Origin of the sequence: Streptomyces jumonjinensis, assembly GCF_009600885.1 — a bacterium.
Lineage (GTDB): Bacteria > Actinomycetota > Actinomycetes > Streptomycetales > Streptomycetaceae > Streptomyces > Streptomyces jumonjinensis.
Genome location: NZ_VCLA01000121.1, coordinates 42,143 through 98,015 on the forward strand (window position 1 = coordinate 42,143; position 55,873 = coordinate 98,015).

The 55,873-nt window shown below is 70.8% G+C and carries 54 protein-coding genes, 3 tRNA genes and 3 pseudogenes (1 of these 60 only partly in view); 27 read left to right on the forward strand and 33 right to left on the reverse strand.

Annotation, left to right across the window (positions count from 1 at the left end; all coding sequences use genetic code 11):
- From FF041_RS37885 to FF041_RS14415, 3 genes and pseudogenes are all read right to left on the reverse strand, one after another.
- Positions 1-402, reverse strand: a pseudogene (locus FF041_RS37885) (RCC1-like domain-containing protein); the annotation flags it as partial.
- A 548-nt stretch (positions 403-950) separates the two neighbouring features.
- Complete coding sequence (locus FF041_RS14410; RefSeq protein WP_153523213.1) at positions 951-1,754, reverse strand: MerR family transcriptional regulator; 804 nt, start codon at positions 1,752-1,754, stop codon at positions 951-953.
- Positions 1,747-2,283: a VOC family protein gene (locus FF041_RS14415; protein WP_153523214.1), complete on the reverse strand. Its 537-nt coding sequence runs from the start codon at positions 2,281-2,283 to the stop codon at positions 1,747-1,749. Before FF041_RS14415 ends, FF041_RS14410 begins: the two co-directional genes overlap by 8 nt.
- Before the next feature lie 152 nt (positions 2,284-2,435).
- Here FF041_RS14415 and FF041_RS14420 point away from each other — a divergent pair, with 152 nt between their 5' ends.
- The gene (locus FF041_RS14420; protein WP_153523215.1) at positions 2,436-3,239 is read left to right on the forward strand and encodes a GntR family transcriptional regulator; all 804 of its coding nucleotides are present in this window, start codon (positions 2,436-2,438) and stop codon (positions 3,237-3,239) included.
- Between the two features lie 1,190 nt (positions 3,240-4,429).
- Complete coding sequence (locus tag FF041_RS14425; protein WP_153523216.1) at positions 4,430-5,200, forward strand: GntR family transcriptional regulator; 771 nt, start codon at positions 4,430-4,432, stop codon at positions 5,198-5,200.
- Positions 5,201-5,362: 162 nt separating this feature from the next.
- On the opposite strand, the gene FF041_RS14430 is transcribed toward FF041_RS14425, so the two are convergent.
- On the reverse strand, positions 5,363-5,863 hold the full coding sequence (locus FF041_RS14430) for a MarR family winged helix-turn-helix transcriptional regulator (RefSeq protein ID WP_153523217.1): 501 nt from the start codon (positions 5,861-5,863) through the stop codon (positions 5,363-5,365).
- 85 nt (positions 5,864-5,948) lie between these two features.
- On the opposite strand from FF041_RS14430, the gene FF041_RS14435 reads away from it, so the two are divergent.
- The 3 genes from FF041_RS14435 to FF041_RS14445 all read left to right on the forward strand — a co-directional run bounded on the left by FF041_RS14435 (position 5,949) and on the right by FF041_RS14445 (position 12,033).
- Complete coding sequence (locus tag FF041_RS14435) at positions 5,949-7,268, forward strand: MFS transporter (protein WP_153523218.1); 1,320 nt, start codon at positions 5,949-5,951, stop codon at positions 7,266-7,268.
- 161 nt (positions 7,269-7,429) lie between these two features.
- Complete coding sequence (locus FF041_RS14440; RefSeq protein ID WP_153523219.1) at positions 7,430-11,023, forward strand: DNA polymerase III subunit alpha; 3,594 nt, start codon at positions 7,430-7,432, stop codon at positions 11,021-11,023.
- 5 nt (positions 11,024-11,028) lie between these two features.
- A complete protein-coding gene (locus FF041_RS14445; protein ID WP_153523220.1) occupies positions 11,029-12,033 on the forward strand; it encodes a DNA polymerase Y family protein in 1,005 nt (334 codons plus the stop codon).
- A gap of 46 nt (positions 12,034-12,079) precedes the next feature.
- Here FF041_RS14445 and FF041_RS38975 read toward each other — a convergent pair whose 3' ends face one another.
- Complete coding sequence (locus FF041_RS38975) at positions 12,080-13,531, reverse strand: serine/threonine-protein kinase (RefSeq protein WP_194292582.1); 1,452 nt, start codon at positions 13,529-13,531, stop codon at positions 12,080-12,082.
- 189 nt (positions 13,532-13,720) lie between these two features.
- A complete protein-coding gene (locus FF041_RS14460) occupies positions 13,721-14,686 on the reverse strand; it encodes a bifunctional DNA primase/polymerase (protein WP_153523221.1) in 966 nt (321 codons plus the stop codon).
- Positions 14,687-15,007: 321 nt separating this feature from the next.
- On the opposite strand from FF041_RS14460, the gene FF041_RS14465 reads away from it, so the two are divergent.
- From FF041_RS14465 to FF041_RS14495, 7 genes are all read left to right on the forward strand, one after another.
- Positions 15,008-15,292 carry a hypothetical protein gene (locus FF041_RS14465; RefSeq protein WP_153484891.1) on the forward strand — a complete coding sequence of 95 codons (285 nt, stop codon included), beginning with the start codon at positions 15,008-15,010 and terminating at the stop codon, positions 15,290-15,292.
- Between the two features lie 164 nt (positions 15,293-15,456).
- Positions 15,457-16,518 carry a bifunctional MaoC family dehydratase N-terminal/OB-fold nucleic acid binding domain-containing protein gene (locus FF041_RS14470; RefSeq protein ID WP_153523222.1) on the forward strand — a complete coding sequence of 354 codons (1,062 nt, stop codon included), beginning with the start codon at positions 15,457-15,459 and terminating at the stop codon, positions 16,516-16,518.
- A 2-nt stretch (positions 16,519-16,520) separates the two neighbouring features.
- Positions 16,521-17,069: a MaoC/PaaZ C-terminal domain-containing protein gene (locus tag FF041_RS14475; protein WP_153523223.1), complete on the forward strand. Its 549-nt coding sequence runs from the start codon at positions 16,521-16,523 to the stop codon at positions 17,067-17,069.
- Positions 17,066-18,232 (forward strand): lipid-transfer protein, encoded by a 1,167-nt coding sequence (locus FF041_RS14480; protein WP_153523224.1) that lies wholly within the window; start codon positions 17,066-17,068, stop codon positions 18,230-18,232. Before FF041_RS14475 ends, FF041_RS14480 begins: the two co-directional genes overlap by 4 nt.
- Positions 18,233-18,284: 52 nt before the next feature.
- Complete coding sequence (locus FF041_RS14485) at positions 18,285-19,259, forward strand: DUF1906 domain-containing protein (RefSeq protein WP_153523225.1); 975 nt, start codon at positions 18,285-18,287, stop codon at positions 19,257-19,259.
- 181 nt (positions 19,260-19,440) lie between these two features.
- Entirely contained in the window at positions 19,441-20,025 is a 585-nt protein-coding gene (locus FF041_RS14490; protein ID WP_153523226.1) for a SigE family RNA polymerase sigma factor, read from the forward strand.
- Between the two features lie 229 nt (positions 20,026-20,254).
- Positions 20,255-21,901 (forward strand): long-chain fatty acid--CoA ligase, encoded by a 1,647-nt coding sequence (locus tag FF041_RS14495; RefSeq protein WP_323391861.1) that lies wholly within the window; start codon positions 20,255-20,257, stop codon positions 21,899-21,901.
- Between the two features lie 80 nt (positions 21,902-21,981).
- Here FF041_RS14495 and FF041_RS14500 read toward each other — a convergent pair whose 3' ends face one another.
- Both FF041_RS14500 and FF041_RS14505 read right to left on the reverse strand, forming a co-directional pair.
- Positions 21,982-26,148, reverse strand: coding sequence for a PAS domain-containing protein (locus FF041_RS14500; RefSeq protein ID WP_323391862.1), 4,167 nt, complete (start codon positions 26,146-26,148; stop codon positions 21,982-21,984).
- A 169-nt stretch (positions 26,149-26,317) separates the two neighbouring features.
- Complete coding sequence (locus FF041_RS14505; protein WP_153523257.1) at positions 26,318-26,788, reverse strand: SSI family serine proteinase inhibitor; 471 nt, start codon at positions 26,786-26,788, stop codon at positions 26,318-26,320.
- A 340-nt stretch (positions 26,789-27,128) separates the two neighbouring features.
- Between FF041_RS14505 and FF041_RS14510 the strand changes: the two genes are divergently transcribed.
- Together FF041_RS14510 and FF041_RS14515 are read left to right on the forward strand one after the other, a co-directional pair.
- A tRNA-Ser gene (locus FF041_RS14510) sits at positions 27,129-27,222 on the forward strand.
- Between the two features lie 191 nt (positions 27,223-27,413).
- Positions 27,414-27,486, forward strand: a tRNA-Arg gene (locus FF041_RS14515).
- A 108-nt stretch (positions 27,487-27,594) separates the two neighbouring features.
- Here the strand turns inward: FF041_RS14515 and FF041_RS14520 are convergent.
- Positions 27,595-28,173: an ATP-binding protein gene (locus FF041_RS14520; RefSeq protein ID WP_323391863.1), complete on the reverse strand. Its 579-nt coding sequence runs from the start codon at positions 28,171-28,173 to the stop codon at positions 27,595-27,597.
- Positions 28,174-28,326: 153 nt separating this feature from the next.
- Positions 28,327-29,067 (reverse strand): GntR family transcriptional regulator, encoded by a 741-nt coding sequence (locus tag FF041_RS14525; protein WP_323391864.1) that lies wholly within the window; start codon positions 29,065-29,067, stop codon positions 28,327-28,329.
- Between the two features lie 78 nt (positions 29,068-29,145).
- Here FF041_RS14525 and FF041_RS14530 point away from each other — a divergent pair, with 78 nt between their 5' ends.
- From FF041_RS14530 to FF041_RS14540, 3 genes are all read left to right on the forward strand, one after another.
- Positions 29,146-30,240 (forward strand): DUF1152 domain-containing protein, encoded by a 1,095-nt coding sequence (locus FF041_RS14530; protein WP_323391865.1) that lies wholly within the window; start codon positions 29,146-29,148, stop codon positions 30,238-30,240.
- A 382-nt stretch (positions 30,241-30,622) separates the two neighbouring features.
- Positions 30,623-30,847 carry a hypothetical protein gene (locus FF041_RS14535; RefSeq protein ID WP_153523228.1) on the forward strand — a complete coding sequence of 75 codons (225 nt, stop codon included), beginning with the start codon at positions 30,623-30,625 and terminating at the stop codon, positions 30,845-30,847.
- Positions 30,795-31,136: a hypothetical protein gene (locus FF041_RS14540; protein ID WP_194292036.1), complete on the forward strand. Its 342-nt coding sequence runs from the start codon at positions 30,795-30,797 to the stop codon at positions 31,134-31,136. The genes FF041_RS14535 and FF041_RS14540 overlap by 53 nt, the downstream gene beginning before the upstream one ends.
- A 170-nt stretch (positions 31,137-31,306) precedes the next feature.
- On the opposite strand, the pseudogene FF041_RS40330 reads toward FF041_RS14540, so the two are convergent.
- Positions 31,307-31,429: pseudogene (locus FF041_RS40330) on the reverse strand (hypothetical protein); the annotation flags it as partial.
- Between FF041_RS40330 and FF041_RS38985 the strand changes: the two are divergent.
- The 6 genes and pseudogenes from FF041_RS38985 to FF041_RS14570 all read left to right on the forward strand — a co-directional run.
- Positions 31,395-31,487, forward strand: a pseudogene (locus FF041_RS38985) (DNA mismatch repair protein MutT); the annotation flags it as partial. The pseudogenes FF041_RS40330 and FF041_RS38985 sit on opposite strands and share 35 nt — an antisense overlap.
- Before the next feature lie 215 nt (positions 31,488-31,702).
- Complete coding sequence (locus FF041_RS14550; RefSeq protein WP_153523230.1) at positions 31,703-32,581, forward strand: DUF2797 domain-containing protein; 879 nt, start codon at positions 31,703-31,705, stop codon at positions 32,579-32,581.
- Positions 32,582-32,757: 176 nt separating this feature from the next.
- On the forward strand, positions 32,758-33,636 hold the full coding sequence (locus FF041_RS14555) for an amidohydrolase family protein (RefSeq protein WP_153523231.1): 879 nt from the start codon (positions 32,758-32,760) through the stop codon (positions 33,634-33,636).
- Positions 33,637-33,701: 65 nt separating this feature from the next.
- Positions 33,702-34,439: a response regulator transcription factor gene (locus tag FF041_RS14560; RefSeq protein WP_323391866.1), complete on the forward strand. Its 738-nt coding sequence runs from the start codon at positions 33,702-33,704 to the stop codon at positions 34,437-34,439.
- Between the two features lie 128 nt (positions 34,440-34,567).
- On the forward strand, positions 34,568-36,076 hold the full coding sequence (locus FF041_RS14565; RefSeq protein WP_323391867.1) for an MFS transporter: 1,509 nt from the start codon (positions 34,568-34,570) through the stop codon (positions 36,074-36,076).
- A 71-nt stretch (positions 36,077-36,147) separates the two neighbouring features.
- Complete coding sequence (locus tag FF041_RS14570; protein WP_153523232.1) at positions 36,148-36,945, forward strand: TetR/AcrR family transcriptional regulator; 798 nt, start codon at positions 36,148-36,150, stop codon at positions 36,943-36,945.
- A 164-nt stretch (positions 36,946-37,109) separates the two neighbouring features.
- On the opposite strand, the gene FF041_RS14575 is transcribed toward FF041_RS14570, so the two are convergent.
- The 3 genes from FF041_RS14575 to FF041_RS14585 all read right to left on the reverse strand — a co-directional run bounded on the left by FF041_RS14575 (position 37,110) and on the right by FF041_RS14585 (position 39,704).
- Complete coding sequence (locus tag FF041_RS14575) at positions 37,110-37,571, reverse strand: PPOX class F420-dependent oxidoreductase (protein WP_153523233.1); 462 nt, start codon at positions 37,569-37,571, stop codon at positions 37,110-37,112.
- Positions 37,572-37,652: 81 nt separating this feature from the next.
- The gene (locus FF041_RS14580; protein ID WP_153523234.1) at positions 37,653-39,236 is read right to left on the reverse strand and encodes an MDR family MFS transporter; all 1,584 of its coding nucleotides are present in this window, start codon (positions 39,234-39,236) and stop codon (positions 37,653-37,655) included.
- 12 nt (positions 39,237-39,248) lie between these two features.
- A complete protein-coding gene (locus tag FF041_RS14585; protein ID WP_153523235.1) occupies positions 39,249-39,704 on the reverse strand; it encodes a MarR family winged helix-turn-helix transcriptional regulator in 456 nt (151 codons plus the stop codon).
- Between the two features lie 195 nt (positions 39,705-39,899).
- On the opposite strand from FF041_RS14585, the gene FF041_RS14590 reads away from it, so the two are divergent.
- A complete protein-coding gene (locus FF041_RS14590) occupies positions 39,900-40,118 on the forward strand; it encodes a hypothetical protein (protein WP_153523236.1) in 219 nt (72 codons plus the stop codon).
- Positions 40,119-40,196: 78 nt separating this feature from the next.
- Here FF041_RS14590 and FF041_RS14595 read toward each other — a convergent pair whose 3' ends face one another.
- The 12 genes from FF041_RS14595 to FF041_RS14645 form a co-directional block, all read right to left on the reverse strand.
- Entirely contained in the window at positions 40,197-40,988 is a 792-nt protein-coding gene (locus FF041_RS14595; protein ID WP_153523237.1) for a hypothetical protein, read from the reverse strand.
- Positions 40,989-41,054: 66 nt separating this feature from the next.
- A complete protein-coding gene (locus FF041_RS14600; protein WP_153523238.1) occupies positions 41,055-41,924 on the reverse strand; it encodes an RNA polymerase sigma factor SigF in 870 nt (289 codons plus the stop codon).
- A gap of 238 nt (positions 41,925-42,162) precedes the next feature.
- Complete coding sequence (locus tag FF041_RS14605) at positions 42,163-43,107, reverse strand: RNA polymerase sigma factor SigF (protein WP_407698158.1); 945 nt, start codon at positions 43,105-43,107, stop codon at positions 42,163-42,165.
- A gap of 213 nt (positions 43,108-43,320) precedes the next feature.
- The gene (locus FF041_RS14610) at positions 43,321-43,614 is read right to left on the reverse strand and encodes a Dabb family protein (RefSeq protein ID WP_153486938.1); all 294 of its coding nucleotides are present in this window, start codon (positions 43,612-43,614) and stop codon (positions 43,321-43,323) included.
- 38 nt (positions 43,615-43,652) lie between these two features.
- Complete coding sequence (locus FF041_RS37890) at positions 43,653-43,817, reverse strand: hypothetical protein (RefSeq protein WP_194292037.1); 165 nt, start codon at positions 43,815-43,817, stop codon at positions 43,653-43,655.
- A gap of 423 nt (positions 43,818-44,240) precedes the next feature.
- Positions 44,241-44,723 carry a PIN domain-containing protein gene (locus FF041_RS14615; protein WP_323391868.1) on the reverse strand — a complete coding sequence of 161 codons (483 nt, stop codon included), beginning with the start codon at positions 44,721-44,723 and terminating at the stop codon, positions 44,241-44,243.
- Positions 44,617-44,931 carry a type II toxin-antitoxin system Phd/YefM family antitoxin gene (locus FF041_RS14620; protein ID WP_228388209.1) on the reverse strand — a complete coding sequence of 105 codons (315 nt, stop codon included), beginning with the start codon at positions 44,929-44,931 and terminating at the stop codon, positions 44,617-44,619. Before FF041_RS14620 ends, FF041_RS14615 begins: the two co-directional genes overlap by 107 nt.
- A gap of 364 nt (positions 44,932-45,295) precedes the next feature.
- A complete protein-coding gene (locus tag FF041_RS14625) occupies positions 45,296-46,801 on the reverse strand; it encodes an AAA family ATPase (protein ID WP_323391869.1) in 1,506 nt (501 codons plus the stop codon).
- 301 nt (positions 46,802-47,102) lie between these two features.
- Positions 47,103-47,187, reverse strand: a tRNA-Ser gene (locus FF041_RS14630).
- 105 nt (positions 47,188-47,292) lie between these two features.
- Positions 47,293-47,721 (reverse strand): tRNA adenosine(34) deaminase TadA, encoded by a 429-nt coding sequence (tadA, locus tag FF041_RS14635; protein WP_153523266.1) that lies wholly within the window; start codon positions 47,719-47,721, stop codon positions 47,293-47,295.
- Positions 47,722-47,777: 56 nt separating this feature from the next.
- A complete protein-coding gene (locus tag FF041_RS14640) occupies positions 47,778-48,305 on the reverse strand; it encodes a tRNA adenosine deaminase-associated protein (protein ID WP_323372386.1) in 528 nt (175 codons plus the stop codon).
- 250 nt (positions 48,306-48,555) lie between these two features.
- Positions 48,556-48,801, reverse strand: coding sequence for a hypothetical protein (locus FF041_RS14645; RefSeq protein ID WP_153486940.1), 246 nt, complete (start codon positions 48,799-48,801; stop codon positions 48,556-48,558).
- Positions 48,802-48,886: 85 nt separating this feature from the next.
- On the opposite strand from FF041_RS14645, the gene upp reads away from it, so the two are divergent.
- On the forward strand, positions 48,887-49,522 hold the full coding sequence (gene upp, locus FF041_RS14650) for a uracil phosphoribosyltransferase (protein WP_153523239.1): 636 nt from the start codon (positions 48,887-48,889) through the stop codon (positions 49,520-49,522).
- 96 nt (positions 49,523-49,618) lie between these two features.
- Here upp and FF041_RS14655 read toward each other — a convergent pair whose 3' ends face one another.
- Together FF041_RS14655 and FF041_RS14660 are read right to left on the reverse strand one after the other, a co-directional pair.
- Positions 49,619-50,242: a LytR C-terminal domain-containing protein gene (locus tag FF041_RS14655; protein WP_153523240.1), complete on the reverse strand. Its 624-nt coding sequence runs from the start codon at positions 50,240-50,242 to the stop codon at positions 49,619-49,621.
- A 142-nt stretch (positions 50,243-50,384) separates the two neighbouring features.
- Positions 50,385-50,681 carry a type II toxin-antitoxin system VapB family antitoxin gene (locus tag FF041_RS14660; protein ID WP_003955420.1) on the reverse strand — a complete coding sequence of 99 codons (297 nt, stop codon included), beginning with the start codon at positions 50,679-50,681 and terminating at the stop codon, positions 50,385-50,387.
- Positions 50,682-50,791: 110 nt separating this feature from the next.
- Here FF041_RS14660 and FF041_RS38995 point away from each other — a divergent pair, with 110 nt between their 5' ends.
- Positions 50,792-51,202, forward strand: coding sequence for a hypothetical protein (locus FF041_RS38995; protein WP_228388219.1), 411 nt, complete (start codon positions 50,792-50,794; stop codon positions 51,200-51,202).
- On the opposite strand, the gene FF041_RS14670 is transcribed toward FF041_RS38995, so the two are convergent.
- The 5 genes from FF041_RS14670 to FF041_RS14690 all read right to left on the reverse strand — a co-directional run bounded on the left by FF041_RS14670 (position 51,103) and on the right by FF041_RS14690 (position 55,605).
- Positions 51,103-52,611: a M28 family metallopeptidase gene (locus FF041_RS14670; RefSeq protein ID WP_323391872.1), complete on the reverse strand. Its 1,509-nt coding sequence runs from the start codon at positions 52,609-52,611 to the stop codon at positions 51,103-51,105. The two genes, FF041_RS38995 and FF041_RS14670, sit on opposite strands and share 100 nt — an antisense overlap.
- A gap of 166 nt (positions 52,612-52,777) precedes the next feature.
- Entirely contained in the window at positions 52,778-53,365 is a 588-nt protein-coding gene (locus FF041_RS14675; protein ID WP_153523241.1) for an HhH-GPD-type base excision DNA repair protein, read from the reverse strand.
- A gap of 119 nt (positions 53,366-53,484) precedes the next feature.
- Positions 53,485-53,688, reverse strand: coding sequence for a hypothetical protein (locus FF041_RS14680; RefSeq protein WP_153523242.1), 204 nt, complete (start codon positions 53,686-53,688; stop codon positions 53,485-53,487).
- A 165-nt stretch (positions 53,689-53,853) separates the two neighbouring features.
- Entirely contained in the window at positions 53,854-54,531 is a 678-nt protein-coding gene (locus tag FF041_RS14685) for an HNH endonuclease family protein (RefSeq protein ID WP_153523243.1), read from the reverse strand.
- A 393-nt stretch (positions 54,532-54,924) separates the two neighbouring features.
- On the reverse strand, positions 54,925-55,605 hold the full coding sequence (locus FF041_RS14690; protein ID WP_153523244.1) for a TetR/AcrR family transcriptional regulator: 681 nt from the start codon (positions 55,603-55,605) through the stop codon (positions 54,925-54,927).
- A 126-nt stretch (positions 55,606-55,731) separates the two neighbouring features.
- Here FF041_RS14690 and FF041_RS14695 point away from each other — a divergent pair, with 126 nt between their 5' ends.
- Positions 55,732-55,873, forward strand: partial view of an MFS transporter gene (locus tag FF041_RS14695; protein WP_153523245.1) — the start only. Its footprint extends 1,379 nt past the window's final position; the window shows 142 of its 1,521 coding nt (coding positions 1-142); its start codon is at positions 55,732-55,734; its stop codon lies beyond the right edge, outside the window.

A 55,873-nucleotide genomic window follows, 5' to 3' on the forward strand; every position in this document is an offset into this window, starting at 1 on the left:
ACTGTGGTTGTTCCCGGCCGCGACCGCGACCACGCCACGGAGCCCGGTGACAGTGGACGCCTGATCCTGAGCGGCGGTGCTGCCGATGCCCAGCTGCCCCTCGGCGTTACGACCCCAGCTCTCCACTGTCCCGTTGGAGAGCAGCGAGAGGCTGTGGTAGTACCCGGCGGCCAGGCTGTTGATATCACTGCCCGTCGCGCCGGGGATGGTCACGGGCTGGTACTTGGCGCTGGTGACGACACCGCCGAGCTGGTAATTGTCGTTGGCTCCCCAACCTTTGAGCCGTCCTTCCTGGGCGGTAGCGGCGGGTAGGACCGCCCAGGTCACGACGATGGTCAGCAGCGCCAGCAGGAGGGCACGTACCGGGGTATTGCGGCGCTGGCCGTTTAAGCGCACGTTCATTTGGCCTCCACGATCGCGTGACACAGGAGCAGCGAGAGACTTCTGCGCCACGGAGAACTGATGGGCCTCATGGGTAGCGGACATCGAATGCGCCGCGCACTACCTGAGCTTCGGGATCACCTGAACGGATGGTTAATCAAGCAGCCGTCGGAATATAGGATTCCGACGCTCCGTAGGGCGCGGGGCGACCGGAAGAGGCGGCCGTCGTCGGCGGTGCCGAACTCCTTGAGGTGGTCGCGGATCATGCGGACCAGGACGGGTGGGATGGGTACGGGCCGGGTGGCCTTCTGCGCCCGCTTCTTGAGCCCGCGTGTGTCGAAGGACTCCCCCGTGTCGGTCCAGCCCGATCCCGAGAGGGGTGCTGGTGGAGAGCAGGACTTCACCCCAGCCCTCCTCGGGGAGGGTGAAGTCGACCTCCCGCATGAGACCGCTCGGTGATCAGCCGCCTTCCGCGAGGGGTCAGACGGGCAGTTGTGTGAGTCAGGAGAACCTCCGGGCTCGTGAAGGCATCGGACGCCCCCACAGGTGCAGGCTGCCGGACCCGCGCTCTACTGCCAGGTCGCGGTGTCGGGGTCGATGCCGTGGGCGCGCGCGCTGGCGTCGACGATTCGACGGAACCATGTGGCAAGGCCGGCGCGGATGCCGTCGTAGTGGGCGGCGAATGCCGGATCGGCCTCATACCTGCGGCCGAGACAGACCTGCATCTGCCTGGTGAGGGGGAAGTACGAAGCAAAAACTTCGCGGTGCCGCTCGACGAGTTGATTCGCTTCCGGGCTACCAGGTGTGACGCCGGCGTCCATCGCATCCCCGAGGGCGCGGTCGAGGCCGGCAATGGCGTCGGCGATGGCCTGCCATTCCTCCGGGCCGCGAGAGGCTGAGCGTTCGGCGTACTGCAGCCATTGCGTCGTGTCTCCGTAGCGCTGACGGGCTTGGGCGGGCCAGTCCGGGTTCCACTGGGGGCCGAAGATCGCGGCCTGCTGGTCGACGGTCAGCAGCAGGCCGCGCTCGTGGGCGTCGATCATCCGGTCCAGTCCGGCGCTGAGCTGCTGGAGGCGGTCGATCCGTTCAGCGACCTGGGTGCGCTGCGCGCGCAGTGCGCCGGGCACGTCTGCGGGCGAGTCGTCCAGGACGGTCCGAATCCTGTCCAGGCCGAGACCGATCTCACGGTAGACGACGATGCGGTGCAGGCGTTCCAGATCACCAGCGGTGTAGAGCCGGTATCCGGCAGCTGTGCGCAGCGACGGTCGCGCCAGACCGATCTCGTCCCAGTGGTGCAGCGCGCGGACTGTCACGCCCAGACGCGTCGAGACCTGACCGACGGTCAGGCCATCGGCGTCAGTGGCATCAGGCATGCTCCCCATTGTCGCCGCGACCGGCGCCCGGTGGGGTGATCCCGATGGCTTCAAGGTTCCGCGCCTCCTGACTGGCCGGATCAAAGGGCTTCGCCGCAGTGAAAACGATCCGTGCGTTCTCGGGGGTGATCACCACTACATCGCGGGTGTTCCAGGGGGTATCGCGTGGACCATCGACCGAGTTCGGGCGCAACGCACGACAGGCCTCGACAAGGGAATCGACCTGGCTGAGCACACACGCGAAACTGAGGCTCACCGCTGGTGTCTGCTCCGGAACGCTCGCCGCCGGGACGAGGAGTACGTCCTGGAACGCCCACCGGCGCAGATGCACAAGCCTGCCGGGGATGCTGAACAGCTCGAAGAACCCGAGCCCACGACTCCAGAAGTCCACCGACGCCGCCAAATCGCTCGTGGGGATCGTCACGAACGCGGGCATTCCATAGATGCCACGGAACGGCTCCGGCGGAACCGCATCCGGGCCGGGGGCGGGCACGGGACTCATCTCGAACGCGTTGTAGTAGTCACTCATGCACCCCACCCTTCAGCCTCACGCAACGTGAGGGTCAAGCCGGATCCGTGAATCTCGCCTTACCTCCGACGATGCGACCGACGTTGTGGCCGGGTACAGCTAGCACGTGAGGGTGAGTCACCCATCGGGATGGCGTGGAGAGGAGGCGTCGGATGGCACGCACCGCGGAGGAGGTCGCGGCTGAGCTGCGAGGTCGCATCCAGCGAGCGGAACTGAGGGCCGGTGACCGGTTGCCGACGATGACCGGGCTGGTCGAGGAGCACGGAGTGTCCCGGCAGACGGTGAGGGAGGCCCTGAATCTGCTGAAGCGGGAGGGGCTCGTCGAGTACCGGGGAGGCCGCTCCGGGACGACCGTGCGGGAGCGGCCCGTGACCCGGCTGGTGCGATCCAGGGGTATGGAGCGGGATCATCTCGGCTACTACTCCGGTGCGAACGTCCAGCACTGGAGGCTGGTGCCGGGTACCCGGACGACCGTGACGACCGAGCCTGTTCCCGGCGATATCGCCGATCTGCTGGGCATCGAGGCGGGGACGCCCGTGATAGCCAGGAAGCGTCTGAACGGAGATCCGGAGAACGAGCTCCACCGGCAACTCACCGACAGCTGGCTCCATCCGGCGGCGGTCGAGGCCCTTCCGGTCCTTGCCGGGGATTCGGGGCTCGGCGGGATCTACGACCGGATCGAGGAGTGGGCGGAACAGCCGATCGTCTGGGAGGAGGGGGTGACCGCGGTGACTCCGAGTCCGGCGGAAGCGGGTGCGCTGCTGCTGCCTTCCGGTGTGCCGCTGCTCCGTGTCATCCGCACATCGACGGTGAAGATCGATGGCCGGCCGCTCGTCGTGGAGGCGAACGACATCAGGATGAGTGCCGAGCTGTTCTCCGTGCGCTATCCGATCACCAGGCGGGGAGCCGCGCGCTGGCCGGTGCAGCCGGCCAGCGCCGACTTCTATACGAACTGATCCAGGTCAAGGCCCGCGCCGTTCAGGCGTGGGCCTTCTGGTGCACCGCTGCCTACTGATCCTGCCGCCGCCTGCCCCCGAGGTCCAGAACCTCCTGGTGCGGTCGTGGTCGTTCCCGCAGACAGTGCGGTCACCTACCACCTGCCGTGTTCGGCTGACGATTCATCCGTTCATGGCAGGAAAAGCGGCATGAGGAACACTTCAGTCGAGGATGGCTTATTTATGACTGACGGCTGATATTTGCTGTTGCCAAGAAATGTCGGAGGCCCCTGATATGGTCGAAGTTTTCGACACGGGAACTCTACGCGGATAGAAGTAGCAGCGGAGTCAACAATTCCGTTTAGTGACTGAAAGTCGTTGAAAAAAACTTTGCCCACAGCGGACCGAAAGATGAAGGTGCAGGTCGGATGGTGTGCATCCGGGAGATGGTTGCCTAATTGATCACCTTCATGCACAGGAATTGTGTGTTTATCCCCAGAGTGGAGGCGCTTCTCCACACCCCCTGTGGAGAAGCGGATTGGTGTTGCCTCTTTCTGGTGCCACCATTGATGCCCACAGGGTGGCGAGGCCGCAAAGGAAAGGCGGCCCCCGCTGGCACGGGAGCCGCCCTGGCCGAATCCCTGGCTAGAGAGAAGGCCGTCTATGACAGTACCCACTGAGGCCAAAGCTTCCAATCAGGCGAAGCCGGACATCGCAGCTCGCCGCCCCTCCGGATCGCGTCGCTCCGGGCGTCGGCGGGGTGTGTTCTGGGGTGCTGCCGTTGCCGGAGTCGGGCTGATGGTGATGGCTATGTCGCACTTCGCCCCGTCTCTTGCCACCCCTGTGGCGACAGGGGCGACCGTTTCGGCGGTGCTCGTCCCGCTGGTGCAGGCCCGGATGAGGAGCGGTGACAGGGGGCAGCGGGAGGTTGACGAGAGTTAGCCGGAGGGGTCGACCGACCACATCGTGAGAAGCCTGCCCGGTCTGCCGGGCAGGCTTCTCGTGATACGGGCTCCGGGCGCTGCGCCGTGCGGTGTTCGTACAGGCGGGTGCCGGGCCGTCAGCCGCGCTGCCACCCCCGGCGTTTCTGGACCCCTCCAGGGGTATGACGAGCTGCGGCAGCGTCAGGAACGGGTCGTACCCCTTTCTCGGCAGTGGACGCCCGAAGAACGGAACGGCCCCGGCATAGGTGCGCCAGGGAGGAGGTCGATGTGCGCGGTTACCGCGATCTCGCAGATGACCTGCGGCGACGCATCGAAGAAGGGGAGTTCCGGGCCGGAACGACTCTTCCCCCGATCATCGCCCTGATGGACGAATACGGAATGGCTCGGCAGACCGTGAGGTCTGCGCTCGCCGAACTGGCGAACCAGGGGTTCGTGGTCGTCCGCAAGAAGCTCGGTACGCTCGTCCGCGACCGGAGTGTGGTGCGGATTCCCCTGAGCCGGTACGGCAGTGTCATGCGGCCGGGGAGGGACAGAGGGCCCTGGGAGGCGGCGTGTGCCGCGCAAGGTCTGAACGGCCGTATGGCGGTGGCCGATGTGGAACGCCTTCGCGCGGATGACGGCCTTGCCGCCCTCCTGGGCCTGCTGCCCGGCGCCGATCTCGTCTACCGTCGCCGGAACGCGCTCATCGGGGAGGAGATCATTCAGGTCCAGCACGCCTGGTACCCCAAGGCGATCGCCGAGCAGGCCGGCATCTCGGGTCGGAACAAGGTGGTCGGCGGGGTCTTCGGCGCCCTGATCGCCGCTGGACTCCCGCCTGTCAGCGCCGACGAGCGAGTGACCTCGGGAATGCCGACCGCCCATGAGGTCTCCCAGCTCCAGATCGGCACCGCCGTGCCGGTCCTGCGGGTGCAGCGGATCACGCGTACCACCGGTGGCGAGGTCCTTGAGCTGTTGAGGGTGGTGGCCCCCGCCGACAAGATCGAGTTGATCTACGACGCGCTTCCCCTCGGCCGCCGGCCCGACCTGAAACCCGAATGAGCCGCGAACGCCTGCCCGGAGGGCGGCGGGCGTCGCGGGCGGGCCGCTCAGTGTGTGCGCTGCCGCTCGGCTGTCTCCGCCGGCCGTCCGGCCGGGCCTTGGTCCTGTAGCTCCTGGAGAGGTCCCCCCCCTGGAGGTGCGGGCCATCCGCCCGGCACCGTCTCAGTCCGTCGTCCCGGGATCCTCCGCCTCCAGCAGCATCCGCTTCAGCAGCGCGTTCAAGGTGTCGCGCTCGGCCGGGGCGAGCGGGCCCACCAGGGTCGATTCGGCCGTGTCGCACAGCCGCATCGCCTCCAGCCAGCGGGCGTGGCCCGATGCGGTGAGTTCGACGCCGACCCGGCGGCGGTCGCCGTCCGTGCGGACTCTGCGGACCAGGCCCGACTTCTCCAGGGTGTCGATGCGTCCGGTGATGCCCGCCGGGGAGACCACCAGTTCGGCGGCGAGTTCGGACGGGGCGGCACGCCACGGCTCGCCGCGTGAGGCCAGCCGGTGCAGGGTCTCGAACTCGAACTCCTGAAGCTCCACTTCGGCCAGGGCTCTGCTCTTGGCCTGCTTCACATGCCTGGTCAGCAGCTGGATACGGGTGACGATCCCCTCCACCCGCTCGTCAAAGGGCGCTTTATTCCGCCAGCGGGCGATATGTCGGTCGACGGAGTCCTCCATCCGGTCATTGTGCTACGCCGCCGAGGAGAGCCACCGCAGATATTTCGCTAGCTAATATTTAACTGGCGAACTAACCTCCTCTCTCATGATCAACCTCTCGCCCTCGGTCCGGCTGCTGGCGGGCCGGAGCTGTGCCGTGCTCGCGACCGCGCTGATCCCGCTCACCCTGACGCTCGCCCTCGTCCGTACCGGTTCGGCCGCCGACCTCGGGCTGGTGCTGGCCTGTGAGCTCGTACCGATGCTTCTGCTGTTGCCCGTCGCGGGCGTGGCCGCCGACCGGCTGCCGCCCCGGCGTGTGGTGTTCGCCGCCGATCTGGTGCGGGCCGCCGCGCAGTTCGCGATCGCCGCCGAGCTGTTCTCCGGGCAGGCGCGTATCCCGGTGCTGGCCGTGCTCTCCGCGGTCACCGGAGCCGCCGTGGCCTTCGGTACCCCCGCCGTCCGTACGCTCGTCGTCGCCGTGATCGCCGAACCGGAACGGCTCCGTGTCAACGCCCGGCTCGGCATCGCCCAGGGGCTCGCCGGCGTCGCCGCCCCCGCTGTCGCAGGCGGGCTCGCGCTCACCGCCGGTGTGGGCTGGGCCTTTCTGCTCACCGGGGCCCTGTTCCTGGCCTCCGCCGCCACCCTCGGCCGGATCGCCGCCCCGCTCGCGCCCCCCGCGCCGCGGACCGCTTCCGGAACGACCGCCGAACGGCCGCGGACCGCTTCCGGAACGACCGCCGAACGGCCGGCGACCGCTTCCGGAACGACCGCCGAACCGCGCATGGCCGCCGAACTGCGCGAGGGCTGGGCCGAGATCCGCCGGCACCCCTGGTTCCTCGGCAATGTGCTCGCCCACGGCGTCTGGCATCTGGCGTCCGGTCTGCTGCTGACCCTCGGTCCCCTGATCGCCGTGCGCGACCTCGGCGGCGAGACGTCCTGGGTGCTCATCACCCAGGTCGGCACCGCGGGCATGCTGCTCGGTGTGTACGCCGCGGGCCGGCTGCCCGTCCGCCGTCCCCTGGTCGTCGTCGCCGTGGGCGCGGCGCTCTACGCGCTTCCGCTGCTCGCGTTCGCCCTGCGGCTGCCCGTGCCCGTGATCGCCTTCGCCCAGTTCGCGGCGATGGCCGGACTCGGGGCGCTGAGCCCGCTCTGGGAGACCGAGCTCCAGCGGCGGGTACCGCGGGAGAAGCTGGGCCGGGTCGGTTCCTGCGACACGCTGATCTCCTTCGCCGCCCGCCCTCTCGGTCTCGCCCTGGCCGTGCCGCTCGCCGCGCCGGCCGGTGCGGGGCTGCCCCTGGCGGTCGCCGCCGTCCTGGTCGCCGCCGCCAATCTGGCGGTGCTGCTGCTTCCCGGGGTGGCGAGCGCCGACTCCGGCCGGCCGCGCGGGCCGGCCGGAGTCGATCCAAAGCCTGAGTCCGCAGCGTGAACGAAGCCTGAGTCGGATCGGCCGCCAGGGCACCCAGGCCCCTCCCATCCCATTCGCCTCCCCCACCCTCACGCGATACGCTTTTCGAACAGAGGTTCGATGAGACTTTTCGGGGTGATTCGTACGATAGGGGTAGCGGGGTTCATGGCTGGAGGTGCGGCATGGAGGGTTTTACGCATCTGCATGTCGCGTCCGGCTACTCGGCCCGCTACGGCGCCTCCCACCCCCATGCGCTGGTCCAGCGGGCGGCCGAACGAGGCATGAGCGCCCTCGCGGTGACCGACCGGGATTCGGTCGCCGGAGTGGTGCGGTTCGCCAAGGCCGCCGGGGAGCGGGGCGTACGGCCGGTGCTCGGTGTCGATCTCGCCGTCGAGGCGCTGGTTCCGGTACGTCCGCACCGGCGGCCCGCCCCCGTACGCGGCGGCGCCCACCTCCAGGAGCCGCCCCTGCGCATCACCCTGCTCGCCCGCGACGCCCGGGGCTGGGCGGCGCTCTGCCGGCTGACGTCGGCCGCGCACGCCCGGCCTGTGGACGGCTTTCCCGTCGTCTCGTGGGAGGCCCTGCGACGCCACGCCGGAAGCGGTGCCGGAGGCGGTCCCGGAAGCAGCCCCGGAAGCGGGCTGATCGCCCTGCTCGGCCCCCTCTCCGAACCCCTGCGCGCCCTCTCCGCCGGACGGCCGGATCTCGCCGAACGGCTGCTCGCCCCCTGGCGCGAGGTCTTCGGCGCGGCCCTGCGACTGGAGGCCGTGGGACACGGCCGCCCCGGCGCCGGCCCCGGCTCGCTGCGGCTCGCCGCCCATACGCTCCGGTTCGCCGACCGGACCGGAGTGCCCGCCGTGCTGACCAACGCCGTACGGTACGCCGACGCCCGGCAGCACCGGACCGCCGATGTGCTCGACGCGGCCCGGCTGCTGCGCCCCGTCGACCGCCGCCGGCTCGACTCCGGGGAGCGCTGGCTCAAGGACCCGGCGGCCATGCGCGCCGCCGCCGGACGGATCGCCGAGGCGGCCGGGCTCGGCCTCGGTCGGGCCCGGGAACTGCTGGCGGAGACCGCCCGCACCGCGGCGCTCTGCCGGGTGGACCCCGTCGCCGACCTGGGCATCGGACAGCGGCATCTGCCCGAGCCGGGCACCGTCGGCGCGGTGGACGCCGCCGACGCCGCCCGGGTGCTGCGCGAGCGGTGCGAGGCCGGTCTGATCCGCCGTGGCCTGGACCGCGACCCCGCCGCCCGGTCCCGTCTCGAACAAGAGCTGGCACTTATCACCGAACTGGAGTTCGATACGTATTTTCTGACCGTCGCCCAGGTGGTCTCCGACATCCGCGAGATGGGCATCCGGGTCGCCGCCCGGGGCTCCGGGGCCGGGAGCATGGTCAACCACGTACTCCATATCGCCACCGCGAATCCGCTGGACCATCGGCTGCTGTTCGAACGTTTTCTGTCACGGCAGCGCACCGATCTGCCCGATATCGACCTCGATGTGGAGTCCGCGCGCCGTCTCGACGTCTACGACCGGGTCATCGAGCGGTTCGGACGGGAGCGGGTCGCCGTCACCGGCATGCCCGAGACCTACCGGGCCCGGCACGCGCTCCGGGACACCGGACTCGCCCTGGGCATCGCCCCCGCCGAGGTCGACCGGATCGCAAAATCGTTTCCCCATATCCGCGCCTCGGACATCACCGCCGCTCTCGCCGAACTCCCCGAGCTGCGGCAGCTGGCCGCCGAAGCCGCCCCGTACCGGCTCCTCTTCGAGCTCGCCGAAGGTCTGGACGCGCTCCCCCGGGGCATGGCCATGCACCCCTGCGGAGTGATCCTCACCGATGCCGCCCTGCTCGACCGGCTCCCCGTACAGCCGACGCCGACCGGCGGTTACCCCATGGTCCAGGCCGACAAGGAGGACGTCGAGGACCTCGGAATGATCAAGCTGGACATTCTCGGCGTCCGGATGCAGTCCGCGATGGCCCACGCCACCGCCGAGATCGCACGCGTCACCGGCCGCCGTATCGACCTCGACGACCCGCGCCAGGTCCCCCTGGACGACCCCGCCGCCTTCGAGCTCATCCGGGCGTCGGACACCCTCGGGATGTTCCAGCTGGAGTCCCCGGGCCAGATGGATCTGCTCAGCCGGCTGCGGCCCCGCGACCCGCAGGACGTCATCGCCGACATCAGCCTCTTCCGGCCGGGACCGGTCGCCGGGGGAATGCCCGAGCGGTATGTCGCCGCCCGCCACGGCCGCGCCCCCTCCTACGCCCACCCCGCGCTCGAAAGCGTGCTGTCCGACACCTACGGCGTGGTGATCTGGCACGAGCAGATCATCGAGATCCTCTCCCTCATGACCGGCTGCGACCTGGCCTTCGGCGATTACGCCCGGCGTGCCCTCAGCGACCGCGCACGGCTGCCGAAGGTACGCGACTGGTTCCACCGGCAGGCCGCCGCGCGCGGCTACCCGCCCGCCGTACGGGAGGAGGTCTGGGAGACCGTCGAGGCGTTCGGCGCCTACGGCTTCGCCCGCGCCCACGCCGTCGCCTTCGCCGTGCCCGCACTTCAGTCGGCCTGGCTGAAAGCGCACTATCCAGCGGCCCTCTACGCCGGACTGCTCGAACACGACCCCGGAATGTGGCCGAAACGGGTCATCGTCGCCGACGCCCGCCGCCATGACATCGCCGTGCTCCCCGTCGATGTCAACCGCTCCCGTCCCGAGTACACCGTCGAACAGACGCCGGACGGAGCCTGGGGCATACGGCTGGCCCTGGCCGGGGTGCGCGGGATCAGCGGGGAGGAGGTCGCCCGTATCGCCGCGGGCCAGCCCTACACCTCACTCCACGATCTCTGGCAGCGCGCCCGGCCCCACCGGCCGACCGCCGAGCACCTCGCCGACATCGGCGCCCTGGATCCGCTGCGCGGCCATCGCGACGGCCACCCCGGCGTCACCCGCCGCGATCTGCTGCTCCAGATCGCCGAGCTCCACCGCCAGTACCGGGGCCGGCCCATCGGCGATGGACAACTGCCCCTGAACGCGTACGCCCCCGCAGTCGGCACCGGAGCCGCAACCGCCGCCGATCCCTTCGCCGACTTCGCCCGGCAGAGCGCCGGACTCCCGGAGATGACCAGCAGTGAAGTCCTCGCCGCCGAACTCGGCATCCTCGGCATCGATGTGAGCGGGCATCTGATGGACCATCACCAGCGGCTGCTCCGCGAGCTCGGCGCGACGGACGCCCGCCGGCTGCGCGATGCCCGCGCCGGACGGACCGTACTGGTCGCCGGGGTGCGGGCCGCCACCCAGACCCCGCCCATCGCCTCCGGCAAACGGATCATCTTCGTCACCCTCGACGACGGCTCCGGCCTGGTCGACCTCGCCTTCTTCGAGGACAGCCACCCCGCCTGCGCCCATACGGTCTTCCACTCCGGGCTGCTGCTGGTGCGCGGAACCGTCCAGCGCAGAGGCGGACGCGCCACCGTCGTCGGGACGATGGCCTGGGATCTGGAGACGCTGGCGACGGCCCGGCGCGACGGCGGACCCGCGGCCGTGCACCGGCTGCTCGGCTCCGCCGGCCAGGGACCGGGGCAGGCGGAGCGCCGCCAGGGACCGGGGCAAGCCGCAGGCAGCCGGCGGCCGGTGCGGCGCACCATCCCCCAGGAGACCGGGGCGAGCCTGCACCCCTGGGCCGACCTCAGGCCCGCCGGCTCCGCGACCCCCGCCGCCCCCTCCCCCGACCTCAGAACCCTGGGCTACACCAGCCCCGGAAGCGCCGGGTGATCGCCATGACCGAACGGCAGGTGCTCCGTATCCACTGCCACCTGGACGACCAGGGATACGACCAGGGGTACGACCCGGAGCTGTACGAGCGACTGATCGAGCTGCTGCACGACTTCACCCCGCGCACCCAGGCGCTCCCGCCCGCCGACGCCGACTGCGATGTCACCGGGGCGCTGCGCTACTTCCGCACCGACCCGTACGGTCTCGCCCAGCTGATCCGGATGCGCGCGCTCGCGCTGTACGGAGTCGCCACCACCATCGGCTCCGGCCCCAACCGGATGCTCGCGGCCATGGCCGCCGACGCCACCCCGCCCGGCGAGGTCACCCATCTCGGCCCGGAACCGGAAGCGATCGCCGCCTTTCTGCGGCCCCGGCCGGTGGGCGCGCTGTACGGGGTCGGACCCGCGGTGGCCACCCTTCTCGTACGCCATGGACTGCACACCGTCGGCGCGGTCGCCGACACTCCCGTCGGCACCCTGCAACGCCTGCTCGGCCGCGTCCAGGGCAGGAGGCTCCATGAGCGCGCCCATGGCCTGGACGACCGGCCCGTCACCCCGCTCGAACCGGCCCGCTCCCTCGGCGCGGAGCACTCCTTCGCCCACGATGAGCTCGATCCGCACCGCCACCGCGAGGCCGTGCTCGCGCTGAGCGAGCACCTCGGCATCCGGCTGAGGGCGGAGCACCGCGTCGCCCGGCGGCTGACCCTGACGGTCCGCTACGCCGACCGATCCACCACCAGCCGTGGCCGCGCTCTCCCCGAGCCCACCGGCCACGGCCCCGCGCTGACCCGGGCCGGATACGACCTCTACGCGTCCCTCGGGCTCCAGCGCGCCCGCGTCCGCGGCATCGGGCTGCGCGCCGAGGAACTGCGGCCGGACGCGTACGCCACGGTTCAGCTCAGCCTCGATCCCGCCGACGACCGGGCCCGGCGCATCGAGTCATCGGCGGACCGGGCCCGCGCCCGGTTCGGCGAGACGGCGGTCCGGCCCGCGACCCTCGCCCGCCGCTGAGGTGCGGCCCGCGACCCCGAGCACGGTGGAGCGGCGTCCCCGTGCCTCAGCGGAGCTCCGTCACCGGGATGTGGTGCCGCTGGGCATGGAAGCGGATCGCCCGGGGGAGCGGCACGCTGTCCAGGAACGGCGTCAGCCAGCCGGTCCTGATGCGTATCTCCCCGGTGTCCGTCCTGCTGACCCAGCGGGGCTTCACAAAGGAGGGGAGCGGGGTGCCGTCCTCGCTGATCCGCACGGCGAGCCAGCGGGCCCCGGTGCGCAGATCCAGCTCAAGGGCCTCGATATCGGTCCAGCTCAGCACGGCGGCGTAACGGACGCAGAGCACGGTGATCCCGTCGTCGCCGACCCAGATCCCCTCGTATCTGCCGAACACCCCGAGGCTCCGCAGCAGCAGGAACAGCGGTACGAGCCCCGCCACGGACACGGCGACGGTGACCAGGACGCCGCCCGGACCGGATCCGGGGCCGAGCCGCTGCACTCCGGCGAGCCCGGCCGCGAGCAGCAGACTCCACAGCGACAGGAGCGCTCTGCTCCGCGGGCCGCGGACATAGGAAGGGGACTGAAGGGCGGTGGAGAGACCGGGCGAGCGCATCGGCGCGGGGGGCCGGGGGCGGTACGGCGAGACCGGCCATGAGGGCGGGCCGGGGGCCGGCTCCCCGGCCGGCCGCGAGGCCGGTATCACCAGGCCGGGGGAGGTGCTCCCGGGCGATCCTGGCGCGGCGCGGGTGGTGAAGATCCTCAGCAGCTCATCCGGGGTGGGCCGCTCGGCCGGCTCCTTGCGCAGACAGGCGAGGACCACCTCCCGCAGTCCGTCCGGCACTGCCGAGACATCCGCCTCCTCCGCCGTCACCCGGTGCGCCAGCAGCAGCGCGTCCCCGCTGCCGAACGCCCGTCCGCCCGCGGCTGCCACCAGCACCGCCCCGAGCGCGAACACATCGCACGCCCCGCCGACCGGCCGGCCGCGCAACTGCTCCGGAGCGGCGAACCCGGGGGTGCCGACGACGCTCCCCGCGGCCGTCAGCCGGGTCTCCTCCAGCACGCGCGCGATCCCGAAGTCCAGCACGCGCGGCCCGTCGTGGGTGAGCACGATATTGGCGGGCTTGAGATCCCGGTGGACCAGCCCGCAGGCATGGATCGCCTTCAGGGCCTCGGCGAGCCCGGCCCCCAGCGCCTTTAACCACCGTTCGTCGAACGGGCCCTGACGGTCGATCGCGTCGGCCAGGGTGGGCCCCTGGACATAGGCGCTCGCCATCCAGGGCTCCGGCGCGTCCGGATCGGCGTCCACCACGGCCGCCGTATGGAAGCCGCCGACTCTGCGGGCCGCTTCGACCTCCTGCCGGAACCGCGCTCTGTACGCCGGGTCCGCCGCGAACTCGGCGCGGATCACCTTGATGGCGACGGCCCGTCCGGAGGGAGAGCGCCCCAGATAGACCGTGCCCATGCCGCCGCTGCCGAGCAGGCGCTCGATCAGATACTCACCGATCCGCTCATCGGGCATCCCGTCCCCCTGTCTGCTTCCGCCGGTCCCGCCGCGACCGGCGTGGTGCACCATCGGACGCTGTCCGCCCTGAGCCGTATGAAGCGCCGTATAAAGCAGGGCATGAGGCGTATGTCTCCACAACGTCCCACAGGGTGCGGTCGTTCCGCCCGATCGCCGGCGGGGGAGAGGACCCGGCGCGGCGCCGCGTCAGCGGCCCCGGTCCGAGGTGAGCCGCCGGGCCGACGCGATCGTCGCGTACGCCTCCCGGGCGGACAGTCCCGTACCGATCGCGGCTTCGGCGAGGGCGTCGGTCAGCGTTTCGCCGATGCCGTTCTCGTACGCGCGGCAGGCGGCCCAGAACAGCCGGGTGTTCCGCTGCCCCTCGTGCGCCGCCAGCACGAACTGGACCAGACCCTGGCCCTGGCCTTGGCGGGAACCGCTTTGGGCAGGGTGGTGCGGGCGCGCGGGAGGCGCGATGAGGCGCAGAAGGGCGCGCGGACAGGGCGCGGGGGACCGCGCCGCGGTGTCCGGGGCGAACCGGTAGCCGCCACGGGTGGAGACCGAGCCGGGGCCGACCAGATAGCCGCCCGTGCCGCGGACGTCGATGCCGGGGGCGAGCCTGCCCGCGGAGTTCGGCACGAGAACGCCCGGCGGGCCGGTCAACCAGAGATGCCGGCCGCCGCTGGGGGTGAGGACCGTGACGGTCTCGGGGACGGTGAAGAGATGCCGGAGCGCCAGACGCCGGAGCGCGGCGAGAGAACCGGCCACGGAGTCGGGGGGTACGGAGCCGGGTGGTGCGGGGCCTGGGGGTACGGAGCCGGGCGGTACGGAACCGGGCGGTACGGAGCCGGGTGGTGCGGACGGTCCGACGTCGAGATCGATGCCGATCAGCCAGTGGGGCGCTCTGCCGCAGGCGATGCCGTACCCCGTCGCCCAGGGCGCGGCGGCGAAGAGGGCGCGGACCCCGGCCGGGTCGGCGGTGGCGTCATGGACTCCGTGCCCCGGCAGACCGCACTCGCCCAGACACCGTCCCGCCGCCGGATCGTCCCGGTGCGGCGAGGGCAGCGCCGGGAGCTTGGCGGGCGTCAGAGGGATCACGGCGAACCCGCGCTCCGCGGCGGCCAGAGCGTGGGCGAGGGCCAGATCGACGGGCTGCCGTTCAGCGATGGCCATCCTTCTATTTTCGTACATCCGTTCGAAGATCGGAAGACTGGCGGGAGCGGCGGCAGCGATTGACCGGAAATATACGGAAAAGCTGTGCCCCTTGTGACCACTGGTGCTCGGTTATCCAGGGATGAGGGGTGGTGAGGGTGGTGAAGGAGGTTTATCGATACGACCTCACGCTTGAGGGGGAAACGTCGTCCGACGGGCGGTTCGCCGGAGTTCCGCTGGGCAATTCTGAGGTCGCGACGTCGTCACCAGAATCCGGGACTGTCGGCCGACTGCCCGGGGAGCAAGCCGCACTCGCGCACGTCCGGTTCATGGAGGAAAGACATGGCTAGCATCCGTACCGCCCGCGTTCTCGCCGTCGCCGCCGCACTGCCCCTCACGGTCGCGCTTCTCTCGGGTGTCGCCGCGGCCGACAACGGCGTCTTCGCGGACAACGGATCGAGCGCGACGGTGGCGGCGATCGTCGGCGGGGGCGTCAACGGCCTGGGCGACTCGTCCACCATCCAGCAGGTGGCGACCACGCCCGGCGCGGCCAATGTGAACAACTCCGGCTTCACCGTGTTCGACCAGGACAGTCACACCGTGAATTTCACGCCTCTGTGGTTCTGAGGGCCGGCCCGATGGGGGGTTGAGCGGGGGGCGGGCGACAGCCCGCGCGGTGGCACTCTCACGTGCCGTCGCGCGGGCCGTCGCGCGTTGTCGACCTTGACAGGGACAGTATTTCTGACGGACAGTCAGAAAACTGTCCCTGGGGGTACCGGGAGGAGGCGGGGATGAGCGACCCGTCGGAGGACCTTCTCAAGAGGCTGAAGGAGTACGAGGGCCAGGCGGCGAACGTCGCGGGCATCGGCAAGGACCTGGTCAACGAGCCCATGATCCGGCACTGGTGCGAGGCGATGGGGGATGCGAACCCGGCCTACCGGGGGCCGGACGCCATCGCGCCGCCGACGATGCTCCAGGCGTGGACGATGGGCGGTCTCTCCGGGCATACGGACCGTGCAGCCGCCTGGGACGGGCTGTTCGCGCTGCTCGACGCGGCGGGGTGCACCTCGGTGGTCGCGACCGACTGCGAGCAGGAGTATCTGCGGCCCCTGCGGCCCAGGGACCGGATCACCTTCGACACGGTGATCGAGTCGGTGTCGGACCGCAAGACCACCGCGCTGGGCACGGGCCACTTCGTGACCACGCGAATGGATATCCGGGCGAACGGGGAGCCGGCCGGGACCCATCGCTTCCGCATCCTGAAATACGCGCCTGCCGCGCCTGCCGCGCCTGCCATGCCTGCTGTCGCTGCCGTCTCTGCCGCGCCTGTCGTCTCTGCCGCCTCGGCTGAGGCCGCCGCGCCTGCTGAGGCGGATGGGACTTCGAAGCCACGGCCGAGGCGGCCCCGCCCCGTCGTCAACCGGGACAACGCCGGATTCTGGGCGGGGGTGGCCGCGCACCGGCTGCTGATCCAGCGCTGCTCGGGGTGCGGCACATCGCGTTTCCCCTGGCTCCCGGGGTGCGGTACGTGCGGATCGGCCGAGTGGGACGCCTTCGAGGCGAGCGGCGAGGGAACCGTCTACTCCTATGTCGTGATGCACCACCCGCCCTTCCCGGCCTTCGATCCGCCGTACGCGGTCGGTCTGATCGAGCTGGCCGAGGGCGTGCGGATGGTCGCCGATGTGACCGGAGTGCCGTACGACAAGGTGCGGATCGGCATGCCGGTGAGGCTGGAGTTCCTCCGGGTGGACGAGGAGTGGGAAGTGCCGGTCTTCCGTGTGGAGCCGGGCCCGGCCCCGGTCGGCAGCCAGGCCAGCGGCCAGATCGGCGCAGCCGCTGAGGGCGGGGGCTGACCATGGAGACCTCCCCCGCCGGACCCCCGGTGCGCCCCGGCGATGAGCTGCCGCCGCTGGAGATCCCCATCACCCGCACCCTGATCGTCGCCGGAGCGGTGGCCTCCCGCGACTACCAGGACGTCCACCATGACGCGGAGCTGGCCCGCCAGAAGGGCTCCCCCGATGTCTTTATGAACATCCTGACGACGAACGGCCTGGTCGGGCGGTACATCACGGACTTCTTCGGGGAGCGCGCGATGCTCCGCAAGGTCGCGATACGGCTGGGCGCCCCCAACTATCCCGGGGACACGATGGTGTTGCGCGGCACGGTCGTCTCCGTAGCGGATTCGGCCGGGGGCCCGGCCGGGGGCCCGGCCGATGGCCCGGCCGGGGGCCGGACCGTGGACGTACGCATCACCGGCGTCAACGGCGCCCGTAACCATGTCACCGGCACCGTGACGGTCACCCTCCCGGAGCCGCCGGAGCCGCCGGAGCCGCCGGGTTCGCCGGGTTCGCCGGGTTCGCCGGTGGCCCCCACGCCCCCCGCGCCCCCGGAGGTCACCCCATGAGCATCCGCCGCAAGGACACCCTCGGAGGCCGGGCCGCCGTCGTCGGGATCGGGGCGACGGAGTTCTCCAAGGACTCCGGGCGCAGCGAGCTGAAGCTGGCCGTGGAGGCCGTGCACGCCGCCCTCGACGACGCCGGCCTCTCCCCCGCCGATGTCGACGGTCTCGTCACCTTCACCATGGACACCAGCCCCGAAATCACCGTCGCCCAAGCCGCCGGCATCGGCGAGCTGTCCTTCTTCTCCCGGGTCCACTACGGCGGCGGCGCGGCCTGCGCCACCGTGCAGCAGGCCGCTCTCGCCGTCGCCACGGGCCTGGCCGACGTGGTCGTCTGCTACCGGGCGTTCAACGAGCGGTCGGGGCGGCGCTTCGGCTCCGGGGTGCAGCGCCGGGAGCCCTCGGCCGAAGGGGCGGCGCTCGGCTGGAATCTGCCGTCCGGGCTGCTCACCCCGGCCTCCTGGGCGGCGATGGCGGCCCAGCGCTATCTGTACGCGTACGGTCTGACGCCTGAGGCGTTCGGCCATGCCGCGGTCACCGCCCGCCGGTACGCGGCCCGTAACCCCGCCGCGTACTTCCACGGCCGTCCGATCACCCTCGCCGACCACGCCGCGTCCCGCTGGATCGCCGAACCGCTGCGGCTGCTCGACTGCTGCCAGGAGACCGACGGCGGCCAGGCCCTCGTCGTCACCGGGCTGGAGCGGGCCCGGGAGCTGGCCCGCCCGCCCGCGGTGATCACCGCCGCCGCGCAGGGCGCGGGCCGGGCCCAGGAGCAGATGACCAGCTTCTACCGCGACGATCTGACCGGGCTGCCCGAGATGGGGGTGGTCGCCCGGCAGCTCTGGCGGACCTCGGGTCTCGCCCCCGCCGATATCGACGTCGCGATCCTCTACGACCACTTCACTCCCTTCGTGCTGATGCAGCTGGAGGAGTTCGGCTTCTGCGCACCGGGTGAGGCTGCGGACTTCCTCGCCGGGGAGGCGCTCCCGCTGAACACCCATGGGGGGCAGCTCGGCGAGGCGTATCTGCACGGGATGAACGGCATCGCGGAGGCCGTCCGCCAGATCCGCGGCACCTCGGTGAACCAGCTGCCGGGTGCGGCCAGGACCCTGGTCACGGCGGGCGCGGGCGTTCCCACGTCCGGGTTGATCCTGGGCGCGGACGGCTGAGCGGAGGGCCGCAGCGCTGGCCGAAGGCCCCGGCCCGCCGTTCACTCGGGCCATGCGCACCCGCCCCCGGGCCCAGGCCGCCGCGGCCCTCGTCCTCACCGTGCTGCTCGGCCTGCCCGATCTGCTGCTGACCCCCTCCGCCGGGGCCGGCCGGGCGGGCACCCCGGTGACCGGCGCCGGCTTCCCCGACACCACCGCGGACACCGATGTGACCTTCCGCGGTCTGGCGTTCGACATCTGCCGGGCGCCGTCGCTCGCCGTGATGAGCGCCTGGCGGAAGGCGTCCCCGTACGGAGCGGTCGGCGTGCCCTACGCGGGCCGGGGGCGGGCCTGCCCCGATCAGCCGCATCTCACCAGGCGCTGGGTCGCCGAGGTGCACCGGATGGGCTGGCGGGTGCTGCCGGTCTTCGTCGGCTCCCAGCCCCCGTGCGCCCATGACCCCCGCCCCGCGTCCGGCGCCTCTCCGGAATCGCCGGGTGTCTCCCCGGGGTCGCCGGGCACCCGCCGTCCCGTGCCCGGCGCCTCCCCGGGGGCGCCCGGCACCCCGCCGAAGACGCCCATCGGCGGCGCCCCCGCCGTCCAGGGCGGACGGGAAGGAGAGGAGGCCGTGCGCACGGCGGGCGCGCTCGGCATGGACCGGGGGAGCGCCCTTTATCTCAGCCTGAAGTCGTACGACCTGGACGACGCCTCCTGCGTCCGCACCACGCTCGACTTCGTCCGCGCCTGGAACCGTGAGGTACGCCGACAGGGCTATGTCCCCGGTCTGCACAGCGACGCCGACGCGGGGGTGCTCCATATGGAGCGGGCCCGCCGGGCCGGGACCGGCGATCTGCCCTCCGCGCTCTGGTTCGTCCGATGGAACCGCAGGCCATCGCTCTATGACGAGGCGGCGCTCCATCCGTACGCCTGGCGGGTCAAACGGCGTATCCACCAGTACGCAGGAGAGATCACCGAGGAGTACGGCGGCCATCGGCTGACCATCGGGCGGAGCATGGCCGACGCCCCCGTGGCCCGGGTCCGTATCTGAGCGGACCAGGACTTCACCCGGGCGGAGGCGCGATCCGGCCCCTAGGGGACGTCATCGCTTCTGAGGGTCCTCTCCACCTACAGGAGGTGGGGCCGGCATCAGCCGTACAACCTGAGGGGGACATGGCTTCAGGCCCTCCGGGCGATCCACGCGAGCGGTACCCGCTCCTAGCGTTGGGGCCATGACCACGCCAGTCTGCACAACCGCTTCGAGGGCTGCCCTGCCGGTGCCTCCGTCGTACGGGGCCGACGCGCGATACGCGCCTCATGCTCGCTATACGTCGTTCTCGTCGTATGTACGGGCGCGGGGGCCCGTGCTGCTGCGCACCGCCCGCTCGCTCACCGCCAACCCGTGCGACGCGGAGGATCTGCTCCAGACCGCGCTCACCAAGACCTATGTCGCGTGGGAGCGGATCGAGGACCACCGGGCGCTCGACGGCTATGTGCGCCGGGCGCTGCTCAACACCCGTACCTCGCAGTGGCGCAAGCGCAAGGTGGACGAGTTCGCCTGCGACGAGCTGCCGGAGCCGGAGAGCGTGCCCGCCCCCGACCCCGCCGAGCAGCAGGTGCTGCACGACGCGATGTGGCGGGCCGTGATGAAGCTGCCGGACCGGCAGCGGGCGATGGTCGTGCTGCGCTACTACGAGGATCTGAGCGAGGCCCAGACCGCCGAGGTGCTCGGGGTGTCGGTCGGCACCGTCAAGAGCGCGGTCTCCCGCGCGCTCGGCAAGCTCCGGGCGGACCCGGAACTGGCCCCGGTCCGTTAGGTCCCCGGCCCCCGGCCCGGCTCGACAGTCCCGGCCCGGCCCGGCCCGCCGTCTCCGCCGTCTCCGCCGTCTCCGCCCCCCTGGCCCCGCCCGACCGGCCATTTCCGGGCGCGCTTCGGAATCTTCCGCCGAATCGCCCTCCCCCGGGTAGTGACATACCACGTGGTATGTGCGCAGAATCGGCACACCCCTACTGCCACGTAGCGCCAGCGCCCACCGGGAGGACGCCGTGCTGAGCACCATGCAGGATGTACCGCTGACCGTGTCCCGCATCCTGAGGCACGGGATGACGATCCACGGGAAATCCCTGATCACCACCTGGACCGGGCAGGAGGCTCCGCACCGCCGCACCTTCGCCGAGGCCGGTGAGCGGGCGACCCGGCTGGCCCGCGCCCTCCGCGATGAACTCGGCATCGACGGCGATCAGCGGGTCGCCACCCTGATGTGGAACAACGCCGAGCACGTCGAGGCGTACTTCGCGATCCCGTCCATGGGCGCCGTACTGCATACGCTCAACCTCCGCCTCCCCGCCGAACAGCTGGTCTGGATCGTCAACCACGCCGCCGACCGCGTCGTCATCGTCAACGGCACCCTCCTCCCGCTCCTCGCGCCGCTCCTGCCCCATCTGCCCACGATCGAGCACATCGTCGTCTCGGGCCCCGGCGACCGCGCGCTGCTCGCCGACAGCGACGCCCAGGTGCATGAGTACGAGGAGTTGATAGCGGCCCACCCGGCCGAGTTCGACTGGCCCGAGCTGGACGAACGGTCCGCCGCCGCGATGTGCTACACCTCCGGCACCACCGGCGACCCCAAGGGCGTGGTCTACTCCCACCGTTCGATCTATCTGCACTCCATGCAGGTGAACATGCGGGAGTCGATGGGACTCGACGACCGGGACACCGCGCTGGTGGTGGTGCCGCAGTTCCATGTCAACGCCTGGGGCCTGCCCCACGCCGTCTTCATGACCGGCATCGGTCTGCTGATGCCGGACCGATTCCTCCAGCCCGCCCCCCTCGCCGAGATGATCGAGCGCGAGCGGCCCAGCTATGCCGCCGCCGTGCCCACCATCTGGCAGGGGCTGCTGGCGGAGGTCACCGCCAACCCCCGTGACATCTCCTCCATGAAGAACGTCACCATCGGCGGCGCGGCCTGTCCGCCCGCGCTGATGGACGCGTACGACAAGCTCGGCGTACGGCTCTGCCATGCCTGGGGCATGACCGAGACCTCCCCGCTCGGCACGATGGCGCACCCCCCGGCCGGGCTCGCCCAGGAGGAGGAGCGGTCCTACCGCCTCACCCAGGGACGGCTGCCGACCGGGGTCGAGGCCCGGCTGGCCGGCCCGACGGGCGAGATTCTGCCGTGGGACGGGAGGTCCGCCGGTGAGCTGGAGGTACGCGGTCCCTGGATCGCGGGGGCGTACTACGGCGGCGCGGGCGGCGAGGAGCTGCGGCCCGCGGACAAGTTCAGCGCGGACGGCTGGCTGAAGACCGGCGACGTGGGAGTCATCGCCCCGGACGGCTATCTCACGCTCACCGACCGGGCCAAGGACGTCATCAAGTCCGGCGGCGAATGGATCTCCAGCGTCGAGCTGGAGAACGCCCTGATGGCCCACCCCGAGGTGGCCGAGGCCGCCGTGGTCGCGGTCCCCGACGAGAAGTGGGGCGAGCGCCCGCTCGCCACGGTCGTCCTCAAGGACGGCGCGAGCGCCGATTACGAGAAGCTCAGGGCGTTTCTCGCCGAGCGGATCGCCAAGTGGCAGCTGCCGGAGCGGTGGGCGGTGGTTCCGGCGGTGCCGAAGACGAGCGTGGGGAAGTTCGACAAGAAGGTGATCCGCAAGCAGTACGCGGACGGTGAGCTGGATGTGACCAGCCTGTAGGCCGCCGGCCGGGCCGGCCGGTTCTGCCCCGATGAGCGGGGCCGGCCGGCCGGCCCCGCTCATCGGGACCGGCCGCCCGGCTAGTTCGTTCCGATCTTGGCCAGCAGATCGACTATGCGCGACTGCACCTCGCTGCTGGTGGAGCGCTCCGCGAGGAAGAGCACCGTCTCGCCGGAGGAGAGCCGGGGCAGATCGGCCCGGTTGAGACCGGCCGAGGTGTAGACGACCAGCGGAGTACGGTTCAGCCGGCCGTTCGCCCGGAGCCAGTCGATGATCCCGGCCCTGCGGCGGCGTACCTGCATCAGATCCATCACCACCAGGTTCGGCCGCGTCTGCGCGGCGAGCGTGACGGCGTCGGTGTCCGCGCCCGCCCGTGCGACCTGCATACCGCGCCGCTCCAGCGTGTCGGTGAGGGCCAGCGCGATCTCCTCGTGCTCCTCGATCAGCAGCACGCGGGACGGATGCTGTTCGCTGTCCCTCGGGGCCAGCGCCTTCAGCAGGATGGCCGGGTCCGCGCCATAGGCGGCCTCCCGGGTGGCCTGGCCGAGACCGGCCGTCACCAGCACCGGGACCTCGGCCGCCACGGCGGCCTGACGCAGGGACTGGAGTGCGGTACGGGTGATGGGCCCGGTCAGCGGGTCGACGAAGAGCGCCGCCGGGAACGCGGCGATCTGCGCGTCGACCTCCTCCCGCGAGTGCACGACGACGGGACGGTAGCCCCGGTCGCTCAGCGCCTGCTGGGTGGAGACGTCGGGCGCGGGCCAGACCAGCAGCCTGCGCGGGTTGTCCAGGGGCTCCGGGGGCAGTTCGTCGTCCACCGGCCTCGGCAGCGGCTGATTGGTCACCTCCACCGCGCCGCCGGGACCGTCGAGCGGCTCGGGGCCCTCCGCGCCCTCGTCGGGTGCGCCTATGGCGTACGCACGGCCCTCGGCCCGGTCGGCGGGGAGCCGGGACCCCGGCTGCGGCACGGCCTGGGGGTGCGGCCGGGCGGCCGGTTCGGGCCGCTCGCCCTCGGGCGGTGTGGCGAGTTTGCGTCGTCGGCCGGAACCGGAGTTCGCCTGACCCTGGCCCTGCTTCTCGGTGAGCGGCTGAGCGAGCGGCGTGCCCTGTCCGAGCGTACGCACGCTGAACGCGCGTCCCTGCGAGGCGTCGGCCGGCAGCGGAACGGCCGGTGGCACCGGGGCCTCGGCGGGCAGCGGACCGGGGACGCCGGGGGGCGTGTCGAGGTCGGGCAGCGGCAGGGAGACCGAGCCGGTGGCCGGCCCATCGGCCGGATGCATGGCGAGGGGACGCCGCTCCGGGGCGGTCTCGTCCCGTGTCCCGTCCCGTGTCCCGTCCCGTGTCCCGTCCCGTGCGGGGGCGGGCTGACCGGTGGAGTTGTCGGCGGGGTGGGCCCGGCGGCGGCCGGTCGGCAGCGGGTGGGGCTGGGGCGGGGTGTGGTGGTGGTCGACGCCCGGCTCGGTCCGTACGAGATCGTGCCGGCCCGGCAGCGAGGCGTCGGCGGCGGCCGGTCCCGGCGACGGGATCCGGTCGGCCTCGGCGGGCGGCAGCGCGAACGCCGTACGCCCGGACTCCGCCTCATCGGCGGGCGCGGGCGCGAGCACCCGCCGGGCCCGCCGCCCGGCGGCGGAACCGGCTGGAGCCATGGCCTCGGCGGGCACGGGACCCGGACCCGGGGGCACGGGGACCGCGGCGGGGAGCTCGGGCATCCCGCTGTGGGGCGGCGCGGCGTGGGGCGCGGTCTGGGGCTGGGGCAGTCCTCGCGGGGGGACCGCCTGGGGGGCGCTCTGGGCGGGCAGCCCCTGCGGGGGGGCGGCCTGGGGAGGCACGCTCTGGTTCAGTACGCCCTGCGGAGGAACACTCTGGTTCAGCATGCCCTGGGGAGGCACGCCCTGGCCCGGCATGCCCTGCGGAGGCACCGCCTGGCCGAGCGCCGGACGCCCGGCCGCGCCTTCCGCGGCCGTGACCACGGCCCCTTCGGAGGGCTGGACGCCGGCCGGGGCCGGGAGCGTGACGGACTCCTCGGCGGGGCTCGGCCGCCCGCGCCGCCGGCCGGTGCCGCCGACGCCGCCGCCCAGGGTCTGCCCCGGGTCCTGCGCCCCGATCAGCTCGTCCGGCTGCTCGCCGTGAGCGGTCGCCCTGCGCCGCCCGGTCGGCTGAGGACCCGGCTGGGGGCCCGGCTGAGGGCCTGGCTGAGAACCCGGCTGGGGGCTCGGCGGAACGTCCGGCCGCGCGGTCTGCCGTACGGCCACACCGGTGGAGCCCTGAGCCGGTACCGAGCTCTCCAGGAAGGCGTCCGTGGATCCGCGCCGCGCCCGCCGCCGGCCGGCCTCCGCGGTCTCCACGGCCTCAGCGGCCCCTGCGCCTGCGATCTCAGCGGCCTTGTGGGGCCCCGTCGGCTGCGCGGGCAGCGCGACAGAACCGGTCTGCCCGGAGTCGCCGCCGTCGGGCGCGTCGGAGCTCATCGCACTGGCGGAGCTCATCGCGCTCGCGGAGCTGACCGAGTCGGACCGGTTCACCGCTTCGGAGGAACCCGCCGGACGGGCGGGACCCGCGGCGGGGACGGGCATGGGAGAGATGGCGGGAGGACCGGCGGGGGCGCCGACCGGACCACCGGCGGGCACGGCCCCCGCGCCCGAGCCGAGCGGCACCTCCAGTACGTACGCGCTGCCGCTCATCCCGGGCACCTCGTGCGTCTGGAGCACCCCGCCGTGCGCCTGGACGATTCCGCGCACGATCGGCTCGTGCACCGGGTCCCCGCCGGCGAACGGCCCGCGCACCTCGATGCGTACGACCTGACCGCGCTGTGCCGCAGCGACCACGACCGTGGAGTCGACATGGCCGCCGCCGTCGGGCAGCAGCCGGGCCTTTCCGGTGGAGTCGACCCCGGCCACATCGGCGGCCAGATGCGCGAGGGCCGTCGCCAGCCGCGCTCCGTCCACCTCGGCCTCGATCGCGGGGGCGTGCACGGCGAACTGGGCCCGCCCGGGCCCGATCAGCTCGACCGCCCCCTCGATCCCGGCGGCCACGACCGCGTCGAGCAGCACCTTGGTCTTGGCGAGCCGCTCACGGCCGGTGTCGAGGCGCTGGAAGCCGAGGACATTGTCGATGAGCGTGGTCATCCGGGCGTATCCGGCGGCCAGATGGTGCAGGATCTGGTTGGCCTCGGGCCACAGCTGCCCCGCGGGGTCGGCGGCGAGCGTGCCCAGTTCCGTACGGAGCTCCTCCAGCGGCCCGCGCAGGGACTCCCTGAGCACGGCGGTCAGCTGGTCGTGCCGGGCGGTCAGTTCGAGATGGCGCTCGTCGCGCTCCTCGATCTCGACGCTGTACCGCTCCGACCGGTCGGCCAGCTCGGCGGTGAAGCGCTCATCGGCCTCGGCGAGTTCGGCGGTGAAGCGTTCGACCGTCTCGGCGAGCTCGGCGGCGTGCTTCCGGGCCAGCTCCTCGCCGGGCCGCCGGTCGGTGAAGGTCATCACCGCGCCGACGAGCTGGTCCCCGTCCCGTACCGGCGCGGTGGTGAGGTCGACCGGCACCCGTGAGCCGTTCTTCGCCCACAGCACCTGCCCGCGCACCCGGTGCTTGCGCCCGGACCGCAGGGTGTCCGCGAGCGGCGACTCGGGGTACGGGAAGGGCTTGCCGTCCTCGCGCGAGTGCAGGATCAGCGGGTGCAGCTCCTGGCCGCCGAGGTCGCTGGCGCGGAACCCGAGGATCTGCGCGGCGGCCGGGTTGACCAGCACGACGCGACCCTCGGTGTCCGTGCCGACCACGCCTTCGGCGGCGGCCCGCAGAATCATCTCGGTCTGCCGCTGGGAGCGCGCCAGTTCGGCTTCGGTGTCCATCGTTCCGGACAGATCGCGCACGACGAGCATGAGCAACTCGTCGCCGGTGTAGTTGTTGTACGAGTCGTACGCCTCGCGCCCGTCCTCAAGGCTGGCGCTGGTGACCTCGACGGGGAACTCGCCGCCGTCCGTACGCCGGGCGATCATCCGGGTGGGCTTGGTACGGCCGCGCTCGTCGGCGGCCTCGGGGCTCCGCATGGAGCCGGGGATCAGCCGGGAGTCGAACGCGGGCAGCAGATCGAGCAGCCCGCGTCCGACCAGGGCGGTGCCGGGGGTCTCGAAGAGTTCGAGCGCGATGGAGTTCGCGTTGACGACCGTGCCGTTGCAATTGACGAGCACCAGCCCGTCAGGAAGGGCATCGAGTATGGCTGCGAGGCGAGCAGCGCCTCGGGATGGCCTGCTGCTCACGACGACCGTTCCTCCCTGACCAACTGCATGTAGCGGACGGCCGGCCCCATCTTGCCCCTCGGAACTCAGCCTGTCACTGAAGGGAGTCTAAGGGTTGACGGTGTGCCGGGGGCTGCGGATGAGGGGGAGCTCATACCGAGGCCCTGTGTAGGTGTGATGACCATGAACTCTATGACCTGGTGCTGGGAAGTACCGGCTCCATGGTCTGCCAGCGGGAAATCTCGCAGCCGTCGCTGCGGGTGAAGGTGGCGTCCACCGGGCGGCCGTGCCAGGTTCCGGTCACCCGGGCGGTGGCGGGACCGCCGGACTGCTGGGTGCACATCCGGTCCGCGGGGACGGGGGCGAAGGGGTTCTCGCCCTCCCGGGCCAGCTGGTCCAGCCTGGCGCAGGCGCTCTCGGCGGCGGGGTGGGTGCCGCCGGCCGGGTCGCACTCCAGCTCGTACCGGCCGTCGGTGCGGGCGTTGCCGGTCTCGGAGACGACGACGGTGAGCCGGTCGCGTTCCTGGTGCTGCCCCTGGTGCTGCCCGGCCGTGGACAGCAGCGGCAGCGGGAAGGGCAGGGTCAGGGCCCCGGCGGGGGTCACGGCCGCGCCGAGGGCGGCGGCGGAGGCGGAGACGGTGAGAACGATGCGGCGCAGCAGCATGGGTGCTCCTGGGGCTCGAAGCGGTTGTCTGAGGGAGTGGAGCTGAGCCGTGGCGGCCCCGGCGATTCCGCCGGGGCCCGGCCCGGGGCCGGGCGGAATCCCGTACCCCTACCGCTTCTAACGCTCCGCGCGGGCGTCCGTTGCGCAACCGGACCCCCGCCGAACGGCGGCGGCCCTCCCCGCCGCGCCCGGGCACGCGAGCGCGGCAAGATCCGAACGTGAGGTCCCAGGGGCTTTGCTCTGTGGGCCGGGGGCCTAGTACCGTGGTCAGCGATTGGTGACACCGCGCTCGTCTGTGTCATCATCTGCACACACCACGCGCTCGCGCGGGTGTGCTGGAGGCGTCGCCTAGTCCGGTCTATGGCGCCGCACTGCTAATGCGGTTTGGGCCTTAAAGCCCATCGAGGGTTCAAATCCCTCCGCCTCCGCCAGCTAGATCACGAAAGCCCCGGCCAGTCGGCCGGGGCTTTCGTGCATCGTGGGCAGATCCATCGCCCACTCCCGCTCTCTGTGGCGTTTCCGCAGGTCAGAGGGGGTGTGCCCAATGGATTTCGCCTGACGGCGCAGGTCATGTAATGTTGTTCCCGCAACGCCGACCGGGAAGAAAAGCCCGGAAAGCCAAGCACTCGTAGCTTAACGGATAGAGCATCTGACTACGGATCAGAAGGTTGCAGGTTCGAATCCTGCCGAGTGCACATCGCCGAAAGGCCCCCGGAGATCATCCGGGGGCCTTTCGCGTTCCCCCGACTCACCCGCCGCTTTCGGTCACCCTGCCGCTGGGCGCGGCGCATGCGGAGCGCCGGTCACTCAGGCCACGCCTTGTCGAGGACGAAGGAGACCACGGTCCCGCCATGCTCGCTCCGGTCGACGGCCCAGCTGTCCGAGAGCGCGTCGACCAGCCAGAGACCTCGGCCGTGTTCGTCCCCGCCGGCCGCGTGAAGCATGCGGACGCTCGCGGGGTGGCCGGGGCTGTGAACCCGCACATGGAGCGATCGCTCCTCGCGGCGCCAGTCGACGCGTACGCGCCATTCCTCTTCGGCCTCGGCGTAGGAGACGGCATTGGTGACCAGCTCGGAGAGCATCAGGAGGCAGTCGTCCAGTGAGCATTCCGGTTGGTGCCGGGTGATGAGCTTGCGGAACCAGCGCCGGGCCAGGGGCACGGACTCCGCCACCGGGTAGAGGGTCATCGCGCCGAGCTGTTCGCTGTCCACGGCGGCGTCGCCCTGGTCGCTCGTACGGTCGTGCATATGCGCCTGCTCCTCCCGCTTGCCGGTGCCGTCGCTGTCGAGGCACCGCCGTTTGGCTGTCGCGCGGGTACGGCCGTTCGCGGCGGCGCCCGCCAGGGCCGGGCGGGAGTCGATGTGTTTCCAGCCCCTGCCCACGGCACGCCGGACAGGCGGAGCCCGATCCGGCTTCCGGTCGCTGGTCACTCACGTCGCGCCCGCCCCCTTCCAGTAAGTGGCCTTAGCCACTTACTGGATAGTGGCATTGGCCACTTCGATTGGCAAGCCGCTCGGCGAGCAGCAGGCGGCGACTCACGCCAACGGGTAGCCCTGTTCGAAGGCCCAGCGGCCGGGCGGGTAGGTGGCCTCGGCGAACTCAAGCGGATGGTCCTGCAAGTCGTATACGACGTGATGGACGATCAGCACCGGTGAGGAGGGCGGCAGCCGGAGGTCGGCGGCTTCGTCCTCGGTCGCGGTCCTCGCGCACATGCGGTCCTCGGCGTAGCTGCCCTGGCGGCCCGTCATGCTCTCGACGTACATGAGGGTGCCTTCCTGGATGCGCTCCGGATCCCGGAGCTTCGGCGCGCGCTGGCCGATATCAGGGCCGAACCAGGAGGTGGAGATGGTGATGGGGCCGCTCTCGTCGTTGGTCACGCGTCGGCGGTGCACGGCGCGCCGGTCCTTGGCAAGCCCCAGCGCCTCGGCCACATGATCGGGGGCGTCCATCCAGCCGGCCGAGGTGATGACCGCGTACTCACCGGGCGTGTAGATCTTCCCGGTCTGCCGGGCCCGGCCGTACAGCTCCCGCGCACGGCGGTTGACCTCAAGGCTGCGGACGTACGTGCCGGATCCCTGGCGCTTCTCCACGAAGCCCTGCTGTCTCAGTGCCTCAAGGGAGCGAGCGGCGGTAGGCCGCGAGACCTTCCAGTCCTGGGCGAGCTGCCGCTCGGACGGTACCTCGTCGCCGGGCCGCAGATCACCGCGCAGGATCTGATCGCGGATGTAGTGCGCGATCTGCAAATACTTGGGCTGGGCCTCTTCGATCTGCGGCACCGCAGTCTCCTCACAAGTGGCTAAGTCCTCTTGCCACTATAGGGTGGCAGTCAATCGATCACCTCGTACGCTGTGCGAGTGACACGGTTGATCGTGGCAGCCGGAGGCGGGGGCGACGCAGTCGCCGCCTCGATGGTGGACGCCGCCTTGTACGGCGATGAGAGACCGGCCGTGATCTTCACGTACGCGTGGGACCGACTCCTCATCGACCCGGTGCCCGGACCCCGGGGACCGGCCGACTTCACCGGTCTGCGTCTCCTGACTCCCGGGGTCTTCGCGATCACCGCCGAGGCCGAGCCCATCGTGCCCGCCGGCTCCACGCTGCCACGGCTCGCGCGGGAGCTTCCCCAGACACTGGCGCTGATCGATCCGCGCCACGGCGTCCAGGGCGTCACCCGCCAGCTCGAAGCCCTGATCCAGCACCTGGCTCCGGAGTCGATCGACCTCGTCGATGTCGGCGGCGACATCCTGGCCCGGGGAGACGAGCCCACCCTCCGCAGCCCTCTCGCCGATGCGCTCACCCTTGCCGCCTGCTGCCGGGTCGACGCCCCCGTACGACTCCTGATCGCCGGGCCCGGCCTGGACGGCGAACTCCCCGCCGGGGAACTCCGCGGCCTCCTCGGCCGGAACGTCCTCACCCTGGCCCCTGCGCACATCGAACCGATCGCCCACGTCCTGGAATGGCACCCGTCCGAGGCGACCGCCCTGCTCGCGGCCACCGCCCGGGACATCCGGGGCCTCTGCGAGATCCGGGACGCCGGCCTGCCCGTCCCCCTCACCGACGAGGGCCCCACGGTCCACGAAGCCGACCTGAACGATGCCATCGGCCGCAACCGACTGGCCCGCGCCATCGCCTCCACCACGAGCCTTGCTGACGCCGAGCGGCTCAGCCGCGAGATCTGCGGCTTCTCCGAGATCGACTACGAACGCGACAAAGCCACCCGGCTCCGCACCCAACCGGTACGAGAACTCGACCCCAGCACCGCACTCGCCCAGGTCGCCGACTTCGAACACCAGGCCCGCGCCCGAGGCATCAGCCACACCACCTTCCGCCGCCTCACCGAAGCGCTCGGCCTCGACGGCGCCCAACGCGAACGCCTCAGAGCCCTGCTGATCGCCAGCTGCCCGGAGCGGTACGTCGCTCCGCTCTGGCACATCTCACCGAGAGCCTGAGCAACAACTTTCCTTACAGCTCACCGGTACGGCGGGAGGAATGCTCCACCTCAGCATTCACCACGACGACTCGTGCCCCGTTCTCGCCGACACCGTGAGCGCTCTCCCCGACGCCCTCCGCGCTGCCACCAACACCCCACCACCAACCGCCGGCTGATCCGGTTCCACCCCCGCCCACATGTGAGAACAGCCCCCGCCCCGGACCCCGCGAGCCCTACGCGGACCCCTCCCGGAAGGCTCGCAACCCGACACAACCGAGCCCCGCCACTCCGAAGCAGGGTGTGGGGCCCGGCGGCGTGTTCCCGCCGGGGCGTAGCTCGATCGGGGGAATCGCCACCGTCTCCGCCTTCTCTCCCGCGGTCTGCGCGTAGGAGATGCTGTTATGGCACTCGGAGACCGGCACCAGAAGAAGGACGTGGAGGCTGCCCTCAAGCGCGCGGAGGCGGCCGGACTCAAGGTGACGCACAAGAGAAACGGCCACACGTGGGGGCTCGTCATCTGCTGTCCCTGCAACAAGAGCCACCGGGTGAACTGCACCCCCAGGAACGCAGGCGATGAGGCGAACAAGATTGACAACTTCACCAAGCACCACGGTGGCCATGCGTAAGTGGTATTTCACCCTGCATCTTCAAGAGCCGCTGACCGAAGAGCAGTCGAACACCCTGGATCACCTCGACCGCTTCAACGACGGGCGGATTGGCCTGATCGAAGGACCGGGCACAGCCGAGTTCATTTGCATCTTTGAGGCCGGGGCTCTGACCGATGCCATCGCGGAAGCGCTCGGCTTCTTCGAGGACTTCCCCGGAGTCCTGATTCGCAGTGTCGAACTGGACTGGATCGCACTGGAAGAGAACGGCATGGCGACGCCGGCCGTGGTTCCCGCACCGCCCCGGTAGGAGCAGCCCCTCCGACGGCGTGACAGCAGACAGCCCCGCTCCCTCATACAAGGGCGGTTTCTAGCGATCGTTACAGGGCGGCAGAGCGTGCAATGGCCACCAGGCCGGCGAACGCGTCGGCGGAGACCATGATGCCACCCACCCTGCGGGCCCTCCGCATGAAGAACCATAGGTGCGCTCTCAAAGGTCAGCAGTGTGAACGGCTTGCTCGTGACGGGTGCGGCCTTGAAGGGGAGGAGTTGAAGTGAGACGTTTGGTCCGGAGGAGCTCGGGGCGCTGCCGATGCACCCCACACAGCGGCTCCGGATCCACCACTTTCTGGAGCACCGGGAACGGCCGTATCTCGGCTGAGCCCGGCGGTATCTGGTCATGCGCCGGAAGGTGCCCGGTTCGAGGGCAGGGATTCGGACACCGCCCCCACGTGCGCGGCTCCCCTCTCACCCGCTGGTTCACTGGGGTGAGGGCCCCTTCGGGGCGGCCGGAATGTGTTGTACCGGACCGGCTTGTGACCGCTTGCTCCGGTACTCTCGCGGTTTTCGGTCACAACTGTGCGCCCGGAGGTGCGTATGGCATGGCGGTGCTCCGGGATCGGATGGCCACAGGAAGCGCGGATGGCCGTTCTGCGGTGGGAGGGCGGGCGGGTCAGCCCCCTGCTCGCCGGGAAGGCGCTCGGGTTCCGCGCGGAGGGCGTGCGGCAGTGCGTCGGGGCGCGCGGGAACCTCTGTCCGCTCGGGGCCGTCGTGCCCGGGCGGGTCACACAGGCGCGCTGCCCCGAGTGCGCCCGGCTGGATCGCGCCCACTCCGTCGCCGCTGACACCATCGCCGACGATCCGCGTGTCTACCGTGTCTATCTCGCCTGGTTCGGCCCCGGGATGACCAAGGCCGGGATCACCGCCGAGGAGCGCGGCTCCGCCCGGCTGCTGGAGCAGGGCGCGGTCGCGTTCAGCTGGCTGGGGCGCGGGCCTCTGATGGCGGCCCGGCGGACCGAGGAAGTGCTGCGGAGCGCGCTCGGCATCCCGGACCGGATTCCCTACGCGGACAAGCGGGCCGTACGCGCCCGGCTGCCCGCGACGGCCGGGGAGCGGGCCGCCGAGATCGAGGCGCTGCACGGGCGGGCCCTCGCGCTCGACGGGTGGGCACAGACGCTGGAGCCCCTCGGCTTCGACGCCGTCGACCACGCCGGGCGGTTCGGCTTGGAGGGGCTGCCTCCGGCCACCGCTGTCGTACGCGAACTCGTCCACGACGGCGCGGTCGCCGGGACCCTCCTCGCCGTCGCCGGGCCCGATCTCCATCTGCGGACCGCGGACGGTGAGATCGTCGTCCTCGACACCCGGCTGATGTCCGGCTGGTCTCTGGTGGGGGCCGACGCCGGAGCGGGGGTCTCCGTGCCGACCGCCGGGCTCGGTGTGGGCACCGGGGGAGGGGTGCAGGACGGGCTCTTCTGACCGGCGGCGGGCCGTGGGAACCCCGGTGGCGGGCCGCGGGGGCCCCAGTGGCGGGCCGCGGGGGCCCGGGATCCCGGGGAGCCGAAGCGCCGTCCGTCACGGGAAGCCCCGCACCGGGGGCCCCGGCCCCAGGTGCCCCATGGACACCCGCCCCACCCCCACCACAAGGTGGGGCCATGCCCAACGAGACCCTCGCCGTCCACCGGTTCTGGGAGCGGCTCGCCCTCCCCGGACTGATCGACGTCCACGCCCACTTCATGCCCGAGCGCGTCCTCCGCAAGGTCTGGGCCTACTTCGACGCGGCGGGCCCCCTCGTCGGCAGCGCGTGGCCCATCGCCTACCGGCAGGAGGAGTCCCGGCGGCTCGAAGTCCTCCGCGGCTTCGGGGTGCGGTCCTTCACCGCCATGGTCTATCCGCACAAGCCGGGCATGGCCGCCTGGCTCAACGACTGGGCCGCCGGATTCGCCGCCGGCACCCCCGACTGTCTGCACACCGCCACCTTCTTCCCCGAGGAAGGCGTCCACGGCTATGTCCGGGAGGCCGTCGAGCGCGGGGCCCGCGTCTTCAAGGCGCATCTCCAGGTCGGGGCGTACGACCCCGGCGACCGGCTGCTCGACCCCGTATGGGGGCTCCTCGCCGAGGCCGGGATCCCCGTCGTCACCCACTGCGGCTCCGGCCCGGTGCCCGGCGCGCACACCGGGCCCGGACCGGTGGGGCGGGTGCTCGCCCGCCATCCCCGGCTGCGGCTCGTCGTCGCGCACATGGGGATGCCCGAGTACACCGGATTCCTCGATCTCGCCGAGCGGTACGAGGGCGTCCATCTCGACACCACCATGGCCTTCACCGACTTCAGCGAGCGCATCGCCCCCTTCCCGGCGGCCGAGAAGCCCCGTCTCGCGGCCCTCGGCGACCGGATCCTCCTCGGCTCCGACTTCCCCAACATCCCCTATCCGTACGCCCATCAGCTCCACGCCCTCGAAGCCCTCGGCCTCGGCGACGACTGGCTCCGCGCGGTCTGCCACGGGAACGCCGACCGTGTCTTCGGCGGTGCATAGGGTTCTCAGGGGATTCACAGACAGCGGAAAGACTGTTTTCAGGGCGGGATCGCAGAGTTGCCGCCATGACCGCGATCGCGCCCCGGAGGCGTACCGAGATGCTCAGGCCGGACGGCGGCCCCGTCCGTGTACTCGTCGTGGACGACGAGGCGGCGCTGAGTGAACTGCTCTCCATGGCCCTGCGTTACGAGGGCTGGGAGGTGTCCAGCGCCGGGGACGGCGCCGGAGCCGTGCGCCGGATACGGGAGTTCCGGCCCGACGCGGTGGTGCTCGATCTGATGCTGCCCGACATGGACGGGCTCGCCGCCCTCAGACGGCTGCGGCGCGAGGCCCCCGATGTGCCGGTGCTCTTCCTCACCGCCCGCGACTCCGTCGAGGACCGTATCGCCGGGCTCACCGCCGGCGGCGACGAATACGTCGCCAAGCCGTTCTCGCTGGAGGACGTCGTCGCCCGGCTGCGCGGGCTGATCCGGCGCTCCGGGTCCGCCGCCGTCCGCTCCGAGTCCCTGCTCCGCGTGGGCGATCTGACCCTGGACGAGGACAGCCGCGAGGTCACCCGGGGCGGCCGTGCCATCCATCTGACGGCCACCGAGTTCGAGCTGCTGCGCTATCTGATGCGCAATCCGCGGCGGGTGCTCAGCAAGGCCCAGATCCTCGACCGTGTCTGGTCGTACGACTTCGGCGGCCAGGCCAATGTGGTCGAGCTGTACATCTCGTATCTCCGGAAGAAGATCGACCTCGGCCGTCCGCCCATGATCCACACCCGGCGCGGGGCCGGCTATCTGATCAAGCCGGGGGAGTAGGCCACCGCGCGGGGCGGCCACCGCGCCGAGCGGCCGGGGCGGGACGGCCGGGAAATAATCGCCATACGGTGTAGAGCTTTTTCTTGTACGGTGTATGAGCATTCCCCCTACGCCGTACAGGAGCTCATGTGACGACGACGACCGCCCAGCACGAACAGGCCCCCACCGGCCGCCACCCCCAGCGCTGGCTGATCCTCGGCGTCATCTGCCTGGCCCAGCTCACCGTGCTGCTCGACAACACCATCCTCAGCGTGGCCATCCCCTCCCTGAACCGGGAGCTGGGCGCGTCCGCCACCGACATCCAGTGGATGATCAACGCGTACTCGCTGGTGCAGTCCGGACTGCTGCTCACCGCGGGGAACGCCGCCGACCGCTACGGCCGTAAGAAACTGCTGGTCGCCGGGCTCGTGCTCTTCGGTATCGGCTCACTCGCCGCCGGCCTCTCCCAGTCCTCCGGCCAGCTGATCGCCGCGCGGGCGGGCATGGGCGTCGGCGGCGCGCTGCTGATGACCACGATCCTCGCCGTCGTCGTCCAGATCTTCGACGACACCGAACGGGTCAAGGCCATCGCGCTCTGGTCGACCGTCAGCTCGCTCGGCTTCGCGGCCGGACCCCTGATCGGCGGAGTCATGCTCGACCACTTCTGGTGGGGCGCGATCTTCCTGATCAACATCCCGGTGGTGGCGCTCGCCCTGACGGCCGTCGTCGCCCTGGTGCCGGAGTCCAAGAACCCGCAGGGCGAGCGGCCCGACCTGCTCGGCGCGCTGCTCTCCACGATCGGTATGACCGGCGTCGTCTACGCCATCATCTCCGGGCCCGAGCACGGCTGGACCTCCGGCCAGGTGCTGATCCCGGCCGCGGTCGGCGTGGCGGTGCTCGCCGCGTTCGCCGTGTGGGAACTGAGGATTCCGTACCCGATGCTGGATATGCACTTCTTCCGGAACCGGCGGTTCATCGGCGCGGTCGCCGGGTCGATCCTGGTCGCCTTCGGCATGGGCGGATCGCTCTTCCTGCTGACCCAGCATCTCCAGTTCGTCCTCGGATACGGACCGCTGGACGCCGGTCTCCGCACCGCCCCGCTCGCCCTCACCATCGTCGCCCTCAATCTGACGGGCGTCGGGCCGCGGCTGCTGCCCAAGCTCGGCACGCCGCTGACCATCGCGATCGGCATGGCGCTGGTGTCGGCCGGGCTCGCCGCGATCGCGCTGCTCGGCGGGGACGGCTACGGCGGGATGCTCCTGGGGCTCGTGGTGATGGGTGCGGGCATCGCGCTCTCCATGCCCGCCATGGCCAACGCGATCATGAGCGCGATACCGCCGGAGAAGGCCGGGGTCGGGGCGGGGGTGAACGGCACCCTCGCGGAGTTCGGCAACGGACTCGGCGTCGCCGTCCTCGGCGCGGTGCTGAACTCCCGCTTCGCCGTGCTCGTTCCCGGTGTCGTGGGGGCGGCTTCGCTGCCGGCGGCGCTGGCGGCGGCGGACGGCAGCGCCGAGCGGGAGCGCGTTTCGGACGCCTTCGCCTCCGGGCTTGAGACGAGTCAGCTGGTCGGAGCGGTGGCGGTGCTGGCCGGCGGTCTGCTGGCGGCGCTGCTGCTGCGCCGTGCGGAGAATGCTGATCCGGCCCGGCCCGCGGCATAGCATCGAGACCGGGCGGATGCGCCGCCCCGTCGACCTTCTGTCCGACAGGTACCACCGAGGAGGGTGTCGCCATGGTGAGTGCGGCCGACCGCGCGAAGAGTCCCGCGCGGACCAGTGTGTGGCTGGAGGGCAAGGCGGAACGCGGTCGCAGATCGGCCCAGCCCGCCAGCCTCGACCGCGCCAAGATCATTGATGCGACCGTCCGGCTGCTGGACTCGGAGGGCGCGGCGAAGTTCTCGATGCGGCGGCTGGCGGCGGAGCTGGACGTCACCGCGATGTCGGTCTACTGGTACGTGGACACCAAGGACGATCTGCTGGAACTGGCGCTCGACGCGGCGTTCGGGACGATCCGGCTGACTGACGCCGGTGCGGACGCCCTCCCCGACGGGGACGCGGACGCCGGTGACTGGCGGGGGCGGCTGCGGCGGCTGGCGGTGGACTACCGGGCGATGCTGGTGCGGCACCCCTGGGTATCGCCGCTGGTGGGCACGTTTCTGAACATCGGGCCGAACGCGCTGGCGTTCTCGCTGGCGATCCAGCAGGTGATGCGGGACACGGGGCTGCCGCCGCGGGGGCAGATGGGCGCACTGTCGGCGGTGTTCCAGTTCGTGTACGGGTTCGGCACCATCGAGGGGCACTTCATCGCGCGGTGCGCCTCGGCGGGGATGAGCCAGGACGAGTACTACCGCGAGGCCATAGGCACCATGACCGGGGCCCCGGACCTGGGGCTCAAGAAGTACATCACGGAGTCCATGGAGATCATGGTGTCCGGGGGCACGGGGACGGTGGCAGAGATGCGCGAGCGGGATTTCGAGTACGCGCTGGAGACGCTGGTGGCGGGGATCGAGGCGATGGCGGCTCGGGGGTAGACCTGCGCGGGTTCCGGGCTCCGGGCTCCGGCCCCTGGGCCCCGAGGATCCTCAGGGCTCCCGGCCTCCGGGGTTCCGGGGGCTCTCAGGTCCAGAGCTCCTGGCCCCCGGGACTCTCAGGGCTCCCGGCGACCAAGGCTCCCGGCCCCGAGAGCTCCCCCGGCTCAGGCCAGCCGCGCCGGGAAGCCCCCCTTCGACACCGGCCCCCACCGCACCGGAACCACCCGGATGATCGACTTGCCCTGGCGGAGCATCGCCTCGCGGTACTCCGCCCAGTCCGGGTGCTCCCCCGCGATGTTCCGGTAGTACTCCACCAGCGGCTCGACCGACTCCGGCGCGTCGATGACCTCCGCCTCGCCGTCGAGCTGGACCCATGGCCCGTCCCAGTCGTCCGAGAGCACGATCAGGCTCACCCGCGCGTTCCGCTTCGCGTTGCGGGTCTTCGCGCGCTCGGGGTAGGTGGCGACGACGACCCGGCCCGCGCCGTCCACCCCGCAGGTCAGCGGAGACCCCTGCGGAGTGCCGTCCGCCCGCTTCGTCAACAGGATCGCCCGATGTCTCGGACGTACGAACTCCAGCAACTCGTCCCGCGTCACCGTGGTGTCGGCAGCGATATCAGGCGCCATGCGCGGCAGCCTAGCCCCTCCCGTCCCGCCCGGACCGGTCCCGCGCGCCCCGATCCGGACGGGAGACGGACGGAGAGAGAACTAACGCTTCAGCGCGACCTCCTTGATGAACACCGTCACCACCAGTGCCACCAGCGCGAACGGCGCCGAGTACAGAAAGATGTCGGCGACACCGTGGCCGTACGCCCCCTCCATCACCGTGCGCAGCGGCTCCGGGAGCGTCGCCGGGTCGAGGATGCCGCCGGCCGCCGGAGCGTCCTGGCCCAGCCGCGCACCCTCGGGGCCCAGTTCCGCCAGGCCGTTCTCGGCATGGTGGGTGACCCGGGTCCCCAGCACCGCGCCCAGCGCCGAGACGCCCACCGCCCCGCCGAGCGAACGGAAGAACACCACCACGGAGGAGGCCGCGCCCAGATCCGCGCCGGACACCTGGTTCTGGGTGCAGAGCACCAGGTTCTGCATCATCATGCCGAGGCCGAGCCCCAGAACCGCCATGGCGACGGCGACCTGCCAGTACTCGGTGTCGTAGCGGATCGTGCCCAGCAGCCCGAGCCCCGCCGTCACCAGCGCACCGCCGCCGACGAGCCAGCTCTTCCAGCGGCCCGTCCTGGTGATGATCTGCCCGGAGAGCGTGGAGGAGAGAACGAGACCCGCGATCATCGGAATCGTCATCACGCCGGACATCGTCGGCGACAGCCCCCGCGCCAGCTGGAAGTACTGGCTGAAGAACACCGTCCCCGCGAACATCGCCACGCCGACGAAGAGCGACGCCGCCGACGACAGCGCGATCGTCCGGTTGCGGAACAGCCGCAGGGGGATGATCGGATCGCTCGCCCGCCCCTCGGCGAACAGGAACCCCGCGCCGAGCGCCAGCGCCCCGCCGACCATCGCGTACGTCTGCCAGGACGCCCACGCGTACCGGTCGCCCGCGAAGGTCACCCACACCAGCAGCAGCGACACCGCCGCGCTGATCAGCACCGCGCCCGCCCAGTCGATCCGCACCTCGCGCCGGACCACCGGCAGCTTCAGCGTCTTCTGGAGCAGGACCAGCGCGATCAGCGCGAACGGCACGCCCACATAGAAGCACCAGCGCCAGCCGAGCCAGTCGGTGTCCGTGATGACCCCGCCGAGCAGCGGCCCGCCGACGGTCGCGAGCGCGAACGACGCGCCGAGATATCCGCTGTAACGGCCGCGCTCCCGGGGGGAGATCATCGCGGCCATGATCACCTGGGAGAGCGCGGTGAGCCCGCCGACGCCGATTCCCTGGACCACCCGGCAGGCGATCAGCATCTCGGTGCTCTGCGCGAGACCGGCAACCACCGAGCCCGCCACATAGATCAGCAGGGCTATCTGCACCAGCAGCTTCTTGCTGAACAGATCGGCGAGCTTGCCCCAGAGCGGGGTGGTCGCCGTCATCGACAGCAGCGCCGCCGTGACCACCCAGGTGTACGCGCTCTGCCCGCCGCCGAGGTCGCCGATGATCCGGGGCAGGGCGTTGGTGACGATCGTGGACGACAGGATGGCGACGAACATGCCGAGCAGCAGCCCGGACAGCGCCTCCATGATCTGCCGATGGGTCATGGGCGGGCCGTCGCCCGCGTGGGCGTCCCGCTCGGGGGCTTCGGTCCGGCCGTCGCCCCGCACACCGGATGGTGTGGTCATGGCCATGAGGTCTCTCTCTCAGCTCTGGTCGTGGGGCGCTCGCGCCCGGGGGCTCCCGAAGGAGTCGCGCAAGCGGGCGAGCATGGTGATCAGCTGACCGATCTCGTCGTCGGTCCAGTCGTGGAGGCGGCCGGCGAAGAGATCGGTGGTTCTCCGGTGGAGTTCGCCGAGCATCCCTGCGCCCTCGGGGGTCAGCCGCAGGATGCGCGAACGTCCGTCATCGGGGTCCGGGGCGCGTTCGACCCAGCCCTGTGCGACGACATGGGCCACATGTCTGCTGGTCACCGACATGTCCACGGCGAGCAGCTCGGCGAGCCGGCTCATCCGCATCTCGCCGTGCCGCTGGAGGAGGGCGAGCACGGCGGCGGAGCCCGAAGGGCACTCGACGGGCAGCTGCCGGGCGAGCGCGCGCTTGAGGCCGCCGATGGCGCTGAGCTGTCGGGCCAGTTCCGCGTACTGACTCTGTGCGGCCATGGCCGAGTCCCCCTCCAGTGTCTATTGCTTAGGGCAACCATATAAGCTGTTGGTTGCTACAGGCAAATAAAAGATCGCCGACGGGGACGGGGGCGGCGGAACGGGCCCGACTGTCCACGCACCGCCCGGGGTCCCGACTGTCCACGCACCGCCCGGGGTTGGGTCGTACATCCGGATTCGCTAGGGTCGTGCCCCATGGCACACAACCCCCATGCTCCCCAGGGTCAGAACCCCCAGGGCGGCCACGACCCCGCAGGCAGCACCCAGATGTTCCGCGCGTTCGTCGACGAAGGCACGCCCCAGGGCCGCCGTCAGGCCGCCGCGGCGCAGTCGGGACCCAAGGCCGGAGTGATCTTCGGAGTCATCGCGGCGATCGTGGTCCTCGGCGCGGTGGCCTGGCTCGCCTTCGGATAGCGGAAGCCGGATCGCGGGTGCCGGGTTGCGGAAGTACGCCCCGGCTGAAGATCCGTACGTACGTATGAATGTGTCGCGTCACCGCCAGACGGCGCTGACGTCCTGTGTCTCGACCCGCATGCCCGGCGGCACCCGCCACGCGTCCACGCAGACCGTGTACGCCGCCGTCCGCGCCGAGCGGGCCGCGATGGGCGCGGGCAGCGGCTGAGCGGATTCGATCGTCGCCCAGTCGACGCCGAGCGCGCCGATGATGTGCGTACCGAAGGTGACGGTTCCCGAAGTCGCGGGTACGTCACCGGTGTTGCGGAACTCCACCGTCACCTGCTCGCACCACCGTCGGTCCAGTGGGGTGCGGACCGGGTCGCCGATCTTCAGCACGGCGGGGCCGGACGGCGATGGGCCCGGGCGGCCGGTGGGCGACTGCGGTACGCCGGACGGGCCGCCGCCAGGGTCGGCCGGGTCGCCGGTGCCGCTCGCCGGGCCGGAGGGAGCCGGGCCGGAGGGAGCCGGGCCGGAAGGTGTCGTACCGGAACGAGCCGGGCCGTCGTCGGGCCCGGGGGCGGCGGGCCGGTCCGCGCCGCCGCTCGCCGGGGCGGCGCCAGGGGGGCCGGAGGCCGTCGCGACCGGCGCTCCGCCCGTGGGCGATGGACCGCTGCGCCGTGCGAGATCGTCCAGCGGCACCAGCGCGATACCGCCCTTCGGCGGGACCGCGGACACCCGTCCCGGTCCGGCCGGGCCGACAGCCGCGTATCCCTCGCCGTCGCTGTCGCCGTCGTCGCCTCCGTACGCGACGAGCGCTCCACCCAGGCAGAGCGCCGCCGTGGCCGTCAGCGCCGCGAGCGCCGTCGTCCCGCGTCGTCCTCGTGACATCGCGACAGTGTGACTGACGTACCGTCAACAAGGAAGAGCGAGGCGGCGTTCGGGACGTCAGCGGGCTCAGTCGGAGATCAGTCCGTCCCGCAGCTGCGCGAGCGTACGCGTCAGCAGCCGGGAGACGTGCATCTGCGAGATGCCGACCTCCTCGCCGATCTGCGACTGCGTCATATTGGCGAAGAACCGCAGCATGATGATCTGCCGCTCCCTGGGCGGGAGTTTGGCCAGCAGGGGCTTCAGGGACTCGCGGTACTCCACGCCCTCCAGCGCCGTGTCCTCATATCCCAGCCGGTCCGCGAGGGAGCCCTCGCCGCCGTCGTCCTCGGGGGAGGGGGAGTCGAGGGAGGAGGCGGTGTACGCGTTGCCCACGGCGAGGCCGTCGACCACCTCTTCCTCCGAGACGCCCAGCACCGCGGCGAGTTCGGGCACGGTCGGCGAGCGGTCCAGCCGCTGGGCCAGCTCATCGCTGGCCTTGGTCAGGGCGAGCCGCAGCTCCTGGAGCCGGCGCGGCACCCGCACCGACCACGAGGTGTCCCGGAAGAAGCGCTTGATCTCGCCGACGACGGTCGGCATCGCGAACGTCGGGAACTCCACGCCCCGTTCGCAGTCGAAGCGGTCGATCGCCTTGATCAGGCCGATCGTGCCGACCTGGACGATGTCCTCCATCGGCTCGTTACGGCTGCGGAAGCGGGCCGCCGCATACCGCACCAGCGGCAGATTCAGCTCGATGAGGGTGTCGCGCACATAGGTGCGCTCCGGGCTGTCGACGACTCCGCCGGACCCCTCGGCGTCCAGCGCGCGCAGCCGCAGGAACAGGGAGCGGGAGAGAGTACGGGTGTCGATGGCCTCCGAGCTGTCAGGCGTGACAGGTGCGGGAGCGCTCTGTTCGGGCGTGAGCGTGAGCACCTTCGAGCTGCCCTGTGCTGCGGACATGCCACGCCCTTTGAGGTCGCGTACGGTCGCGGTGGCCGCGACCAACGGGAGGAACGCAGCCTGCACCTGAAATACCGGCCACAAGGCTGCGGCAAACGCGTCTCCGGCAGAATGTCACATGTCGGCAACGCGCCGAAGAGATTTGTCGACACCGATCGAGGGAATCGCCGCAGGAGACAAGGGGTGCGGGTGGGGTGGCCGCAGGGAAAAACGTCCAACTGGGGTATACCCGATACAGCTACGCTTCGATCCTGTTTGCGGATCGCAATCGGGCGAAGCTCCGGGCCAGCAGCCTTGACACATGCATCTGCGAGACGCCCAGTTCCTGACTGATCTGTGACTGCGTCAGATTGCTGTAATAGCGGAGCATCAGAATCCGCTGCTCCCTCTCGGGCAGCTGTACGAGCAGATGCCGTACGAGGTCCCGGTGCTCGACGCCCGCCAGCGCGGGATCCTCATAGCCGAGCCGGTCGAGCAGACCCGGCAGCCCATCGCCTTCCTGGGCCGCCTCCAGCGAGGTGGCGTGGTACGAGCGCCCCGCCTCGATGCAGGCGAGCACCTCGTCCTCGCCGATCTTGAGCCGCTCGGCGATCTCGGCGGTCGTCGGGATACGGCCGTGGGCCGTCGTCAGATCCTCGGTCGCGCCGTTGACCTGGACCCAGAGTTCGTGCAGCCGCCGGGGGACGTGGACGGTCCGGACGTTGTCCCGGAAGTATCGTTTGATCTCGCCGACGACGGTCGGCATCGCGAAGGTCGGGAACTGCACCCCCCGGTCCGGATCGAACCGGTCGATGGCGTTGATCAGCCCGATCGTGCCGACCTGGACGACGTCCTCCATCGGCTCGTTGCGGCTGCGGAAGCGGGCCGCCGCGTACCGCACCAGCGGCAGATTGGCCTCGATCAGCGCTCCGCGCACCCGGGTGTGCTCCGGGGTGCCCGGCTCCAGCCCCTTCAGCTCGCCGAAGAGCACCTGGGTGAGCGCGCGGGTGTCCGCGCCCCGGCCGCCGGGGCGGGCGGAGCCGCTGGTCAGCAGCTCGTCCTCGGTCTCCTCCTCGACTTCCTTGGGGGCTGAGCAGTCCGAGGGGTCCGCCGCGTCGGTGTCGGGACTATCGGTGGAGGCGGCGGGAGGCGGCTCCGGGGGCCCGTTCTGGGGCAGCGCTTCAGGTGCGGTACTGGCCGGCACGGGCTCGCCACCCCTTCGCGGTCGTCTACGGACAACTCATCCATCAAAAGCGGTCATAGCATCACAAGACATGTCCACTGTGTGCAAGCACCAGATAACGCCGTGTTGAAGGCAAGTTGGGGTCTAAACCTCAAAAAGCCCCTTGCCATCGTGGCAAGGGGCTGGAGAAACGCCGTTTCGACGCCTGGAGGAGGACGCGTACGGAGCCGGGGCTCAGAACTCGTAGTCGGCGATCACCCACGTGGCGAACTCCCGCCACTGTCCGGCAGCCGCCTGATGGGCCGGGTGCTCGATATAGCGCTTCAGCGCATCACGGTCGGCCACGGCGGAGTTGATCGCGAAGTCATAGGCGATCGGCCGGTCGCTGATGTTCCAGGCGCACTCCCAGAACTCCAGCTCGGGGACGATGCCGCTCAGCTCCGCGAAGGCCCGCGCTCCGGCTGCCACCCGGGGCTCGTCGCGCTCGACGCCCTCATTGAGCTTGAAGAGGACCAGATGACGGATCAAGGGACACCTCGGTGATGGACGGCCGGGGGCCGCGGGGTCTAGTTGACGAGCTCGGTCATGAACTCGCCGACGCTCTTCGCGGCGCTGGATATGCCCTCGAAGCCTATCTGGACCAGATCGGCCGCCTTGGCCGGGGACGTGATGATCGTGTACAGCACGAAGACGACAACGATATAGAGGGCTATCTTCCTTGCTTGCGCCATGTCCCTCATCCTCCCCGGCGGTCCCCGGTGATCCCCTGCGGCTCCCCGATCTCCGAGTGATCGTGGAGAGTCGCGGAAGTCTAACCGAGCCTTTAAGGACCAAGGGCCCGGCGATGGGGGTCGTTTACCGAGCCTCCGCGAGGACCCGGGGGAGCACGATGGAACCGCGCCCGCGGGGATCTGGCAGGAATCCGGCGGGCCGGGAGACCGGGCCCGCTGCGAGGCCCCCGCCGCACGCTCCCCCGACTGCGGCGACGGGCTTGTGGTCCGGATCCTCCTCACCGGGGGAAGCGGCCGTCCCCGATGCCGCTTCCCCCGCTCCGACCCGGACCAGCCCCGGCCACCTGACCGGCCGGGGCTTCTCCGTGTCCGCGTACGGGGTGCGGGCGTCGTGCTCACCGGGTGGATGCGCGGTGGGGCCCCTTACAGGTCTTCCGGAAGCACTCGGAAAGCCTTGTGCCCGGTCAGTGGCCGGACCATGCGGAAGTGGCGGTCCGTGGTGAACAGGACTTCCGTGCGGTAGGCCGCCGCCAGGGCGACGTTCATGGCGTCCGTCAGGCCGATGCCCTGTCCCCCGTCCGCGTCCGCGTAGCCTTCGGCGATGGCGATCGCCGAACTCAGGTGCGCGGCGATGGGCGGCACTTCGAATCTGCGGGTGGCCGCGTTGCGTTCGATGAACCGTGCCGCGGTCAGAGCTTTGCGGGCCCCGCCGCGCACCGAGATCAGATAGTTCAGCTCGGCGAGCACCATGGGCGAGACGACGAGGTGGCTGATCGTCGCCACCGCTTCCTTGTGTGCTTCATGTTCCGTGAGGCGCGGGTCGAGGAGGCGGTAGAGAGCGTTGGTGTCGGCAATCGCGATCACGCTCAGAGCCCCATTCCCCTGAGCGGTCCTCGATCTCGTCATTGGTGAGATCGGGAAGTCCGAGGTCAGGGAGGTCTATGGCACCCATGGGGTCGGTGGGGTAAGGCGGGATGTCGTCGCCGATGGGCACCACGCGCGCGACGGCGACGCCGTTCTTGGTGACCGTGATGGTCTCGCCACGTGCCGCCGCGGCGAGGATCTGCGACGATTTCTGGTTGAATTCCCGGGCCGTAGTCTCCATGTAGTACATGTTGCTACCTCCCCCTTGAAAAGGCGGCCCGCGAGCGTGCGGGCGGCTCCGAGAAGGTCGTCAGCGCCGAGTGGGCAGCCGGGGCTGACGACGCGGACACGCGGATGTGGTTCGCGCTGTGGGCGGCGGCTCCGTAAGGGCTCCGCAGGCGGTGCCGCTGACCAGCGCGTACGGCGACGCATGAGCCGCCCGGCAGTGCTTTAGTCAGCATCGCGGATAAGTTCACCACTTCGAGTGAGAGCGTGCACCGGAGGCACCCTGTGGCCCCGAAGTGCCCTCTATCGATGGCGGCGCCCTGTCCAGGGTTCTGGACGCCATTGTGTTCAGCTCGGGGGGTAGCCGACAACGGCTTGGCCGTCAGACGTCACCCTCCGTAGAGGGTGGGCAGATCGACCAGGAGGACGTCGTCGCGCTGGGCGGCGAGCTCGGCCAGATCGGGATAGAAGCCGTGCAGGGAATACAGGGCCAGAGTGGTGCCGTCGATGTCGTACCCCTGTTCGGCGAGGAGGGCGCGGATGTGTTCCAGGCGCTGCAGGTCGCCGGTTCCCCGGCGGGCGGCAGTCGCCTTGGCCTCGCCAAGGAGCGCGATCCTCGCCCGGGGTGCCTGCGGGCGCTCACCGGCGGCCAGGGCGATGACATCGACCTCGTGCTTCGTCCGGGCGGCCTGGTCGGCGACTTCGGTCGTACCCACTGGGCCGGTCAGTCCACCGGGCACCAGGGCATGGGCGTAACGGCGGGTGAAGTCGCGGGCCAAGTCCTCGAAATGCGGGCCGAGGATCTTGGAGTTGAAGGTCGGAGCGGCCTGCTGCCACACCTGCTCGGCGAAGCCCTGCTCCACGGCGGCTGCCTGCGGCAGGGTGATCAGCTGGTTGAAGCGGATGACCGGGTCGGCGAGGGTGATGATCGGATGCCGGGCACGGAGGATGTCCTGTTCCCGCTGGATGTACCCGGTGGACTCCAGCACGCCGAGCGGGTGCGCGACGGCATTGCGCGGGCGTTCCAGAGCTGCACCGATCTTGCTGGGGGTGGTGGCCCCGTTCGCGATCGCGGTGAGGATGTCGTAGTACAGCGTGTGCTGAGTGATCCTCGGATCCTCACGCAGCAGGTACTCGGTCTCGGTGCGTGAGTACACCGCCCGGCCCGGGTCGAGGAGCGTCCGGGCAAGCCACGTGTCGAACCCGTCGTCGGGGTGCGGACGGGCGGCCACCGGCCGGTAGCCGGGTGCCCCGCCGAGGACCGCGTGCACTTTCAGCGCGGTCAGTGGGTCTTCGATCTGCCAGAAGGCCCGGCTGTCCCGGTAGCCGAAGGGGCCGAGACGCAGGTCGACGACGGCCCGGCCGCGCAGCGGTTTCGTCCCCGAGAGCAGCTCGTGCATGACGCTCATCGCGGAGCCGCACAGGATCAGGCGCGGGCCCGGTCCGGCCCCGGGCCGGGTGCCGCGCTGACGCTCGTCGTAGAGCTGCTGAAGCAGCCCCGGAATCTCGGGAGAGTGCTGGAGCAGGTACGGCAACTCGTCGATCACCAGCAGCGGATGCGGCGAGCGGGCTGTCACATCAAGGGCGTTGGACAGCACATCACGCCAGTCCGTCAGACGCAGGCTCCCCGGCCGCAGGCCGGCGTGGGCGGCGACCGCGTCACTGAACCGGTGGATCGCGGGCAGCCGTCCCTCTTCCCGGACCGCCGTCACGTACAGACCACCGACCCGCTCGGACAGGGCCTGCAGCAGATACGACTTCCCGTGCCGCCGCCGCCCGGACACGATGCCGAGCCGCATCGCAGGATCCGGATCAGCGAGGAACTCCGCGAGCAGACCCCACTCCCGGTCCCGGTCCACCACATCATCCGGCTTGGCCAGCAGATTACTCTTCACCGGACCTCCAGCTCATCGACTACGACGGATTCCGTCTAAATCTACTTCGACGGAATCCGTCGCACTGGGATACACCAGTACTGTCCCAAGGTAAGTCGGCAACCCGTGAGCCTGTCGCTGTGGGCACCCTCCTGTGACCGCAGGAGGTGACCCCTCCGTGTGCGGTACCAACTTCGTCGGCAATCAAGGGAGGCAGAGGAGGTGAGACGGCCGCCGTGTTGACACGTCAACACACGTCACACACGTCAACACGCAAAACACCCCCCTGATCGCGTTTCCGCAGTTCAGGAGGGTGTGAGAGCGGTAGCGGAGGGATTTGAACCCTCGGTGAGTTTCCCCACACTCGCTTTCGAGGCGAGCTCCTTCGGCCGCTCGGACACGCTACCGGGAGAGAGCTTAGCCCAAGGTGGGCCGTGGGCTGAAATCCGGCCTCCGGGGAGGTGTTCCCGCAGGTGGCGTGGGGGTGTGGGGAGCAGGGCGGCGGCTTGGGGTCAGCGGTCGCGGAAGAAGGCGGTGAGCGAGCGGGCGCACTCCTCCTCCAGGACTCCCTGGATGACCTCGGGCCGGTGGTTGAGCCGTCGGTCCCGGACGACGTCCCACAGCGATCCGGCCGCGCCCGCCTTCTCGTCCCGTGCGCCGTAGACCACCCGGTCGACCCGCGACTGGGTGATCGCGCCCGCGCACATCGTGCACGGCTCCAGGGTGACGACCAGGGTGCAGCCGGACAGCCGCCAGCCGCCGAGCCGCTCGGCGGCCCGGCGGATCGCCAGCACCTCGGCGTGTGCGGTCGGGTCGCCGGTCATCTCGCGCTCATTGTGCCCGGCGGCGAGCGGCGTGCCGTCCGGGCCGAGTACGACGGCGCCGACCGGCACATCGCCGGAGAGCGCCGCTCGCCCGGCCTCTGTCAGGGCGAGCCGCATCGGCGCCGCCCATGGGTCCCGTACGGGATCCCCTGTTCTGGATGGTGCTTCGGTCACTAGCGAACGGTCTCCAGCACATCGGCGGCCCCCAGGGCCTCCGCGATCTCCAGCAGTGCGTCCGTGTCCAGGGTCAGCAGCTCCTTCTGAGAGAGGCCGAGGTCGCTCAGGATGTCGCGGTCGCCGAGCGGCGCGGCCGGCACCGCTTCCGCGGCCGGGTCCGTGTCGTCATCGTCGTTCCCGTCCGGCTCCCCGTCCTCCGTGCCGTCGAGGTCCAGTGCGTCGAGGTCGTCGGCCGGGTCGTCATCGTCCCTGCCGAGAAGTTCATTGGTGAGGATCTCCCCGTACGAGGAGCGTGCGGCGGCGGCGGCGTCGGAGACGAAGATACGAGGGTCGTCCTCGCCCTCCACCCTGACGATGCCGAACCAGGAGTCCTCCTGCTCGATGAAGACGAGCACCGTGTCCTCGTCCATCGAGGCTTCGCGGGCCAGGTCGGTCAGATCCGACAGGGTCTCCACATCGTCGAGCTCTGTGTCGCTCGCTTCCCACCCGTCATGAGTGCGCGCGAGCAGTGCGGCGAAGTACACCGTGACTCTCCCACTGATCAGAGGTGTGACGACTGGGCGCTGCGCTGGTGCGTGCATCGCCCACTCGGAATCGTGGCAGAAACCTGCGCTTTGCGAGAGGTCTTCCGTCGTTGCGTCGGCCATCAGTTCTCGGCCGGAGCAGTGGCGGCACCCGGTCGGAGCGGTCCGGCGACGGGACTGACCGGGGCGGACGCGCGCCGCGCCGGCGCCGGTCCGGACGCCGCCGCGGACGGCGCCTCACCCTGGGCGGCTACCAGCGGAAAGTGCGCATCCGCAGCTGCTGGCGCATACGCGCCGCACGGGCACGCCGGGGCCGCACCCGGTCCCTGAGCGCCTTGGCCTCTTTCAGCTCTCGGAGGAACTGCGCCCGCCGTCTCCTGCGCTCGGCGTCGGTGCCGCTCGTGTTCTCGTACTCCGCTTCGGGACTTTCCGGAGCGTTCTCCACGGCGCGTTGCCCGCGCTCGCACTCCGGTTCAGGACTCTCGGGTTCCGGCATCGGCCGCACCACCCCATGGCTGGACGTATGCCTCCACCTTCCCTCCGGGGGCTCGCTTGATGCGAGCCGGGCTACTGTGGAGAACATGCGGATCCACGTCGTCGACCACCCGCTGGTGGCGCACAAACTCACCACGCTGCGCGATCGGCGCACCGACTCCCCCACCTTCCGGCGGCTCGCCGACGAGCTGGTCACCCTGCTCGCGTACGAGGCGACCCGGGATGTGCGCACCGAGCAGGTGGCCATCGATACCCCGGTGACCCGGACGGAGGGCGTCAAGCTGTCGCACCCGCGTCCGCTGGTGGTGCCGATTCTGCGGGCCGGGCTCGGGATGCTCGACGGCATGGTGCGGCTGCTGCCGACCGCCGAGGTGGGCTTCCTCGGGATGATCCGCAATGAGGAGACGCTGGAGGCGTCGACGTACGCGACCCGGATGCCGGAGGACCTCTCCGGCCGTCAGGTCTATGTGCTGGACCCGATGCTGGCGACCGGCGGCACGCTGGTCGCGGCGATCCGCGAGCTGATCGAGCGCGGTGCGGACGATGTGACGGCCGTGGTGCTGCTCGCGGCCCCGGAGGGTGTCGAGGTCATGGAGCGGGAGCTCGCGGGCGCACCGGTGACCGTGGTGACCGCCGCGGTGGACGAGCGGCTGAACGAGCACGGGTACATCGTGCCCGGGCTCGGCGACGCGGGCGACCGTATGTACGGGACGGCCGAGTAGCCGTCTCCCTGGAGACGAGGCCGGGGCTCGGTCCCGGATACGAGGGCCGGGGCCCGGTCCCGGATACGGCGGCCGGGGCTCAGGTATGAGCCCCGGTCAGCACTTCCCCTTCCGGGCCGGCGCCGGCTTGGCCAGGGCGGCGAGCGCCGCTTCGGCCGCGGGCTTGGGGGCGAGGGCGGTGTAGCCCTTGCCCAGGATCAGATCCACATCCCCCGTGCCGCGCCGGTCCGTCTTGGTGGTGACGCCCTTCAGCTGAGTGCCCAGCACCTGGAACGGGCCCTTCGCAGCCGCCGGGGAACCCAGCAGCAATCCGGCGTTCGCCACCTTCTTGTCGTACGCCTTCGGCGCGTTGCCCACCTTGCCGATGGTGAAGCCCCGCTTCTTGAGCTCGTCGGCAGCCGCCTTGGCCAGCCCGGCGCGCGGGGTCGCGTTGTAGACGTTCACCGTTACCTGGCGCGGTTTGAGCTTCAGCACCGCCGCCGCCGACGCTCCGGGGCCTGGTTTGCAGTCCCCCTTGCGGCTCGCGGCCGTCGTCTTGGCGTCCCCGCCGAAGACGTCGACGAGCTGCACGGTCCCCCAGCCGGCGAGCCCGAGCGCGACCACGGCGGCGGTCAGCGCCGTCACAATCCTTCGGCGGCTGCGCGGACGGCGCATCCGGGGGTATCTGTCGCCCGTGACGCGGTACTTTCCGCCCATGCCGGGAGGAGTCAGCATGCTCATGGGCGCAGCGTAGTGCGGCCCGGTACGCATTCCTACAAGATGATCAACGGTTTGCGTCCGTACGGTCGCTGAATGGGCCCGAACGGGTCAGTCGAGGGGCCCGCGGGCCACCACCGCTCAGCTCAGCTCAGCTCAGCCAAGCTCAGCCCAGTTCGAGAACCCGCGCGTGCAGAACCTGCCGCTGCTGGAGCGCGGCACGCACCGCGCGGTGCAGCCCGTCCTCCAGATAGAGGTCGCCCTGCCACTTCACGACATGCGCGAAGAGATCGCCGTAGAACGTGGAGTCCTCGGCGAGCAGCGTTTCCAGATCGAGCTGCCCCTTGGTGGTCACGAGCTGATCGAGGCGAACCGGGCGCGGCGCGACATCCGCCCACTGGCGGGTGCTTTCCCGCCCATGGTCGGGGTACGGCCGTCCGTTTCCGATGCGCTTGAAGATCACACGGAAAGCCTACCGGGCAACGACCTCCGGGCGCAGCCATGGCGTCGGAGTGCGATCCTGGGCAAAACTCCTCAGATACGGAGAATCAGGGGTTCGTCAGGGCCGAGAGCATGCCGCAGCCCGCACAGGAAATCGCCTCGGGATACGCACCGGCGGGCCCGGGACTGGAACTCGGCGCCCTGCTCTGGGACGGACGGTGCCTCGCGGACGCCCCGATCCGTATTCCGCTTTCCATGCTCAACCGGCACGGGCTGATCTTCCACTACGCCGATGCCAAAGGGCTCGAACTGGTGGACCGACGCCGGTCGCCGCGACCCGGCTGCGCCCGTGCCCGCACCCGCACCCGCACCCGGCGGAAAACGCCCCGGCCCCGCCCGGGCGATGCCGGGCGGGGCCGGGAAGGAGACCCGGTCGTCCGCGTCTACTTCGTGGCTTCCGCGTGGCCGTCGCTGGTCGTGCCCGCCACCGTGGGGGCCGACTCCGTCACCGGCTTCGTCAGCGAGCTGATGTCATGCGCGTAGGTGCCCACCGCGTTCGCGATGACGCCGATGTTCACCCCGAGCGCCTTCTTGCTGACGTTGGTGATGTCATCGCCCTTCTGGTGGTAGTTCGGGTCGTACGGCTGCCCCGCCGTACCGCCGAACTTCGCCGCCTGGGCCTCCGTCTTGATGCCCTCGGCACCGGTGAAGGCGCCGCCGGAGGGGATGCCGACCTCGATGAACGGGCCGTAGTCCGAACGGCCGGTGAAGTCGGTGCCCTCATGCGGGGTGCCCTGCTTGGCGAGGAACTCGTTGATGTCGCGCTCCAGCTGCGCCGAGCCCTCCGGGCCGGGGCCCGCGCCCACACCGTCGGAGTTGTCCCCGTCGTAGACGAAGAGGCCGTAGTTCGGCGAGGCGATCATGTCGAAGTTCAGATAGAGCTTGATCTCCTTCTTGCCGAGCGAGCTCAGGTTCGCGACATACGCCTCGGAGCCGAGCAGACCGTTCTCCTCGGCGCCCCACCAGGCGAGACGGACCTTGTTGGTCGTGCGGTTCTCGGCCTTGGCCAGCTCCTGGGCGACCTCCAGCAGACCGGCGGAGCCGGAGCCGTTGTCATTGATCCCCGGGCCCTCCAGCGCACCGTCGAGGTGGGCGCCGAGCATCACCGTGTTCGCCGCGTTGCCGTGGCGGGTCTCGGCGATCACATTGTTGGTGACGCGCTTCTCCTGGAGCTGGCGCACCTCGAAGGAGACGTTCACCGGCCCGGCGGCCACCTCGGAGAGGAGCCGCTCGCCCTCCGCCAGGGTGACGCCGCCCGTGGGGATCTTCGCCGCCGCCTGGTCGCCGAGCGTGCCGCCCATCGCGCCCGGGACGTTGTTGAAGACGATCGCGCCGAGCGCGCCCGCGTCCGCCGCCGTCGCCTGCTTCTGGGCGAAGGTGCAGCCGCCGCGCTTGATCAGGGCGATCTTCCCGGTGAAGGTCCCCGACGCGTAGTCGGCGGGCTCACAGCCGGTGGTGGCGTCCACCGGAACGGCGGCTATGTCGGCCTTGATGCCCCCGACCGGGGTCGACTTGGTGTAGTCGAGCGCGTTGATCTCGATGCTCCGCTGCGCGGGGGAGACCACGGAGAGCTTCTCGGCGAGCGTCTGGACGAAGAGGAAGTCGAACTGCTCGTACCGGACGTCATAGCCGTACTTCTTCAGCTGCTGGTACCCATACGCGGCCGAGGCGTCGTAGCCGAGGGTGCCGGCGGCGCGGTTGCCACCCGCCGTGTCGGCTATCTGCTGGAACTTCTTCAGATGCTTGTAGGCGTCCTTCGCGGACGCCTTGGCAACGAGCTTCTTGGCCAGCTTCGCCGCCTGCTGACCCGGATCCTGCCGCTGGGCGGCGGAGGGGGAGGCAGCGGCCAGCATGAGCGGGGTCGCGAGTGCGGCGGCGGCCAGAGTGGCCACGGCTCTGCGACGGGTTGCCTTCACAGAGTTCCTTCCCGGTATGGACGAGTTGAAGGGAAGTTAGCGATACAGCCGGTGATATGGGAACGCCTGTGCCCCAACTCACGTCCGATTTCATCGCATTGTCATGCGCGGAGCCGGAACATCCGCTTCAACCAGTCTGATTTCATCTACTCTTTGCGGTTTTCGTCGCCTGTTTCATCTCTTGCTTATGTGCGCGAACCTTGGCGAGGGACTCGGGCCCGGTGATGTCCGCCGCCGAGCGGTACGACCCCTGCTCCCCGTACGGCCCCGCCGCCTGACGCCATCCGGCGGGCCGCACCCCGTACTGCTTGCCCAGCAGGGCGAGGAAGATCCGCGCCTTCTGCTCGCCGAACCCGGGCAGCGCCTGAAGCCGTGCGAGCAGCTCCGCACCGTTCGCGGCGCCGTGCCAGACCGCCGCCGCGTCGCCGTCGTACTCGTCGACCAGATACCGGCAGAGCGCCTGCACCCGTTTGGCCATGTTCCCCGGATAGCGGTGGACGGCCGGCTTCTCCTTCAGCACCTCGGCGAATGCCTCGGGGTCGTACGCGGCGATCCGGCCGGCGTCGAGATCGTCGCCGCCCATCCGCTGGGCGATGGTGTACGGGCCGGAGAACGCCCACTCCATGGGGACCTGCTGATCGAGCAGCATTCCGACGAGCGCGGCGAGCGGACTGCGACCGAGCAGTTCATCGGCCTCCGGCCGCTGGGCGAGATGGATGTCGGGGCTCATGACCCGATGGTCACCCGGGCGCGCGCCCGCCGCCAGCGAGCCGTAGCCAACGGAAGGCCCCCTTCCGCCGGGAGGGGCGTAAGGGGGCCTGGACCGGCGCCGTCCGGTCTCTGTCCGTGTCAGCCGCCGTAGACGTAGGTCTCGCCGAAGATCGCCGCGTGCTCCAGCACATCCTCCAGCGGATCGTCGATCTGGCCGATGTTGATCAGTGTCACGCCGTTGTGCGAGTTCTCATGGGTCTCGTCCGCCGCCGCCGTGGCCGCGGGGAGTACGGCGCTCAGCAGCGCCGTGCCGAATACGGTGAAGGCTATTTTCCGCTTCATGTCGCTTTTCGTCCGTCCGTTCGTTTGTTCGTTCATCGCTTGGCTCGTCGCCCGGTGTATCCACCCGACCGGCGGAAAGGTCACGGCCTGGGAACTCATGGCCGGGACGCTCACCCGTTCGGCGTAATGAACCGTCGGAATGTCGATTTCCGGAGGTCCGGAGGTTTAGGGAACGCGGGTGAAGACGACGACGGTGGTCTCGCAGCTGTTGTCCGCGAAGAGCTTCAGCACTTCGAGCTCCTCCTTGTCGGTGTGCAGACCCCAGCGCAGCTTCGTTCCGGTCCAGTCGCCGATATACCGGCAGACCGCGCTGTTCTCGGCGGGGAGCCAGTGCTTGATGTCCTGGTCGGCCTTCTCGCGCTGCGAGCGGGCGGTCACCACGGCCAGGGTGGCCGGGGAGCCCTGGTCGTTGGCGTACGCCTCACGGCGCTCCACGGTCCACTCACTGGCGCCCGAGCCCCATGCCTCGGCGAGCGGGACCACATGGTCGACGACGAGGCTGGAGACCCTGCTCACCGACTGGTTGTCGTAGTACGAGACCCATCGGCCGCCGCTGACGGCGCAGGCGACGGATGCGTTCGGCTCCTCGATCGCCTCGGCGAGCAGCACCTCCTCGCGGGTGGAGCAGGCGTCGGCGGCGTTCTGGCCCGCGTTCCAGTGGGGGAAGGCCGTCGGGGTGTACCCGATGCGGTTCTCCTCGGCCTCGACGAGCAGGGAGATGGCGTCTTCGAGCTGGAGCACCTCCATGGGGGAGACGGCCGCGGCCTGCGCCGGGACGGCGGAGACGACGGGAACGAGGGCGAGGGAAAGGGCGGCCAGCACCCGTCCGAGGTGTTTGGTCATGCGTCAGTTCCTAGCGGGAAAAGGGGCCGATACTGCATGGGTGGCGCAAGTACTCCACTCATACGAGCGGAAAATCCGCTGAATCGAGACGCTGGGTTTACGCGGGCGAGGGGGCGGAACGGTTCGTTCCAGGTGGGGTGACGGACTCCGGACGGAGCGCGGACGACCTGGGTGCGGGGGAGCGTCGCGGCCTGCGCCGTACGGTCGCGGTGCGCGTCCCCGGCGGGGTCAGGGTAGAGCGGTGGGGGGCGCTTTCGCGGGGCCTCGTCCGGGCTGTCACCCGGCCGTTCCGGATCGCTGCGCCGAGCGGCCCTCTGGGTTGATCCATTCGGGTTCCGGGGCCGGTGGTGCATGTCCGGGCCCAGGGTTCGTGGCGCGATGCGCTGCCGGGGCTCAGGCCCCGGCGGCGTACTGGGCGAGGAACATGTCCACGCCGCTGACCAGCAGACGCTCGGTCAGATCGTCGTCCATGACCGCGCCGTACTGGCCGAAGACCATATGGGGGTGGACCAGCAGCGCGTACAGCTGAAGGGTCGCCACCTCCAGATCGGGGATGTCCAGCCGTCCGCGCTCGGTCAGGGTGCGCAGGGCCCCGGCGACCACGGGGTGATGGCCGGTGGGGCTGTCGTGCCGCCAGGCTTCGCCGAGTTCGGGGAAGCGGTGCAGCTCGGCGGAGACGAGGGTGCGCAGCGCGGCGACCTCGCGATCGTCGCGGACGGCGTGGACCCAGGCGCGGGCCGCGTCCATGAAGGCGGTGCGCAGCTCGCCGTCCCCGTCCCCGTCGGCTGCTTCGGCGAGCCGGGCCAGCGGGGCGGCTGAGTCCTCGCCGCCGCCAGGGCCGCTCGACGGGTGGTCGAGCGCGCCGGCGATGACGGCGGTGAAGAGGGCTTCCTTGCTGCCGAAGTGGTTGTAGACGGTCACCTTGGACACGCCGGCCTCGGCGGCGATGGCGTCCATGCCGACGCCGAACCCCTCCCGCAGAAAGAGGGTGCGGGCGGCCGTGACGATGGCCTGCCGCTTACGGGCGGCGCGGGGGCCGCTGGGGGGCTGGGGGGCGGTGGCAGCCGGACTCATGGTTCCGAGCCTAGTCCACCAACTGAACTGAACGGTTGAGTTCAATTGAACTGAACTGTACGGTTCATTTGAGAAGCCCGCGCGCTCCGCTTCAGCCGCCGCACGCTCTGGTTCGGGAGGACCGCCATGACCCATGCCGCCGCAGACGACCGCCCGGCGGACGGGAGTCACAACACCGCCGCCGACGACGGCCACCCGCACGGACACTCCGCGCACGGACACCACGACCACCACGGACACCACGGCCCGGCGGGCGCGGGCCCGCCCG

Coding starts and splice junctions, on each gene's coding strand:
- FF041_RS14615 (WP_323391868.1), bottom strand. CDS start 44,723: ATGACGAGATCGAGGACCGCTCAGGGGAATGGGGCTCTGAGCGTGATC.
- FF041_RS14675 (WP_153523241.1), bottom strand. CDS start 53,365: ATGAGCCCCGACATCCATCTCGCCCAGCGGCCGGAGGCCGATGAACTG.
- FF041_RS14690 (WP_153523244.1), bottom strand. CDS start 55,605: ATGAGTCCGGCTGCCACCGCCCCCCAGCCCCCCAGCGGCCCCCGCGCC.
- FF041_RS14410 (WP_153523213.1), bottom strand. CDS start 1,754: ATGCCTGATGCCACTGACGCCGATGGCCTGACCGTCGGTCAGGTCTCG.
- FF041_RS14585 (WP_153523235.1), bottom strand. CDS start 39,704: ATGGCCGCACAGAGTCAGTACGCGGAACTGGCCCGACAGCTCAGCGCC.
- FF041_RS14430 (WP_153523217.1), bottom strand. CDS start 5,863: ATGGAGGACTCCGTCGACCGACATATCGCCCGCTGGCGGAATAAAGCG.
- FF041_RS14575 (WP_153523233.1), bottom strand. CDS start 37,571: ATGGCGCCTGATATCGCTGCCGACACCACGGTGACGCGGGACGAGTTG.
- FF041_RS14595 (WP_153523237.1), bottom strand. CDS start 40,988: ATGTCACGAGGACGACGCGGGACGACGGCGCTCGCGGCGCTGACGGCC.
- FF041_RS14535 (WP_153523228.1), top strand. CDS start 30,623: ATGGCACTCGGAGACCGGCACCAGAAGAAGGACGTGGAGGCTGCCCTC.
- FF041_RS14470 (WP_153523222.1), top strand. CDS start 15,457: ATGAGCGACCCGTCGGAGGACCTTCTCAAGAGGCTGAAGGAGTACGAG.
- FF041_RS14620 (WP_228388209.1), bottom strand. CDS start 44,931: ATGTACTACATGGAGACTACGGCCCGGGAATTCAACCAGAAATCGTCG.
- FF041_RS14420 (WP_153523215.1), top strand. CDS start 2,436: ATGGCACGCACCGCGGAGGAGGTCGCGGCTGAGCTGCGAGGTCGCATC.
- upp (WP_153523239.1), top strand. CDS start 48,887: ATGCGGATCCACGTCGTCGACCACCCGCTGGTGGCGCACAAACTCACC.
- FF041_RS14560 (WP_323391866.1), top strand. CDS start 33,702: ATGACCGCGATCGCGCCCCGGAGGCGTACCGAGATGCTCAGGCCGGAC.
- FF041_RS14540 (WP_194292036.1), top strand. CDS start 30,795: ATGAGGCGAACAAGATTGACAACTTCACCAAGCACCACGGTGGCCATG.
- FF041_RS14550 (WP_153523230.1), top strand. CDS start 31,703: ATGGCATGGCGGTGCTCCGGGATCGGATGGCCACAGGAAGCGCGGATG.
- FF041_RS14600 (WP_153523238.1), bottom strand. CDS start 41,924: ATGTCCGCAGCACAGGGCAGCTCGAAGGTGCTCACGCTCACGCCCGAA.
- FF041_RS14465 (WP_153484891.1), top strand. CDS start 15,008: ATGGCTAGCATCCGTACCGCCCGCGTTCTCGCCGTCGCCGCCGCACTG.
- FF041_RS14480 (WP_153523224.1), top strand. CDS start 17,066: ATGAGCATCCGCCGCAAGGACACCCTCGGAGGCCGGGCCGCCGTCGTC.
- FF041_RS38995 (WP_228388219.1), top strand. CDS start 50,792: ATGCCGCAGCCCGCACAGGAAATCGCCTCGGGATACGCACCGGCGGGC.
- FF041_RS14415 (WP_153523214.1), bottom strand. CDS start 2,283: ATGAGTGACTACTACAACGCGTTCGAGATGAGTCCCGTGCCCGCCCCC.
- tadA (WP_153523266.1), bottom strand. CDS start 47,721: ATGCGGCTCGCCCTGACAGAGGCCGGGCGAGCGGCGCTCTCCGGCGAT.
- FF041_RS14460 (WP_153523221.1), bottom strand. CDS start 14,686: ATGGCCATCGCTGAACGGCAGCCCGTCGATCTGGCCCTCGCCCACGCT.
- FF041_RS14590 (WP_153523236.1), top strand. CDS start 39,900: ATGGCACACAACCCCCATGCTCCCCAGGGTCAGAACCCCCAGGGCGGC.
- FF041_RS14490 (WP_153523226.1), top strand. CDS start 19,441: ATGACCACGCCAGTCTGCACAACCGCTTCGAGGGCTGCCCTGCCGGTG.
- FF041_RS14445 (WP_153523220.1), top strand. CDS start 11,029: ATGACCGAACGGCAGGTGCTCCGTATCCACTGCCACCTGGACGACCAG.
- FF041_RS14685 (WP_153523243.1), bottom strand. CDS start 54,531: ATGACCAAACACCTCGGACGGGTGCTGGCCGCCCTTTCCCTCGCCCTC.
- FF041_RS14580 (WP_153523234.1), bottom strand. CDS start 39,236: ATGGCCATGACCACACCATCCGGTGTGCGGGGCGACGGCCGGACCGAA.
- FF041_RS14555 (WP_153523231.1), top strand. CDS start 32,758: ATGCCCAACGAGACCCTCGCCGTCCACCGGTTCTGGGAGCGGCTCGCC.
- FF041_RS14485 (WP_153523225.1), top strand. CDS start 18,285: ATGCGCACCCGCCCCCGGGCCCAGGCCGCCGCGGCCCTCGTCCTCACC.
- FF041_RS14645 (WP_153486940.1), bottom strand. CDS start 48,801: ATGCCGGAACCCGAGAGTCCTGAACCGGAGTGCGAGCGCGGGCAACGC.
- FF041_RS14655 (WP_153523240.1), bottom strand. CDS start 50,242: ATGAGCATGCTGACTCCTCCCGGCATGGGCGGAAAGTACCGCGTCACG.
- FF041_RS14680 (WP_153523242.1), bottom strand. CDS start 53,688: ATGAAGCGGAAAATAGCCTTCACCGTATTCGGCACGGCGCTGCTGAGC.
- FF041_RS38975 (WP_194292582.1), bottom strand. CDS start 13,531: ATGCCCGATGAGCGGATCGGTGAGTATCTGATCGAGCGCCTGCTCGGC.
- FF041_RS14435 (WP_153523218.1), top strand. CDS start 5,949: ATGATCAACCTCTCGCCCTCGGTCCGGCTGCTGGCGGGCCGGAGCTGT.
- FF041_RS14440 (WP_153523219.1), top strand. CDS start 7,430: ATGGAGGGTTTTACGCATCTGCATGTCGCGTCCGGCTACTCGGCCCGC.
- FF041_RS14570 (WP_153523232.1), top strand. CDS start 36,148: ATGGTGAGTGCGGCCGACCGCGCGAAGAGTCCCGCGCGGACCAGTGTG.
- FF041_RS14475 (WP_153523223.1), top strand. CDS start 16,521: ATGGAGACCTCCCCCGCCGGACCCCCGGTGCGCCCCGGCGATGAGCTG.
- FF041_RS37890 (WP_194292037.1), bottom strand. CDS start 43,817: ATGGCGCAAGCAAGGAAGATAGCCCTCTATATCGTTGTCGTCTTCGTG.